At 56.1% G+C, this 56,102-nt stretch carries 54 protein-coding genes and 1 pseudogene (1 of these 55 only partly in view); 30 read left to right on the forward strand and 25 right to left on the reverse strand.

Annotated elements, in window-relative coordinates; all coding sequences use genetic code 11:
- Positions 1-722, forward strand: the 3' end of a protein-coding gene (gene groL / locus A7E78_RS12125) for a chaperonin GroEL (protein WP_072284524.1). 934 nt of this gene lie to the left of the window's left edge; the window shows 722 of its 1,656 coding nt (coding positions 935-1,656); its start codon lies off the left edge, out of view; it ends in the stop codon at positions 720-722.
- A 203-nt stretch (positions 723-925) separates the two neighbouring features.
- Positions 926-1,578 (forward strand): annotated as a pseudogene (locus tag A7E78_RS12130) (epoxyqueuosine reductase QueH).
- Between the two features lie 350 nt (positions 1,579-1,928).
- Here A7E78_RS12130 and A7E78_RS12135 read toward each other — a convergent pair.
- From A7E78_RS12135 to A7E78_RS15465, 3 genes are read right to left on the reverse strand one after another with little or no spacing between them, the layout of a single operon-like run.
- Complete coding sequence (locus A7E78_RS12135; protein WP_072284525.1) at positions 1,929-2,330, reverse strand: gamma-glutamylcyclotransferase family protein; 402 nt, start codon at positions 2,328-2,330, stop codon at positions 1,929-1,931.
- Entirely contained in the window at positions 2,327-3,232 is a 906-nt protein-coding gene (locus A7E78_RS12140; RefSeq protein ID WP_072284526.1) for a recombination-associated protein RdgC, read from the reverse strand. Before A7E78_RS12140 ends, A7E78_RS12135 begins: the two co-directional genes overlap by 4 nt.
- Positions 3,229-3,420, reverse strand: coding sequence for a hypothetical protein (locus A7E78_RS15465; RefSeq protein ID WP_072284527.1), 192 nt, complete (start codon positions 3,418-3,420; stop codon positions 3,229-3,231). The genes A7E78_RS12140 and A7E78_RS15465 overlap by 4 nt, the downstream gene beginning before the upstream one ends.
- A gap of 358 nt (positions 3,421-3,778) precedes the next feature.
- Between A7E78_RS15465 and A7E78_RS12150 the strand changes: the two genes are divergently transcribed.
- The 3 genes from A7E78_RS12150 (at position 3,779) to modF (ending at position 8,739) form a co-directional block, all read left to right on the forward strand.
- On the forward strand, positions 3,779-6,604 hold the full coding sequence (locus tag A7E78_RS12150; protein WP_072284528.1) for a GPMC system transcriptional regulator: 2,826 nt from the start codon (positions 3,779-3,781) through the stop codon (positions 6,602-6,604).
- A gap of 117 nt (positions 6,605-6,721) precedes the next feature.
- Positions 6,722-7,216, forward strand: a complete 495-nt coding sequence (locus A7E78_RS12155; protein ID WP_072284529.1) for a methylated-DNA--[protein]-cysteine S-methyltransferase — start codon at positions 6,722-6,724, stop codon at positions 7,214-7,216.
- 41 nt (positions 7,217-7,257) lie between these two features.
- On the forward strand, positions 7,258-8,739 hold the full coding sequence (gene modF / locus A7E78_RS12160) for a molybdate ABC transporter ATP-binding protein ModF (RefSeq protein ID WP_072284530.1): 1,482 nt from the start codon (positions 7,258-7,260) through the stop codon (positions 8,737-8,739).
- 23 nt (positions 8,740-8,762) lie between these two features.
- Here the strand turns inward: modF and A7E78_RS12165 are convergent, their stop codons facing one another.
- From A7E78_RS12165 to A7E78_RS12205, 9 genes are all read right to left on the reverse strand, one after another.
- A complete protein-coding gene (locus A7E78_RS12165; RefSeq protein WP_072284531.1) occupies positions 8,763-10,049 on the reverse strand; it encodes a M16 family metallopeptidase in 1,287 nt (428 codons plus the stop codon).
- Positions 10,050-10,081: 32 nt separating this feature from the next.
- Entirely contained in the window at positions 10,082-10,783 is a 702-nt protein-coding gene (locus A7E78_RS12170) for a DUF2270 domain-containing protein (protein ID WP_072284532.1), read from the reverse strand.
- 9 nt (positions 10,784-10,792) lie between these two features.
- Positions 10,793-11,761: a porphobilinogen synthase gene (hemB, locus tag A7E78_RS12175; protein ID WP_072284533.1), complete on the reverse strand. Its 969-nt coding sequence runs from the start codon at positions 11,759-11,761 to the stop codon at positions 10,793-10,795.
- A gap of 292 nt (positions 11,762-12,053) precedes the next feature.
- Positions 12,054-13,574 carry a uroporphyrinogen-III C-methyltransferase gene (cobA, locus tag A7E78_RS12180; protein WP_072284534.1) on the reverse strand — a complete coding sequence of 507 codons (1,521 nt, stop codon included), beginning with the start codon at positions 13,572-13,574 and terminating at the stop codon, positions 12,054-12,056.
- 141 nt (positions 13,575-13,715) lie between these two features.
- A complete protein-coding gene (hemC, locus tag A7E78_RS12185; RefSeq protein ID WP_072284535.1) occupies positions 13,716-14,657 on the reverse strand; it encodes a hydroxymethylbilane synthase in 942 nt (313 codons plus the stop codon).
- Between the two features lie 21 nt (positions 14,658-14,678).
- Entirely contained in the window at positions 14,679-15,968 is a 1,290-nt protein-coding gene (gene hemA / locus A7E78_RS12190; RefSeq protein WP_072284536.1) for a glutamyl-tRNA reductase, read from the reverse strand.
- 15 nt (positions 15,969-15,983) lie between these two features.
- A complete protein-coding gene (gene ccsB, locus A7E78_RS12195; RefSeq protein WP_072285155.1) occupies positions 15,984-16,814 on the reverse strand; it encodes a c-type cytochrome biogenesis protein CcsB in 831 nt (276 codons plus the stop codon).
- Between the two features lie 8 nt (positions 16,815-16,822).
- On the reverse strand, positions 16,823-17,485 hold the full coding sequence (locus tag A7E78_RS12200; RefSeq protein WP_072284537.1) for a precorrin-2 dehydrogenase/sirohydrochlorin ferrochelatase family protein: 663 nt from the start codon (positions 17,483-17,485) through the stop codon (positions 16,823-16,825).
- Positions 17,486-17,531: 46 nt separating this feature from the next.
- On the reverse strand, positions 17,532-18,104 hold the full coding sequence (locus A7E78_RS12205) for an SIS domain-containing protein (RefSeq protein WP_072284538.1): 573 nt from the start codon (positions 18,102-18,104) through the stop codon (positions 17,532-17,534).
- Positions 18,105-18,284: 180 nt separating this feature from the next.
- Between A7E78_RS12205 and trxA the strand changes: the two genes are divergently transcribed.
- Entirely contained in the window at positions 18,285-18,614 is a 330-nt protein-coding gene (gene trxA / locus A7E78_RS12210) for a thioredoxin (RefSeq protein WP_072284539.1), read from the forward strand.
- Between the two features lie 318 nt (positions 18,615-18,932).
- Complete coding sequence (locus A7E78_RS12215; RefSeq protein WP_072284540.1) at positions 18,933-19,889, forward strand: aldolase catalytic domain-containing protein; 957 nt, start codon at positions 18,933-18,935, stop codon at positions 19,887-19,889.
- 173 nt (positions 19,890-20,062) lie between these two features.
- Here A7E78_RS12215 and yjgA read toward each other — a convergent pair whose 3' ends face one another.
- The 6 genes from yjgA to dapF are packed head-to-tail and all read right to left on the reverse strand — an operon-like array spanning position 20,063 to position 23,774.
- Positions 20,063-20,569 (reverse strand): ribosome biogenesis factor YjgA, encoded by a 507-nt coding sequence (yjgA, locus tag A7E78_RS12220; protein ID WP_072284541.1) that lies wholly within the window; start codon positions 20,567-20,569, stop codon positions 20,063-20,065.
- Positions 20,569-21,018, reverse strand: coding sequence for a D-aminoacyl-tRNA deacylase (dtd, locus tag A7E78_RS12225; RefSeq protein ID WP_072284542.1), 450 nt, complete (start codon positions 21,016-21,018; stop codon positions 20,569-20,571). Before dtd ends, yjgA begins: the two co-directional genes overlap by 1 nt.
- Positions 21,015-21,866, reverse strand: coding sequence for a deoxyribonuclease IV (locus A7E78_RS12230; protein WP_072284543.1), 852 nt, complete (start codon positions 21,864-21,866; stop codon positions 21,015-21,017). Before A7E78_RS12230 ends, dtd begins: the two co-directional genes overlap by 4 nt.
- The gene (locus A7E78_RS12235) at positions 21,866-22,501 is read right to left on the reverse strand and encodes a pyrimidine 5'-nucleotidase (RefSeq protein ID WP_072284544.1); all 636 of its coding nucleotides are present in this window, start codon (positions 22,499-22,501) and stop codon (positions 21,866-21,868) included. Before A7E78_RS12235 ends, A7E78_RS12230 begins: the two co-directional genes overlap by 1 nt.
- Positions 22,498-22,938 carry an HIT family protein gene (locus A7E78_RS12240; protein WP_072284545.1) on the reverse strand — a complete coding sequence of 147 codons (441 nt, stop codon included), beginning with the start codon at positions 22,936-22,938 and terminating at the stop codon, positions 22,498-22,500. Before A7E78_RS12240 ends, A7E78_RS12235 begins: the two co-directional genes overlap by 4 nt.
- The gene (dapF, locus tag A7E78_RS12245; protein WP_072284546.1) at positions 22,935-23,774 is read right to left on the reverse strand and encodes a diaminopimelate epimerase; all 840 of its coding nucleotides are present in this window, start codon (positions 23,772-23,774) and stop codon (positions 22,935-22,937) included. The genes A7E78_RS12240 and dapF overlap by 4 nt, the downstream gene beginning before the upstream one ends.
- A gap of 281 nt (positions 23,775-24,055) precedes the next feature.
- Here dapF and A7E78_RS12250 point away from each other — a divergent pair, with 281 nt between their 5' ends.
- Genes A7E78_RS12250 through A7E78_RS12260 form a run of 3 tightly spaced genes read left to right on the forward strand, consistent with a single transcriptional unit; the run spans position 24,056 to position 26,070 of the window.
- Positions 24,056-24,355: a hypothetical protein gene (locus A7E78_RS12250; RefSeq protein ID WP_235606748.1), complete on the forward strand. Its 300-nt coding sequence runs from the start codon at positions 24,056-24,058 to the stop codon at positions 24,353-24,355.
- Positions 24,349-24,975 (forward strand): MBL fold metallo-hydrolase, encoded by a 627-nt coding sequence (locus A7E78_RS12255; protein WP_072284548.1) that lies wholly within the window; start codon positions 24,349-24,351, stop codon positions 24,973-24,975. Before A7E78_RS12250 ends, A7E78_RS12255 begins: the two co-directional genes overlap by 7 nt.
- A gap of 36 nt (positions 24,976-25,011) precedes the next feature.
- Complete coding sequence (locus A7E78_RS12260; protein WP_072284549.1) at positions 25,012-26,070, forward strand: GspE/PulE/PilB domain-containing protein; 1,059 nt, start codon at positions 25,012-25,014, stop codon at positions 26,068-26,070.
- Positions 26,071-26,190: 120 nt separating this feature from the next.
- On the opposite strand, the gene A7E78_RS12265 is transcribed toward A7E78_RS12260, so the two are convergent.
- The 3 genes from A7E78_RS12265 to prmA all read right to left on the reverse strand — a co-directional run bounded on the left by A7E78_RS12265 (position 26,191) and on the right by prmA (position 29,406).
- Positions 26,191-27,636: an RDD family protein gene (locus tag A7E78_RS12265; RefSeq protein ID WP_072284550.1), complete on the reverse strand. Its 1,446-nt coding sequence runs from the start codon at positions 27,634-27,636 to the stop codon at positions 26,191-26,193.
- Positions 27,637-27,744: 108 nt separating this feature from the next.
- Positions 27,745-28,485 carry a 16S rRNA (uracil(1498)-N(3))-methyltransferase gene (locus A7E78_RS12270; protein ID WP_072284551.1) on the reverse strand — a complete coding sequence of 247 codons (741 nt, stop codon included), beginning with the start codon at positions 28,483-28,485 and terminating at the stop codon, positions 27,745-27,747.
- Complete coding sequence (prmA, locus tag A7E78_RS12275; protein WP_072284552.1) at positions 28,486-29,406, reverse strand: 50S ribosomal protein L11 methyltransferase; 921 nt, start codon at positions 29,404-29,406, stop codon at positions 28,486-28,488.
- A gap of 282 nt (positions 29,407-29,688) precedes the next feature.
- Between prmA and A7E78_RS12280 the strand changes: the two genes are divergently transcribed.
- From A7E78_RS12280 to A7E78_RS12350, 15 genes are all read left to right on the forward strand, one after another.
- Entirely contained in the window at positions 29,689-30,495 is an 807-nt protein-coding gene (locus A7E78_RS12280) for a pyruvate, water dikinase regulatory protein (RefSeq protein ID WP_072284553.1), read from the forward strand.
- 64 nt (positions 30,496-30,559) lie between these two features.
- Positions 30,560-31,231, forward strand: coding sequence for a response regulator transcription factor (locus A7E78_RS12285; protein WP_072284554.1), 672 nt, complete (start codon positions 30,560-30,562; stop codon positions 31,229-31,231).
- Positions 31,232-32,674 (forward strand): sensor histidine kinase, encoded by a 1,443-nt coding sequence (locus tag A7E78_RS12290; RefSeq protein ID WP_072284555.1) that lies wholly within the window; start codon positions 31,232-31,234, stop codon positions 32,672-32,674. It abuts the gene before it with no gap.
- Between the two features lie 291 nt (positions 32,675-32,965).
- Positions 32,966-34,360, forward strand: coding sequence for a DegQ family serine endoprotease (locus A7E78_RS12295; RefSeq protein ID WP_072284556.1), 1,395 nt, complete (start codon positions 32,966-32,968; stop codon positions 34,358-34,360).
- 121 nt (positions 34,361-34,481) lie between these two features.
- Complete coding sequence (locus A7E78_RS12300; protein ID WP_072284557.1) at positions 34,482-35,492, forward strand: ribonuclease Z; 1,011 nt, start codon at positions 34,482-34,484, stop codon at positions 35,490-35,492.
- A gap of 98 nt (positions 35,493-35,590) precedes the next feature.
- Positions 35,591-36,994 (forward strand): sensor histidine kinase, encoded by a 1,404-nt coding sequence (locus tag A7E78_RS12305; protein WP_072284558.1) that lies wholly within the window; start codon positions 35,591-35,593, stop codon positions 36,992-36,994.
- Positions 36,991-37,743, forward strand: coding sequence for a response regulator transcription factor (locus A7E78_RS12310; protein WP_083553079.1), 753 nt, complete (start codon positions 36,991-36,993; stop codon positions 37,741-37,743). Before A7E78_RS12305 ends, A7E78_RS12310 begins: the two co-directional genes overlap by 4 nt.
- A gap of 94 nt (positions 37,744-37,837) precedes the next feature.
- Positions 37,838-38,392 carry a LutC/YkgG family protein gene (locus A7E78_RS12315; protein ID WP_072284559.1) on the forward strand — a complete coding sequence of 185 codons (555 nt, stop codon included), beginning with the start codon at positions 37,838-37,840 and terminating at the stop codon, positions 38,390-38,392.
- 13 nt (positions 38,393-38,405) lie between these two features.
- Positions 38,406-40,565 carry an L-lactate dehydrogenase (quinone) large subunit LdhH gene (ldhH, locus tag A7E78_RS12320; RefSeq protein ID WP_072284560.1) on the forward strand — a complete coding sequence of 720 codons (2,160 nt, stop codon included), beginning with the start codon at positions 38,406-38,408 and terminating at the stop codon, positions 40,563-40,565.
- 341 nt (positions 40,566-40,906) lie between these two features.
- Positions 40,907-41,236: a hypothetical protein gene (locus A7E78_RS12325; protein WP_072284561.1), complete on the forward strand. Its 330-nt coding sequence runs from the start codon at positions 40,907-40,909 to the stop codon at positions 41,234-41,236.
- A 343-nt stretch (positions 41,237-41,579) separates the two neighbouring features.
- Complete coding sequence (locus A7E78_RS12330; protein ID WP_072284562.1) at positions 41,580-41,804, forward strand: DUF2061 domain-containing protein; 225 nt, start codon at positions 41,580-41,582, stop codon at positions 41,802-41,804.
- A 16-nt stretch (positions 41,805-41,820) separates the two neighbouring features.
- On the forward strand, positions 41,821-42,531 hold the full coding sequence (locus A7E78_RS12335; protein ID WP_072284563.1) for a phosphoadenylyl-sulfate reductase: 711 nt from the start codon (positions 41,821-41,823) through the stop codon (positions 42,529-42,531).
- 167 nt (positions 42,532-42,698) lie between these two features.
- A complete protein-coding gene (gene cysD, locus A7E78_RS12340) occupies positions 42,699-43,604 on the forward strand; it encodes a sulfate adenylyltransferase subunit CysD (RefSeq protein ID WP_072284564.1) in 906 nt (301 codons plus the stop codon).
- A complete protein-coding gene (gene cysN, locus A7E78_RS12345) occupies positions 43,604-45,376 on the forward strand; it encodes a sulfate adenylyltransferase subunit CysN (protein ID WP_083553080.1) in 1,773 nt (590 codons plus the stop codon). Before cysD ends, cysN begins: the two co-directional genes overlap by 1 nt.
- A gap of 167 nt (positions 45,377-45,543) precedes the next feature.
- Positions 45,544-46,836 (forward strand): nitrite/sulfite reductase, encoded by a 1,293-nt coding sequence (locus tag A7E78_RS12350; RefSeq protein ID WP_072284565.1) that lies wholly within the window; start codon positions 45,544-45,546, stop codon positions 46,834-46,836.
- A 575-nt stretch (positions 46,837-47,411) separates the two neighbouring features.
- On the opposite strand, the gene A7E78_RS12355 is transcribed toward A7E78_RS12350, so the two are convergent.
- The 3 genes from A7E78_RS12355 to A7E78_RS12365 all read right to left on the reverse strand — a co-directional run bounded on the left by A7E78_RS12355 (position 47,412) and on the right by A7E78_RS12365 (position 50,073).
- A complete protein-coding gene (locus A7E78_RS12355; protein WP_072284566.1) occupies positions 47,412-48,254 on the reverse strand; it encodes a metal ABC transporter permease in 843 nt (280 codons plus the stop codon).
- A 152-nt stretch (positions 48,255-48,406) separates the two neighbouring features.
- Positions 48,407-49,153 (reverse strand): metal ABC transporter ATP-binding protein, encoded by a 747-nt coding sequence (locus tag A7E78_RS12360; RefSeq protein ID WP_072284567.1) that lies wholly within the window; start codon positions 49,151-49,153, stop codon positions 48,407-48,409.
- Positions 49,150-50,073, reverse strand: coding sequence for a metal ABC transporter solute-binding protein, Zn/Mn family (locus tag A7E78_RS12365; protein ID WP_083553084.1), 924 nt, complete (start codon positions 50,071-50,073; stop codon positions 49,150-49,152). Before A7E78_RS12365 ends, A7E78_RS12360 begins: the two co-directional genes overlap by 4 nt.
- Before the next feature lie 371 nt (positions 50,074-50,444).
- On the opposite strand from A7E78_RS12365, the gene A7E78_RS12370 reads away from it, so the two are divergent.
- The 5 genes from A7E78_RS12370 (at position 50,445) to A7E78_RS12390 (ending at position 54,547) form a co-directional block, all read left to right on the forward strand.
- Positions 50,445-50,882, forward strand: a complete 438-nt coding sequence (locus A7E78_RS12370; protein WP_072284569.1) for a YiiD C-terminal domain-containing protein — start codon at positions 50,445-50,447, stop codon at positions 50,880-50,882.
- Between the two features lie 83 nt (positions 50,883-50,965).
- Positions 50,966-51,628 (forward strand): L-fuculose-phosphate aldolase, encoded by a 663-nt coding sequence (locus tag A7E78_RS12375; RefSeq protein WP_072284570.1) that lies wholly within the window; start codon positions 50,966-50,968, stop codon positions 51,626-51,628.
- Complete coding sequence (locus A7E78_RS12380) at positions 51,621-52,784, forward strand: MalY/PatB family protein (protein ID WP_083553086.1); 1,164 nt, start codon at positions 51,621-51,623, stop codon at positions 52,782-52,784. Before A7E78_RS12375 ends, A7E78_RS12380 begins: the two co-directional genes overlap by 8 nt.
- A complete protein-coding gene (locus tag A7E78_RS12385) occupies positions 52,781-53,884 on the forward strand; it encodes a hypothetical protein (RefSeq protein ID WP_072284572.1) in 1,104 nt (367 codons plus the stop codon). Before A7E78_RS12380 ends, A7E78_RS12385 begins: the two co-directional genes overlap by 4 nt.
- A gap of 258 nt (positions 53,885-54,142) precedes the next feature.
- On the forward strand, positions 54,143-54,547 hold the full coding sequence (locus A7E78_RS12390) for an acyl-CoA thioesterase (protein ID WP_072284573.1): 405 nt from the start codon (positions 54,143-54,145) through the stop codon (positions 54,545-54,547).
- 234 nt (positions 54,548-54,781) lie between these two features.
- On the opposite strand, the gene A7E78_RS12395 is transcribed toward A7E78_RS12390, so the two are convergent.
- On the reverse strand, positions 54,782-56,095 hold the full coding sequence (locus A7E78_RS12395) for a M23 family metallopeptidase (protein ID WP_072284574.1): 1,314 nt from the start codon (positions 56,093-56,095) through the stop codon (positions 54,782-54,784).
- Between the last annotated feature and the right edge of the window lie 7 nt (positions 56,096-56,102).

Here is a 56,102-nt window from a genome sequence, read left to right on the forward strand (position 1 = left end):
CCACCATCGATCAGCTCGGCCACGCCAAGCGTATCGTCATCGACAAGGAAAACACCACCATCATCGACGGTGCCGGCGCCGAGTCCGATATCAACGCTCGCGTAGCTCAAATCCGTGCCCAGATCGAAGAGAGTACCAGCGACTACGACAAGGAAAAGCTCCAGGAGCGTCTTGCCAAGCTGGTCGGCGGTGTCGCCGTGGTCAAGGTCGGCGCTGCTACCGAAACCGAAATGAAAGAGAAGAAGGCCCGCGTCGAAGACGCCCTGCACGCTACCCGCGCTGCCGTTGAAGAAGGCATCGTCCCCGGTGGCGGCGTAGCTCTGATCCGCTGCATCGCCGCTCTGGAAGGTCTGGAGCTGGTGGGCGAGCAGAAGTTCGGCCTGAATATCGTACGCCGCGCTCTCGAAGAGCCCCTGCGTCAGATTTCCGCCAATGCTGGCATGGAAGGTTCCATCGTCGTCAACCAGGTGGCTGGCGAAAAGGGCTCCTACGGCTTCAACGCTGCCATCGACGAGTACTGCGACATGATCGAGGCCGGTATCATCGACCCGACCAAAGTGGTTCGCAGCGCCCTGCAAAATGCTTCTTCCGTGGCCGGCCTGATGCTGACCACCGAAGCTTGCGTTGCAGAACTGCCCAAGGCTGATGATGCCATGGGCGGCATGCCTGGCGGTATGCCCGGCGGCATGGGTGGCATGGGCGGCATGGGCGGCATGATGTAAGCGTCCCTGCTGGCTGAATAGATAGTAAGCAACACAAAAGCCCCCGGCTAGTCGCCGGGGGCTTTTTGCTTAGCCTTGTCTGAGGGGGCTTCGCTCATCCGGTTCGGTGAATGGGCAGAACTTGTTGGATTTTTTCAGAGGGCGTATACTGCTATGTGCCTGGTCTGAAGGCACCGGCTCGGGAAGCGAAGGAATCAGAGAATATGAGCAAAAAAAATAGGAAGAAAGACGATCGAAACCTTCTGGTGCCGCCGGATGGTGCCAGGTCAGTACTGCTCCATTCTTGTTGCGCGCCCTGTTCCGGGGGGATTATGGAGACCCTGCTGAAGGCGGGGCTGGAGGTGACGCTCTTTTTCTGCAATCCCAACATTCATCCCCATAGCGAATACCTCAAGCGCAAGGAAGAAAACCAGCTTTTCGCAGATAAACTCGGCATCCCTTTTGTCGATTCCGACTACCTGCTGGTGCCTTGGTTCAAGAGCGTTGAGGGGCTGGAGGGCGAGCCGGAGCGGGGACGTCGCTGTACCGCCTGTTTCACTTTTCGTCTGGATGCGACAGCCCGCTATGCCGCCGATCATGGTATTCCGGTTTTTGCTACCACCCTCGGCATTTCCCGCTGGAAGGATCTGATTCAGGTCAATGATTGTGGTCGTCAGGCCGCAGCCAAGTATCCTGGGGTCAGCTATTGGGATTGCAATTGGCGCAAGGGGGCGGTTCGCAGCGTATGATCGAGATCTCCCGGCGCGAGGGGTTTTACCATCAGGAATATTGCGGGTGCCGCTTTAGTTTGCAGGAGACTAATCGCTGGCGGCAGGAGCGGGGGAGGCCGCTTGTTGAGCGGGAGTTGGAGGAGTAAGTTGGTAGCGCAATTGCTTGGTTGAATTGTGAGGATCAAAACCGGCGGGTCGCGGCCCGCCAGCCGCCCTACTTTTTGTCCAAGCCAACAAAAAGTAGGCAAAAAATGGCTGCCACTGCGTGGGGCATGTTATTACGGATGTGCGGAGAAGGCTAAAATCCATTGAGCAGCTCACGGCTGCAGCAATTTCTTTGAGCGGCCCCTCTTTCGAAATTTGGTTGCTGAAACGATCGGTTCGTTTCGCTTGCCAGCAGTGATCGTAGTTGCTGTTGGGTTTTAGAACCAACAACGCATCTGCAAATCTCTGCCTTACCCTCTAAAAGTTTCAGGCGCAAGAACCTCCCATCAGTTCACTCGCACCAGTCGCCGCTAACGACCGACCGTAGCCCAGCGGTCGGTCGATTGTAGAGATAACACCAGGCGACCACCTTCGTTTTGTCTTCCCGTTCAACCGTAACCCGGCAGCGTTTGTATTCCCGCGGTTCCGGGTAATTCTCCCCCGCCTCTTCATAGTCATCCAGGGTTTCCAGTAGAGAATCCGCCTCCAGTAGTTGGTAGAGTTCGCCGACCACCTGATCGTTGCCGGCCTCTGACCACACCGCTCCGGGGTAGTCGTCAATCTCGTAGAGGCGCCCCCTCATGTACCCTCGGGCGATCAGCTTTGCCTCCCTTTTCAGCAGCTGATGGGCCGAATGGTCGGCACCCTGGCGCAGGGTGCCGTAGACAAACAAGAGCGTGGTTTCGCAAGTCATCCGTTCTTGGTCAGATGCTGTTGCAGAAAGGTGGCAAACAGGCTGTCGAAGAGCTGCAGGCCGGATTCAAGCAGGTACATGCGCTCGAGAAACAGGGCTTCCTTTTCCCGTTCTTCGTCGACCATGTCGTCTTTTTCCAGCTTGACTGACGGGCAGCGGAATGAGCCGAATTGAAAGAGTTCACCCTTGAGAGTCAGTTTCCAGAGCAGCTCTTCCTTCTCCAGGTACAGGGTTGCCTCGCAGATGCTTTTGCGATTTTCCAGGGCGGCCAGGACCTCGTCAAATTTGTTTTGCGGACCGGCCACGGTGACCTTCTGTTTGCCTTCCTCGTCTTCGCCTTCCAGCACCAGACGATCATTGATGTAAGCGACGAAGCCTTCACCAACTTGGGCGGGTCCGTCTACGTTGACCTTGTAGTTGGAGTCGGTGTTCATAGTCCGGTCAACCAGCCAGCAGAGGAATTCCCATCCGAGCCAGCGGTTGTCCTGGATCAGATCAAGCACCGTGTCGTTGGTCGCCTGGTTGGCTTTGGTTAGGGCCGGTTGCAGCGCTTCGTCGATGCTCTGTTGGGCACGGGCGTAGGGGTGCAGGGTCACCAGGCGCAAGCCGTCGAAAGTGGTTTTAAACAGGGCTTCGAACTCTTCGATGACCTGGCCGTTGAGCGTCGCTAGGGTCAGCAGGTTGCGGCGGGTGTCCCAGACAGCATCAAAGGTCGTCGGGGTCGGCAGGGTCTTGGCCAGCAGAGCGCCGCGTACCGCGTCACGTAGTTCTTCTCGCCTTGGTTTCGGTACCCGGTTTAAGCCGGGGTTGGCCGCCAGAAATTCAGCTTCGGCGCGTTCCAGATGAGCTTTGAGCAGCCCCGCCGGGACGCGGCGCCGGTCCCGGCGCAGGGTAAAGGTCAAATAAGAGCCCGGGCATAGCGGTTGGCGACGTCGAATTCGTTCGCTTCGAAGTCGTCGACTTCCACCCAGCCGACGGACAGTTCTTCGTTGGAATGTTCGATATCCTGAAAGGCGTTTTTTGCCAGCTGCTCTCCGACCCAGGTGGCGAGGTCCCCTCGGGGAAGGTGCCCGCTACCTGAAACTGGCAACAGCTTACGGTATTGGCGAGGATGCCCATGCTATGACTCCTGTTGTAAAAGTTTTTCGGCAGTGAATACGGCCGTTAAATATCTGTGACGCGTTAGGGTTTTTACCGTTCTTTGGCCTTAGGGGCAAGGACTTTTTGATGGCGTCGCAAAAAGTCCGTCTTACTGCGTTACGGCGTTTTTTCAGGATCTTGACATACTCGGTGTATGCCTTCACACCTGAAAAACCACCAAGCCTTGTAGGTCGAAATTTTTGCTTAGCCATTCTAGTTCATCAATTTTTACCTTCTCCAGATTTTGACAGAGTCGACCGGTTGGCCTTATACTCTGTGAGTAACTATTTTACTCATAGAGGAATCCCATGGACCCCTTTGTCTCTGCCCAGCTTGTCCTGCTCACCAATCGAATCAACGCGTACGGCAAGGAGAATCTCGATGATATCCTCCATGCTCTGGCCGAAGCGGTGCATCTTATTACCGGTCGAAGCAGTTGCCGACTCTACCTTGAAGATCTTACCAGCGGCAGTTTAATCTGTGCCCTGGCCACCGGTCGACAAGCCGAGGAGATACGTCAGCAGAGCTTCCCCATCAATACCGTCGACTGTGTGGTTTCACAGGTCTATCATAGCCACGAAGAACAGCAACTTGCGGATTTAAAGACGGCAGGCATTGAGTTGGAGCAGCAGTTAGCCGAGCGTTTTTCCATCCGCGCCAGCTACTATTTGCCCCTTCACCATCATGGTCGGGCGGTAGGAGTGCTGTGTATCGACAGCCGTCGAAAAAATCAGCTGCTCGAGCCTGAACAGTGCCGGCCCCTACGCAGTTTTATCGACGGCATCATGTCGGCTATCGATCAGGCGCGTCTTTATCATCAACAGATGGTCCTGGCCCGTTGGGTCGACGAGGCAAAGAAAAAGGAGGCCGCCTTCTGTATGGTGCAGTCAGCGGTGCGCCTCATCGACAAGCTGGCTTTGGCGGCGGTGTTGGTGCCCTGCCCGGCAGGAAGCGACAACGGTGAGGAGATGCTGCAGATTCTGGCCTCCTACGCTGAACAGCGCGAAGACAAGCAGGCCTATGAAACCCAAAGGCTCATCGACCTTGGCCCCGGTAAGTCGTTGCTTAGCCGCTATATAAACAGCAACGGGGTGATTGTCGATGAAACCTTGCTGGAGCCGCTGTATCTGCCGACTTTGTCCGAGGAGTTCTTGCAAAAACGTTACCTGACCGAGGAGCTTGGCCTGCGCTCCCTTTACGTGGTACCCCGCTACGATCCCCGCACCCGGCGGGTTATCTGCCTGGTCAACTACTACAGTCGAGGCAGTGATCATTTTACCGAATTTGAAAAGGGCCTTTTGGAAGCCCATGCGGAGATGGCTCAGCGGGTCATTCAAGAGATCGGGGACGAGCACATGGAGATTCAGGTGCTGGCCGAGATCAACGACCTGCTGCAGGAGAAGTTCGAAGGCGTATCGCCCTTCCTCAACAGTGTACTATCCAAAGCCACCGAGTTGATCGGGGCCGATGCGGGCAGTATCGCCCTGGTTCGTAAAACCGGAGGCGAAAGCTGGTTGGTAGTTGAGGAAGCGGACGGCAGTCTGGTCGGCGCCAAGAGCAAGCAACGGCTGAAAAAGCACATTCCCCTGCTGCGGATCGGCGGCAACGAACTGCCGCCTGATGTTCGCAGCATGACCGGTTTTGTAGCCGCCAGTGGTCGGCCCTATCTGGTGGTCGATAGTGTCGAAGAAAAGCGGTCCGGCGGCTACTATTACGAGATTACCGACATCATTCGCAGTGAGCTGGGTGTGCCGGTCATCTGTGAGGAAGAAGTCATCGCGGTGATCTGCCTCGACAGCTTGCGCCCTTATTACTTCACCGATGAGCACATACGTATTCTACAAATCATCGGTCGCATGATAGCCCGCCATCTGGCGGATATGCTGCATATCGAGCAGCTGACCAGCGAGGTTCATCGACTCGGTAGTGACGTCGACTACAAGGATCCCAAGGTCTCCTCCTACAAACTCGGCAACCTCATCGGTAACTCGGCCAAAGCCGACGAACTGGTTGAATTCATACAGAAAGTTACCCCGCCGCTGTTCAATCGCATCACCATGTGGTTCAACAGCGACGTACGCGAGGCGACCCTTGGGCTGCCGTCGCTGCTCATCACCGGGGCCACCGGCAGCGGCAAAGAGTTTTTGTTTAACAGCATCTACTCCCGACTCAACGATTTTTATCGTGAGAAGATCAGCGATAAAGGTGAGTTGCCGGTTAAAAAGACCAACATTGCCGCCTACAGCGGCGAGTTGACCTATTCGGAACTCTTCGGCCACAAGCGCGGCGCCTTTACCGGCGCCCACGCCGACCGCAAGGGTATTCTCGAAGAAGCTCACGGCGGCCTGGTGTTCCTTGACGAGATCGGCGATGCCGATCCCAAGACCCAGGTACAGCTGTTACGATTTCTTGACAACGGCGGCTTCGTGCGCCTCGGCGAGAACCTGACCCGATACGCCCGGGTGCTGCTGGTAGCGGCCACCAACAAAGACCTCGGCCAGCTGATTCGCGAAGGCCGCTTTCGCGAGGATCTCTACCATCGACTCTCCGAATTGAGTATCGAAGTGCCCTCCCTCAACGATCGGCGTGAGGATATTCCCGATCTGGCGACCCACTTTCTGGGCAAGTTGTATCAGGTTTATAAGCCGGCCGACGAGCAGGAGGAGGACGACACTCCGATTTTGTCCCGCGCCGCCCGTGATCTGCTGACCCGGCACAACTTTACCGGAAATATCCGCGAATTGCGCTCGATCCTGGTGCGGGCTCTGTTCTTTCGCAACGGCCCGGTGATCACCGAGCAGGACATCGAGCGAGTGCTGATCGCCCAGGCACCGCCGGGCAGCACCGCCACCGCTGAACAACTCACCGGCAAGGTGGCCCGGGAACTGTTGGAGGCCATTCTTCAGGGCGAGGGCGACTTCTGGCAGACGGTACACGAGCCTTTTTCTGAAAAACGCATCTCCCGCGACGTGGTGGCCAAGGTTGTGGACCTGGCCCGTACCCAGGGCGCAAACAGCATGCCCCAGGTGGCGACCCTGCTTAAGGCCTGCAGCGATCCGGCCGGTGATGACGAACAGCGACGGATTTTCTACAAGTTCAAGAACTTCCTGTATAAAACCATCAAGCTCGGCTGATTCATTGCTTGTTGTCAGCGTAATGAGAGAGAGACAAGTGACAATCGAAAGCTGCAGGAGAGGGGCAGGGGCCTTCACACATGATGTCAGGAATCTGACGGGCAGAGAGGTAAGGGCATGCAGATTGACTATATGGCAGTAGAGAACTCTCTCGGTTGGTTTATGGTTGCAGCTACCGAGCAGGGAACCTGCTCGGTGATGCTTGGCGATAGCGAGGCGGATTTGCTGAGCGAGTTAAAACAGAAATTCCCACGGGCACTGATTACACGGGACGAGCAGAAATTAAAGTCTCAGGTTGAAGCACTGTTAGAGTGTATGGCCGGCCGCCTGCCTTCTTTGGATTTTCCTCTTGATGAAAAGGGCACACCTTTTCAGTTGCGGGTCTGGCAGGAGTTACGACGTATTCCCCGCGGTGAAACAATATCCTACAGTGAGTTGGCCAAGCGTATCGGTCGCCCCAAAGCGGTCCGTGCGGTAGCGAGTGCCTGCGCCAATAACCCAGTGGCGATATATACCCCCTGCCATCGGGTGGTGCGGCTGAACGGCGAGTTGGGTGGCTATCGTTGGGGGATCGAACGGAAGCGCCTGCTGCTTGCGATTGAACAGAAATAGAAGCGGGCTGGCCTGCGGCGGTCCTGATGGGGATTAGCATAATGTCAGAAGTTGTGATTACCCGCGTAACAGCGCGGATCAGTGAACAGGTGCTGCTGGGTGAAATAGACTGGACCTTGGGGGCAACTGAGCATTGGGCCGTACTGGGAGCCAACGGTTCGGGCAAGTCGGCTCTGGGCCGATTGCTCTGCGGTGAACTGGAGATTCTGACCGGGACCATGAGTTCGGTCGGTCGGGCGGAGTTCGTATCTTTTGAAACGGTCGAGGAGATTCTGGAGTGGGAACGCTATCACGACGATTCGGATTTTCTCGATCGTATCGATCACGGCACGCCGGTCAGGGACTTTCTGCTGGCGGATCGGCCGCAAGACGCTATGCACCTGGCGGAGTTAGCACGGCAGTTGGATTTTGTCGACCTGCTCGAGCGGGGCATTCGCTTTTTGTCCACCGGCGAAATGCGCAAGGTGACCATCTGTCGCGCCCTGTTGCGCCAACCGCAGCTGCTGGTGCTGGATGAGCCCTTCGACGGCCTGGATCGGGTCTCGTGCGCCGCACTGCAACAGTTGATCGCCGATTGCGCCGGGCAGGGCATTCGCATCGTACTGCTGCTCAACCGTTTCAGCGAAATCCTGCCGCTGATCAGTCATGTCGCCTATGTAAAGGATTGCTCGCTGCTCGTTGCCGGACCGAAAGAGGAGCTGCTCAACTCAGAATCTCTGCGGCGTCTGCATGCTTTTCACTACACTTTGCCTGCTCAACTGCCGGAGAGGGATTCGGCCCACGCAGCTCCATTATTGCCGGCGGATGTACCGCTGATCGAGATGCACGATGTCGTGGTGAGCTACGGCGGCAAACCGGTTCTGAATCAAATCAGCTGGTCGGTTCTACCCGGTCAGCACTGGCAAATCTCCGGGCCCAACGGCGCCGGCAAGTCGACTCTTCTAAGTCTGGTGTCCGGTGATCATCCCCAGGCGTACGCCAACGATATTCGTCTATTCGGGCGGCAGCGGGGCACGGGGGAGAGCGTCTGGGAAATCAAACAGCAGTTGGGTCAGCTGTCGACGGCTTTTCAACAGAATTACCGGGTCGGGGTGACGGCTAAATTGGCGGTGATCTCAGGATTTTTCGATTCCATTGGAGTGTATGGCCAGTACAGCCCCCGGCAGCAGGAGATCGCCCTGCAGTGGCTGCAGACACTGCACCTGGAACAGTACCGGGATACGCCCCTGCGGAATCTTTCTTATGGCGAGCAGCGGATGATCCTGCTGGCCCGGGCCATGGTCAAACAGCCGAGGTTGTTGATCCTTGACGAGCCCTGCCAGGGGCTGGATGACATTAATCGGCAGATGGTGCTGAAGCTGATCGATTATCTGGCCGTTACTGGCGAGACCCAACTCTTGTATGTGACCCACCATGGGGAAGATCAACTGGACTGTATTACCCACCATCTGCAGTTGGTATCTGCTGAGTCGGGCGGCTATACCGGCCGCATCACTATCGGCGCTAACCTCGCCCGCCAATAATTCCATCGGCCGGTTTGCGAGCCTCAGCTGCAATAGGCTGTCAGTCGCTGCTCCACCTGTTTCCGATCCTCCTTATTGTAGGGACCGACCACCACCAGATGCAGGTTGGCTGCGGTAAAATGGGTCTTAGCGGCTCTTAGCAATTGTTCGGGGCGCAGGGAGCTGCTCTCTTGTCGCTCATCCTCCAGGCTGCGCAAAAAGCCGGTGGTTAAGCCCCAGCCGTAACGGGCCGATAGCAGATCGGCGTGGTCGCGGCTGAATTCAAGTTCGAAAAGATAGTTGGTCAGCACGCGAGCCAGTTCCCCATCCCCCACCTGTTCCTGGGTTAATTCTTCGAAAATCCGCAGCAGTTCCTCTATCGCCGGCAGCAGATTCTCCGGCGTGACGGACAGATCGACGGCAAAGGAGCCGCATTCGTCGAAGAGGGACAGGTGCGCCTCGGCGTTGTAGGTCAGTCCGAGACCTTCCCGCAGCCGCTGCATCAGCCGGGTGGTACCACCGCCGGAGAGGACCCGCCGCAGCATGCGCAGGGCCGGGGTGTCGCTGTGGTGGCGACCGGGTATACGAAAGGCCAACTGCAGGTTGAGTTGGGAGTCGGTGTCCGCCACCCAGATGCTGGCCGGACCCGCCGTGGGGCCGATATTCGGAGGGGAGGTGTGCTCTACCGCTGGGCCGGACCAGGCGCCGAAGGCCTCGGTCGCCGCGGCCAGAGCAGCATTCCGATCGATGCGCCCGGCCAGAGCGATGACCGTATTGGGTGGCGTATAGTAGCGCTGGTAATAAGTGCGCAGGGCGGTGGCGTCGATGACGTTGATGGACTCAAGGGTGCCGATGGTCGGCTGGCTTAGGGGAGATCCGGGCCACAGCAGGCTGTTCATCAGCAAATCGGGGCTAATGACCTGGCCCTCTTGATTAAGGTCTTCCTGAGCTTCTTCGAGGATGATCTTTCGCTCGGTGTCGATATCGCTTAGCAGGGGGCGTTGCAGCATGGAGGCCAAAAGTTGCAGGCCATCTCCGACATGGTCAGGATGCAGGCGGCTGTGGTAATAGGTCGTTTCGGCATCGGTCGCCGCGTTGATGTTGCCGCCGATGGCTTCGAAGCGGCTTTCCAAATCCTGGCTGGAGGGGTAATCCTGGCTGCCGCGAAACAGCATGTGTTCGAGAAAGTGAGAGATACCGGCCAGCTGCGGTTCTTCGTGGCGGCTACCGACCCCGAGGGAGCAGGACAGTTCAACGCTATGCAGGTGGGGCATTTCTACGGTGAGCAACCGCAAGCCGTTGGCCAGGGTATCGAGAGTAAATTCGGGCATGGATTAAATATCACTTTATAAAGGGTTGCCGGTCAGAGGTCGGTCAAGGGAGAGTTTTGGTCGTTGCTCTCGTGGGGATAGACCAGGTCTCGGCCACCCCGCTGCTTGCGGCCGAAATGACGCAGAAACAGCAGATGGACGAAAAAAATTGCCATTAGAGAAAGGGTCAGCCAACCGGGCCAGCCGCCGATGCCGGCTTGATCAAGATATTGCCGCCAGGAACGGGCCGGCAGGGGATGCAGCTTGATCTTCAGCAACCAACCGGCCAGCAGAATCGCAAACAGGTAGATGTAATTGGCATGGATTCGCTGTCCCAGAGCCTGAAAACGGCTGATTTTGTAACGGGGATGGAGCAGGTCCTGAGCCAGTTCTTTTCGCCAGGGAGCCTCGGGACCGTGGTCCATGCGTCCCTGTAAGATGGAGTGGACGAAATTCTGGTGAATCAGCCGCACCCGGTATTCGTAGGCGTCGTAAAAGCGGAAGCGGCGCGCTTCGACCACCAGCAGCACGTAGATCATGGCCAGACCGAACAGAAAAGAGCTGTGGGTGATCTCCGGGTGGCTGAAAGAGAACCCGAGAAAAGCCGCTGTGGTGCCGACCGCCCAGTTGGTGGTGCGATCGAGGCGTTCTCGCCAGGCCAGACTGCGGGTCGCTTCGGCCCGGTAGTAATGAGCCAGGGCGGTGATGGTTTCGGCGCGGGTCAGTTCCTGGCGATCGGGCGCGCTGTCGGGCATGGCGGTCTCCTAAAGCAGCCGGGCCGCTTCCTTGGCGTGGTAGGTGATGATCAGGTCGGCGCCGGCCCGTTTCATACCGGTGAGCAGTTCGAGCATTACTCGGTCATGGTCGATCCAGCCTTTTTCGGCGGCAGCCTTGAGCATGGCATATTCTCCGGAGACGTTATAGGCCGCCAGTGGCAAGTCGAAATGATCCCTCAGGTCGCGAATGATGTCAAGATAGGCCATGGCCGGCTTGACCATCAGGAAATCGGTGCATTCCTGCACGTCGAGAGCCGCTTCCCGCAGGGCTTCGCGGCGGTTGGCCGGATCCATCTGATAACTGTGCCGGTCGCCGAACTGGGGAGCTGAGTCAGCCGCATCGCGAAAGGGACCGTAGAAGGCGCTGGCGTATTTGACGGCATAACTCATGATCGGAATGTGACTGAATTCGTTGGCGTCGAGCATTTCGCGAATCGCCGCCACTCGTCCATCCATCATGTCGCTTGGCGCCACCATGTCGGCACCGGCCCGGGCATGGGACAGGGCTTCGGCCGCCAATAGTTGCAGGGTGCTGTCGTTGTCAACATCGCCTTCCTTGATCACCCCGCAATGGCCGTGGTCGGTATATTCGCACAGGCAGACGTCGGTAATCACCGTCAACTCGGGTACCTCGGCTTTAATGGCGGCGATGGTGCGTTGAATGATGCCGTCGTCGCTGTAGGCGTCGCTGCCCAAGGCATCTTTTTTCTCTGGCAGACCGAACAGCATGATAGCAGGAATTCCAAGGTCAAAGACCTCGCAGGCCTCCATCACCAGGTTTTCGATGGATTGCTGATAGATACCGGGCATGGACGGGATCTCCCGGCGGATATCCTCGCCGTGAATGCTGAACATGGGATAGATAAAGTCATCTACCGCCAGGGCCGTTTCGCGGACCATGCGCCGCAGGTTGGGGGTGCGGCGCAGGCGACGGGCTCGATATTCGGGAAAAAACATCCGTAGTCTCCTTCTGATGTCCGGTTATGCTGGGAAAATAAATCTAAAAATCTGTCTCATGCCCGCTCCTTGCAGTCGCTCAAGACGCAAAGTAAATCAAAGCACCCCAGAAAACAACAAAACAGAATCGAAATCCATTCTCACCACGAAGTACACGAAGGGAAAAACGAAGGCAAGAGAATCCATAAAGGATTGGTTTTATAAATATGTCTTCGTGCTCTTCGTGTGCTTCGTGGCCTTCGTGTTACGGCTTTTGGATTTTGCGGCTTTGCGTGAGAATCGACTTTAGATCTCAATTCTTTTGAAAGTAATTCCCCAAGGCTTCCACCAGCGCCTCGCAGGTAGCCTCGTTAGGCTCAATATCAACAGTCAGTCCATGTTTTCTGGCGGCGGCCGCAGTCAGCGGGCCGATGGCGGCGATTACAGCCTTATCCAGACAGTCTACCTCATGGGGGGCGAGCAGGGCCAGGCAGTGCTCGACGGTAGAGGCGGAGGTGAAGGTCACTGCGTCAAGCTTTTCGCCGCTTAGCAGTTCCTGTAGCCGGGCAGCACCATCAGCCGCCGGTTTGGTACGGTAAGCGACGGGCGCCCGAACTTCGGCCCCTGATTTACGCAGTTCAGTGCAGAGCAGGTCCCGTGCGCTGGCCGAGCGAGGGTAAAGGATGCGTTTTCCCTTCAGGCTCCGTTGCTGCAAGAGTTCGACGATGCCTTCGGCCTGATATCGCTGTGGGATCAGGTCGGCGCGCAGACCGTGCTCGGCGATAGCCGATGCGGTTTTGGGGCCGACGGCGACGATGGTTACGCCCTGCAGGGATCGGCCGTCGAGGCCCGCCGCGCTGAGGCGTTCAAAAAAGGCGGACACGCCGTTGGCCGAGGTGAGGACCAGATAGTCTGTTGCAGCCAATTCGGAAATGGCCGCATCGAGTTCTTTCCAGGAGGAAGGCGGCGCAATTTCCACCGTCGGCAGACAAATTGCCTCGGCCCCGGCGGTTTGCAACAGTCCGGCCAGGGAATAGGCCTGTTGGGGACTGCGGGTGACCAGTACCTTGCGACCGAAGAGGGGCCGCTGGTCGAACCAGCGCAGTTTGTCCCGCAGCCGTACCACCTCGCCGATCACGATCACCGCCGGCGGTTTGAGTCCAGCCGCGGCGACCTTTTCGACTACGTCGCCCAGGGTCGCCGTGACCGTCTGTTGTTGGGGGGTGGTACCCCAGCGTATGACCGCTACCGGCGTTTGCGGGTCGCGGCCGTTGGCCATAAGCTGCTCGGCAATGAGGGCCAGGTTGGTCATGCCCATGTAAAAGACCAGAGTGCCGACTCCGGTGGCCAGCTTTTGCCAGTCAAGATTGGAGACTTTTTTTTCCGGATTTTCGTGGCCGGTGACCAGCCCCAGGCTGGTGGTAAATTCCCGGTGGGTCAGGGGGATGCCGGCGTAGGCCGCCGCAGCAAAACCGGCGCTGATGCCCGGCACCACTTCGAAGGGCACCCCGGCAGCTACCAGCTCTTCGGCCTCTTCACCGCCCCGTCCGAAGACGTAAGGATCGCCGCCTTTGAGCCGAGCCACGACCTGGCCCCGCTGCGCTCGTTCCACCAGTAATGCGTTGATCTGCGGTTGGGGCGTGTGATGCTGGCCGCGGGTCTTGCCGACGAAGATCCGCTCGGCTTCCGGCGGCGCTTCGGCCAACAGGGCCGGGTTGGCCAAATAGTCGTAGACCACTACCTCGGCCCGGCGTAGACAGTCGCGTCCTTTAACGGTAATCAGGCCCGGGTCGCCGGGACCGGCGCCGATGAGATAGACGATACCTTGTTTCAATGGTGTTTCCTTATTGGTTCGGGCTTCCGTATGGAATGGAGCCTATGAGAAAATAGCGTGTTTGAGCAGCTTGCGGTCATTCTCTCCAAGGTCAGGACCTCTAGTTTGGACCTGCTTAAGAACGGTCTTTCAACAGTGTTTTCAGCTTTCAGCCTGTCCGTAAAGCTCTCCCAGAATTTGATCTGCACCGCAGCGCAGCAGGATGTCGGCCAGTGCTCTGCCGACCTCTGCTGCTTCATCCGCGGGGCAAGTCAGGCTGTCCTTGAGGACTTCGCTGCCGTCGATACGGGCCACCAGACCGGTCAGCTCGAGACGGTCATCCAGTAGCTGGGCGTAGCCCGCCACAGGCACCTGGCAGCCCCCCTCCAGACGTGCTAAAAAAGCTCGTTCGGCAGTTACCTCCATGGCTGTGGCCGGGTGGTGCAAGGGGGCGAGCAGGGCATGGGTCGCCTTGTCGTCGATGCGGCATTCGAGACCCAGGGCACCCTGGGCGATAGCCGGCAGGCAATCCTTCGGCTCCAGATAGAGGCCGATGTGCTCCTCGTAGCCAAGCCGTTTAAGGCCGGCGGCGGCGAGTACGATGCCGTCCAAGCCCTCTTCCCGCATTTTGCGCAGTCGGGTATCGACATTGCCGCGCATGTCGCTGATGCGCAGATCGGGCCGCTTGTGCAGCAGTTGGGCCCGGCGCCGCAGAGAGGAGGTGCCGATACGGGCCCCCTGGGGCAGGTCGGCTAAATTCTTTTGGGGGGCAGCCAGCACCAGGCAATCTCGGGGGTCGGCTCGTTCGGTGATGCAGCGCAGTTCCAACCCCGGTGGCAGAAGGGTCGGCACATCCTTCATGGAATGGACAGCAAGATCAATGCGGCCGTCGAGCAGCGCCTCTTCGATCTCCTTGACGAACAGTCCCTTGCCGCCGATCTTGGCCAGGGGAACATCAAGGATCCGGTCGCCCTCGGTCTGGATCTTTACCAGTTCCACCTGCAGTGTCGGATGGAGTTGTTGCAGGCTGCTCTTTACCCATTCAGCCTGCCACAGAGCCAGGCGGCTGGCGCGGGTGCCGATGCGAAATCGTTGCTGACTCATATTTCAAGGTCCTTTGAGAATCTAATCTTGCTCTTTATCTACTGTTTCACCATCCAGGCCGAACAACATGCGGACGGCATCGAGATATTGTTCGCCGGACATATCGTGGCGGCGCTCTTTGAGGATGGTAATCGGCCGGTGCAGAATTTTTTTGATAATGGCGCCGGTGCAGGCATCGATGGCCTGCCGTTCCTCGGGGCCGAGTGTTTGTAATTGGGAAAAAGTTTTATCCAGTTCCCGTTGGCGGACGCCTTCGAGTTGCTGCTGCAAATCGCGAATGGTCGGCGCCAGTTCCAGATCCCTCAACCAGCGCTGAAAACGGTCGATTTCCTGGTCGATAATCGTTTCGGCTTTGTCGGCAGCTTTGCGGCGCTCCTTGACGTTGGCGTCAATGACATTCTGCAGGTCGTCGATATCGTACAGGTAGGCATTGTCGACCTGATTCACTGCCGGTTCTATGTTGCGGGGTACGGCGATGTCGATAAAGAACATGGGCCGGTTTTTGCGCTGTTTAATGACTTTTTCCACCTGGCTGCGGGTCAGCAGGTAGCCGGTGGCGGCGGTGGAGGCCAGCACGATGTCGACCTGAGGCAGATAGTCGGAAAAGTCATTGAAAGGGACCGCCCGACCATCGAATTGTTTGGCCAGTTCCAAGGCCCTCTCAAAAGTGCGGTTGGCGACCAGCAGGCCGGCTGTCTGGTGGTTGACCAGGTGGCGGGCCGCCAGTTCGCACATCTCTCCGGCGCCTATGATCATCACCGAGCGGTCCTGCAGGGAGCCGAAGATCTTTCGCGCCAACTCTACCGCCGAGTAGCTGATGGATACGGCCTGACAGGCGATAGCCGTCTCGCTGCGTACCCGCTTGGCCACGGAAAAGGTTTTGTGCAGCAAGCGGGTGAGAATCAAGCCGACGCTGCGACAGTCTTCGGCGACAGCGAAGGCATTCTTTAGCTGGCCGAGAATCTGCGGTTCGCCGATAATCATTGAGTCGAGGCTGGCGGCCACCCGAAACAGATGACGAATTGCCTGCTCGGCGTGAAACTCGTAGAGATGGGTGGTTAGACTGGCTTCGGCAACACCGTGAAATTCGGCAAGGAAGGTTTTTAGACGGTTGGCGGCAGCCGCGCCGTCGTGGCTGCAGGCGTAGAGCTCCACCCGGTTGCAGGTCGATAATAGCAGCCCTTCGAGAATTTCCGGAGTGGCGACCAATTGACTCAGAGCTTCTTCCTGGCGTTCCGGGGCAAAGGCGATCTGCTCGCGAATGGACACGGGAGCTGATTTGTGATTTAAGCCGACGGCGACGATTTGCATAGGGACAGGACCGCCTTAACGGCCGCTCAGGGCTTCAAAACTGTGCGGACCAGGCAGCAACAGATTGACCCCGAGAAAGGTAAAAAGCAGACAGAGGAAACCGATGATGGCCAACAGAGCCGCGCGTCGACCGCGCCATCCGATGGCCAGGCGACCGTGCAGCAGGGCGGCATAGATGAACCAGCTGGTCAGCGCCCAGGTCTCTTTAGGGGCCCAGCGCCAGTAGCTGCCCCAGGTTGAGTTGGCCCAGGCAGCACCGCTGATGATACCCATGGTCATGAGGGGAAATCCCCAGGTCAGGCAGCGGTAGTTGAGGGTGTCGAGGGTGTCGAGGGACGGCATTCGAAAGAAGAAGGCCGACAGTCGTTTGCTCTTCAGCATCCGTTCCTGCAGCAGATACATCACTCCGGCGATGAAGGCCAAGGCAAAGATCGCGTTACCGAGAAAAGCCAGGCTGACATGAACCGGAAACCACCAGCTGTCGAGCATAGGACTGGGTTGGGCCAGCTGCCGGGGAACGGCGTTGCCGATGACCATCAATAGTAGAGCCAGTGGAGAAAGGAATCCACCCAGCACCGTCAGGCCGTAGCGGAGATCAAAGAGCAGAAAGATGCCGGTAATGCACCAGGCAAAAAATGACAATGATTCGTGCAGGTTAGCAACCGGGGTGTAGCCCGCTTCGATAAAGCGCAGTACCAGAGTAGAGCAGTGCAGGGCAAAGGTGCCACGAATCAGCCAACGGCCGACTTTTTCAGCTAAGCAGCGGCCGCTGGCAATGTGTACCAGGTAACCGCAGGAGGCGGCCAGATAGCCCAGCAGGGTGATTTTGAACAGCAGGTGGCTCATGATATTCACTAAGGTATGGACGCCAGTTCGATAGACAACTCTTTAAGGGTATAGCCGTCGCCCAGGGTTTTTATCAGCAGGCGATCGATGGCGGCAGCTTGGCCGGTTGCGACCAGCTCGACCAGTTCGGTTTTTAGCAGCGTGTCGATTGTCTGCCTATTATAGTGACTTTGGCTCGGTTCTGCCAGGTGTTTGTCTCGAACCGCAGCAAGGATCTCCAATACCGTTGCCCAGTGGCTTGGTAGCCATTGGCTTATTTGTTCCTTCAACAGGGACGCAAGAGCCGGACTGCGGCCTGCTGTGGAGACGCTGACGGTCAAATCTCCCCGTCGCAGGACGGCCGGCAGGCTAAAATCCCCGGCAGCGGGTTCGCCGGGAAGATTGACCAAGGCCCCCTGACGACGCGCCTCGGTGGCGATTGCCCGGTCGAGTACACCATTGCCGGTGGCGGCAAAGACCAGAAAGGCATTGCTTAGATCATCGGCTCGGTAGGGCCGGGCTACGATCTCAATGCGATCCGCTTGATCAAAAGCGGGAGGTTTCGGATCGATGAGTTTTACCCGGGCTCCGGCGGCCAGTAGTCCCGTTATCTTGCGTCGGCCGACGGTGCCGCCGCCGACCACCACACAAAGTCGACCGGCCAGTTCTATGTGCAGCGGATAATCTGCCATGGTCAGCGCTTCCGGACTGAAGGGATGAGAGAAGTTTTGTGGCTGTTCATATGCCGAACAGGGATTTTTCCACCAGTTCGCCGAGAAGATGAGCGAAAAAGACCGTAGCTTCCACCGTACGCGGCGGCGAATCGCTGGTGATGCGAAACAGAAAGTCAGGTTGTTCCCCGGGAAATTCTTCTTTGCCGTGGGTAGCCGCGGTGATGCTGCCGAGTTGAGCAGCCTCCGCCAAGCCTTCAAGGAGAGTTTCGTTGCGGCTCTGGTCGCATAGGGCGAGGACAATATCCTGTTCCCCTGCCATGACTCGCAGTTGGCGGGAAAAAAACTGGATATCCTGATTGTCTCGGGCCAGAGATGAAGCGAAGGTGGCATTCTGACTCAGGGACAGGGCTGGCAGGGGCGGACGCTCCAGGGAAAGCCGATGCAGAAAAAGGTTAGCCATCAGGTCGGCTACAGGGCCTAGTGGGCCGCTGCCAATGATTAGCAGGCGCCCCCCCTGATTGAAAGTGGCCACCACTCTTTCGGCGAAGCTGGCCAAGTGACCGGCCTGCATCAGAAAGGTTTCTTCAAAAATACGGGTATGTTCCCTCAGGGATAGTGCGACGCGTTCCTGCAGCATATTCGGCAACCTCTTGGAAAAATTTGTGAAAATGATAGGGGCCGACGAGCCCCCTGTCAAGCTCTGGTTGCTTTGCGAGGACGAATAAAATCTTGCATTTTGCTCATGGTATTCTATGATAACGTTCAAACAGTATTGAGTGTATAAATTTAAGTCGTATATATGAAAAGGAGAAAAGTCATGGCCGGTGATAAAGTAGTCCAGCTTTCCGATGCTGATTTTGAAAACGAAGTGATTAAGGCCGACATGCCCGTTCTTGTGGATTTCTGGGCTTCCTGGTGTGCGCCCTGCAAAGCTATTGCTCCCCTTATCGACGAATTGGCCGAGACTTTCGATGGAAAGGTAAAGGTTTGCAAAGTTAACGTCGATGAGAATCCCGGTGTTCCCGGTCAATACGGTGTGCGTGGTATCCCGACTCTGATCCTGTTTAAAAATGGTGAAGTGGTTGATCAGGTGGTTGGAGCGGTACCCAAGAGCCAGCTTGAAAGTCTGTTGCAAGGCGCTCTGTAAAAGGCAAACCTATAAGTGATATAAAAAGGCGGACTCGTAATTATAGCGGGTCCGCCTTTTTTTCGTCGGAGGGCACAATTCTCCTTGTTTTTCAGGGCGGCCGGCAAAAGGATTTTTCGTTGACCGCCTAATTACAGGGGTGGTAAATTTCCATGCGCGGAAGTTGGCGAAGCAGGAGTCCGAAGTCGACAGGAATGAGGCGTCAGTTCCGAAAATTAAAAAAATATCTTTAGCTCCTAGCTATCTTTTCTTTAACGCCTACAGCTTAGCTGCATCTGTTTTCTGATGGCCTTTACGCCAAAACTTAAGGGGTTGTAAATGTTCCGTGAAAAATTAAAAGTATTGGATTGCACCATTAGAGACGGCGGGCTGATCAATAATTACAAGTTTTCAGATGGGCTGGTGAAGGCTGTATATCGCGCTGCATGCGACTCTGGGGTGGATATCATAGAGCTTGGCAAGAAGCTGGCTGTCAGCGATGAATACACCAGGGAAAAGTACGGCAAATGGAATTTCTGCGATGATGACGATCTCAAGATGGTTATTGATTCTTACGAGAGCGATTACCGGCCGCTAATTGCCGTGATGTTTGATGTTGGACGTGTGGACATCAGTGCGCTGAGAGCTGCGGATCAAAGCCCTATCGATATGGTTCGCACCGCCTGCTATGTTGCAGATACCGACAAGGCCATAGATATGGCTAGGCGCAGCAAGGATCTCGGTTACCAGACAACCATCAACATCATGGCGCCATCCGCTGCTATTCGTACCGATCTTATGGAAGCTCTGGATGAAGTCGGCAAGGCTGATGAGGTGGATTACCTCTATCTGGTGGACAGTTACGGAGCTTACTACTCAGAGCAGGTGACCGATTATCTGAACCTGTACAAAGAGCACTGCCCCAACAAGGAACTGGGATTTCACGCCCATAACAACCAGCAGCTGGCCTTTGCCAATACTCAGCAGGCCATCATCGACGGAGTAAACCTGCTGGATGCCACCATCAATGGAATGGGCCGCGGGGCCGGTAACTGCAACCTGGAATTGCTACTCAATTTTCTGAAGAATCCCAAATTCGATGTCGCCCCTGTCTACAAAGTCATCCAAGAATACTTCGTGCCTCTGCGCGAGGAGATCGAGTGGGGATTCAATGACATCTACGGAATCAGTGGTCATCTGAATCAGCATCCAAGGGCTGCAATGAAATGCCGCGCCGATAAAGAGATCATGGATAATTGCTATGACTTTCTGGCCGAATGCACCGCTGAGGTATAGCTGGCTTTAATAATCTTCTCTCTTTTTCCCTTGCCCGTATTGGTTGACTTCCGGGCTTTCAGGTGCGCCTCTGTGGAACGCCCGGAAAAATTTTCCCAAAGATACCGATTAATATCCAGCGGGCCTGCTTGAAACAGCAGGCCCGCTTTTGTTATGGATGGGGGCGGCAAGTTTTATTTCTGGCCAGATTCCGCATCCCGCAGCAGGCGAAAGATTTCCCGAAAGGCTCGTTTGTCGGCCGAATTTTGAACCGACTTGGCCAACCTGTGGATTTTAGCCGTATCGACGCTCTGCAGAGTTCTCTCTATTTCTTCCAAGGTCTCGGCGCAGCGGCCCGGGTCGCAAAGTCCTTCGCGCAATTCTTCCAGACGATGAAATCCGGCCGTGTTTTGTCGGTGGCCCCGTTCAAGGTCGGCAATGAAGGTTTCAATCTGCTCGCGGCTTTCATCATCTTCGCGAAGTAGGCCCGCCAGGTGCTTAAGCTGCCGTTTACGGGCACCGTGGGATTTAATGTCGCGAGCCTGTTGCAGTTCCTCGGCGATCAGTCCGTTCAGAGGCAGGCGGCGGTAATCGGCCTCGGCCATGGTAGCCAGGGTGGCGGCCAGTTCTTCTATGGCCTTGGCCGCGCGTTTTTTGGCACTTCGGCTGAGTGGCGGTTGGTCGGAAAAGTCATCGTTCATCAGAATACCTTGTTGCTATCGAGTAAAAAAGTGACCGGCCCGTCGTTCGTCAGGCTGACCTGCATCATGGCCTGAAATTGTCCGGTAGCGACACTCAGCCCATGCTGGCGCAGCAGGGTTACATAATGTTGGTAAAGGCGGTTGGCCTCCCCGGGCGGCGCTGCTTGGGAAAAGCCCGGCCGTCGACCTTTTCGGCAGTCGGCGGCCAGGGTGAACTGGGATACGACCAGTACTTCGCCGCCGATGTCCTTGACAGAGAGGTTCATCTTGCCCCCGTCGTCTTCGAACATGCGCAGTTCGGCGGTCTTTTTGGCCAGTAAACCGGCGTCCTTCTCAGTATCTTCCTGTTCGACACCGAGCAGTACCAGCAAGCCTTGTGAAATGGCTCCTACCGTTTCCTTTGCTACCTCCACCCGGGCCTGTGAAACCCGCTGCAATACCGCTCTCATGATTTCTCCTCGGCCATTTGGCGCAACAGAGCCAGGCTGGCCCGGTGAAAACAATTGTCATCGCCGGGGGCGGTTTCAAGTAATTTGGGTACCTCAGCGAAGCGCTCATCGGTCATCAGGGCGGCAAAGGTCTCCAGGGCTACAGCCCCCTGGCCGATCTGGGCATGACGGTCAACCCGGGAGCCCCGCTCCTTCATGGAATCGTTCAGATGAAAGGCAGCGATATATTTAGTGCCGATCAGGCGCTCGAATTCGTCCATGGTGTTCTGATAACCCTCAGCCGAAGTCAGGTCGTAATCCGCTGCCAGAGCGTGGCAGGTGTCGAAACAGACGCCGAAGCGCCCTTCGGGAACCCTTTCCATGATCTCGGCCAGATGTTCAAAGCGGTGTCCCAGGTAACTGCCTTGGCCGGCGGTATTTTCCAGCAACACACGGACCTGGACGGGCGCAGCGGCGAAAATGCTGCGCAGGGCTTCGGCTATGCGTTGCAAACCCGTGTCTTCGCCGGCCCCCAGGTGAGCGCCGGGGTGCATGACCAGGCCGGGAATACCGAGAGCCGCGCATCGCTCCATTTCGTCGATGAAGGCGGCCAGGGAGCGGCTCCTTTTGTCGCCTTCAGCCGCGGCCAGGTTGATCAGATAGCTGTCATGGGCGGTGACTGATAGGACCTGACTGTTTTTCCAGGCGGCGGCAAAGGCCTCGATTTCCGTTGCCGGCAGTGGTTTAGACCGCCATTGACTGGCATTTTTGGTGAAGATCTGCATCGCCGTACAGCCAAGTTCTTCGGCTCGTGCAAAGGCTTGACTGACGCCTCCGGCGATAGACAAGTGGGCTCCAAGCAACAGCATCAGGCGGCGCTCCAGAAATTCATAGCCTCGGGCATTTGGGCGGCGTGGTCGATTTGAACATCGACATAGTCTCCTCTGTCTCGCTGGCCGACCAGTACGGTGCCCATGCCGAGCTGCTTGGCGGTCAGCAGGTTCTCCGGGGTGTCTTCGACCATAATGCAATCACTTGCCACTGCACCCAATTTTTCAAGGACGGCCCGGTATGGATCCGGGTAGGGTTTCGGCAGATAGTCGGCGATACGAATATCGTAGATCTCTTCGAACAGATCCCTCAGGCCCAGAGCCTGCAACACCCGCTCGCTGTGGCAAATGGAGCTGTTGGTAAATACCACTCGCCGCTGAGGCAGAGACAGCAAGGCCTGGCGTAGTAACGGATCGGGTTCCAGCCGGCTGGGTACATCAATGTCGTGAACGTAACGGAGGTAGTCTTCCGGGTCGACCTGATGGTGGCGCATCAGCCCTTGCATTGTAACGCCGTAGCGCTGCCAGTAACTGCGCCGCAACTCGTCGACCTGATGCAGAGGGATGCCCACTATTTCATGCATATAGCTGTTAATGCGCTTGTCCATAAGGGCGAAGAGTTGCCGGTCCGGGGAGTAGAGGGTGTTGTCGAGATCGAACAAAATGCAGTTCATATCGCCTTCTCCCCGCCTGTTTCAGGCAATCCTATAGTTCTACGAATCGCCGCTGCGGCATGGCGATACTCTTGTTCCGTCAGGGATGCTTCCTGATGAGGTTCGCTCCAGATCGGTCGTGGCCAAAGAGGATCGTCACTGTGGCGGGGGACCAGGTGCCAATGCATGTGCGGCACCATGTTGCCCAGCAGTTCGTAGTTGATCTTGGTCGGTTGATAGAGCTCGAACAGAGCCGCAGCTACCCGGTTGACCTCCTCCATCACTCCCTGACGCACCTGTGATGACAGATGAAACAGCTCGGTCACATGATGCTTGGTGAAGAGCAGGCAATACCCGGGGAAAAACTGGTCGCGGTTAAGGGTCAGATAGCAGTGCTCCAGTTCGGCAATGCGCAGATCCGGTTGCTCAGCCCAGCGGTGGCACATGGGACAATTCATTGAGGATCAAAGGTCCCTTCGAAAACCTGTACCGCCGGTCCGGTCATGAAGACGCTGCCTTCCTCGGTCCATTCAAGTTCCAGGTCGCCGCCGAGCAGGTGGTTGAGAATGGTCCGCTCGGTGCGCCCGTTGAGGATCCCGGCTACGGCTACGGCCGAAGCGCCGGTGCCGCAGGCCAGAGTCTCGCCGGCGCCCCGTTCCCAGGTGCGCTGCTTGACTTCGCCCGGTGAGATAATCTCGACAAATTCAACATTGGTGCGGTTGGGGAACAGTTCATGGTTCTCGATGACTGGCCCGTATTTCTCCAGAGGGAATTCATCGACATTGTCAACGAAGATGACACAGTGGGGATTGCCCATGGAGACGCAGGTAATATGGAAGGTGCGATCCAGGACCTTGAGCTCCTGATTGACAACCCGCTGGTCGGCGTTGCCGGTCATGGGAATTTGACCGCGGGTCAGCCGGGGCTGGCCCATGTTGACCCGCACCCGGTCAACCTTGCCGGCATCGTTGGTAAAGAGTTGCAAGGTTAAGATTCCGGCACCGGTTTCGGCGGTGATCTCATGTTTGGTTACCAGGCCGTGATCGTAGGCATATTTGGCGACGCAACGAATGCCGTTGCCGCACATTTCCGATTCGCTTCCGTCGGAATTGAACATGCGCATGCACACATCGGCTACCTCGGAAGGCATGATCAGAATCAGCCCGTCGGAACCGATACCGAAGTTTCGGTTGCTGACCTGACGGGCCAGGGAGGCGGGATCATTGATGGTTTCTTCGAAACAATTGACATAGACATAATCATTGCCGGCACCGTGCATCTTGGCAAAATTCATAACAGGAGCTATCCTTTCATTATGGCGGATGGTTATTTCAATCGAAGGATTATATCGGATGTGCCCCGTCTGCGACAAGGGGCAATGCCCGGCAATTGACCCTTTGCTCGCTCTGGCGTATCATGCAGCTCTTAAATTGATGGCGTCGCAAAAAGTCAGCCCTACGGTGTTACGGCGTTTTTTCGGGACCTCGACATACTCGATGTGTCCCTTCTCCCCTGAAAAACACCAGGCCTTGTAGAGCGAGATTTTTGCTTAGCCATCCTGTAAGTTTTTTGCCAATGCATCATAAGTTGGCCGCTAGTCGATGGGGATTCCATTGGCTGGTGGTGACATTGGACATGCGAAAGGGGTTGATGGCTTTGGCTTTTCATCTGAAGACTAAAATCTGGCAGACCGGAGCCCTGGAGTGGTGGGGGTTTATCGATAACGAAGATGTCTATTTGGGACGGCGGGAGTTTCCCTTGCCGCCTGAGGAAGGCGACGAATGGCAGGTGCGGGAAACGGGAGAAGTCTTTCGCATCGTAGACGGAGAGATCCACCGTCTGGGCCAGCGTCCCGTTGAGGAGTCTTTATGGTGACAAAAACGGGCCTGGAAGTCGTGCAGATTCCGGCAGGAAAGATGAAGAATTTTTCTTACCTGATCTACTGTCCGAATAGCGGTGAGGCGCTGGCCGTCGATCCTTCTTTTGGTGCCAAGGCTTTGCTGGCCGAAGTGGAAGAACGAAAAGTTAATCTTCAGCTGGTACTCAATACCCACGGGCATAATGATCATCTGGCGGGCAACGAAGAGGTGTTGGCCGCCACCGGCGCGCGCTTGGCCGCTCATCCGCTGGCCGTGGCCGAAGCGGATCTGTTGCTAGACGAGGGCATGACCGTGACCCTTGGCGATACGGCTATCGAAATACTCTTTACCCCCGGACATCATCCCGGTCATGTCTGCCTGCATCTGCCCGGCGCCCTGATCACCGGCGATGTCCTGTTCGTCACCCGGGTCGGACGGGCTGACCTGGCGGGCAGCGATCCCGCCGCTCTTTACCACAGCCTGAGACGGCTGGCGGGTTTTCCTGGTGAAACCCTGGTCTACCCCGGCCATGATTACGGTCCGAAGCCGGTATCGACCATCGCTTATGAACGGCAGCACAATCCGTTTATGCGCTGCGAGGATCTCGAATCGTTTCTGCGTTTGCGCATGGGCTGATGCGTCAACACTTACTGATAAAAAGAGGAGAAGAGAATGGGCACTGCCCTGTTGGATCTGCTGGTCGAATCCGGCCTGATCAACTCAGAGCACTTTGAAGAAGCGTTGCGCAACTGCATGTTGTCCGGAGGTCAGGTCAGCACCAGTCTCCTGGAAATTGGCCTGGTCAAAGAAGACCAGCTGGCCCGCTTTCTCAGCCGTCGTTTGAGTGTCCCCTTCTTCGACCCGCTGCCGTTAACCTCTATCCCCGAAGAGGTCCTGGCGCTGGTCCCTTCCGAGATGGCCATCAAGCATCGTGTTTTACCTTTGAGTGGCGATCGCCAGGGGCTGTCTCTGGCTATGGCCGATCCCTCCGATACCGAGGCCGTAGAGGAATTATCCAACCTGACCGGCTGTGTCATTCAGCCGTTGGTCGCTCCTGAGGTGCATTTGCTTAAAGCGGTGCAAGAGTATTACCGGGTCGCTCTGAATTCCCGCGATCAACGGCTTCTGGAACTATGCGAGGTCACGGAGGTTTTCTCGCCGTCACTGTCCTTTGAGGTGGAAGAAGAGGGCGATCTGGAAGAAGCCGAAATCATCGAAGAAGACGATCTTGACGGTGGCTTGGATCTGGGGGTGAACGAACTGTCCAAGGCGTTAAGCGAAGTTCGTGATCGGCAGGAAGTAGCGCAGATTCTCATGCGCCGCATGGGGACGGAGTTTGAACGGGCCGCGGTTTTTCTGGTGCGCGAGAACGAAATTACTGGTTGGAAAGCTGTTCGCGGACAACAGGAAATCGCCGCTTTCGAGCAGCTAAGTATCCCTCTTGGATTTCCCTCGGTGTTGAAGACGGTGGTGGAAGGTAAAAGCTTTTATCTCGGCCCCATCGACCGTGAGGGGCTCAACGAACAATTGTTGCAGGGGCTGGGCGGCGAAAAGCCGGAGGCTGTTTTGCTGGTGCCGCTGATTCTTGATGGTCGGGTGGTCAATCTCCTTTACGGGGATGGTCGCCCGGAGCAACTGGTTTCCCAGGTTGGGGCTTTACAGCAGCTGCAGGAAATGGCCGGTCTGGCCTTTCGAATCCTGATTCTAAAAAATAGATTGCTGCAATTCTGATAGCTAAGCAAAAAGTCCGCCCTGCTGGGTTGCAGCCCCTTTTTCAGGACCTTGATATATCCTCTGCCTGCCTTATCCCCTGAAAATCACTAAGCAGCCGTGGTGGTCGAAAGTTATGGTTTAGTCTTCTCTCGACTCGTCCAGCATGACCACTTGGCAATTCGATAGCTGGTCGTTCCATCCTCTCTGCTCCTCATTGAGTACGATCGATAAAAAACCGAGCCCCGCCGGCAGCAGTGAGATCAAACCTCCAACGCAGCGCAAAAAGGCCTGGGCCAAAGTGATGCTGTCATGATCGTCGCCCTCGACCCTCACATCGAAGAACATTTTTCCAGGGGTCTGACCGCTAAGGTAGTGAAAGAGGGTAAAGTAACCGAAACAGAGGGCAAAAAAGACCAGGAAATAGGGAGTGGCCAGATCCAGCAGTACATCGCTGGTGAACTGGAACCGATCCCCGGTCCCTGGCGAGCGGGCGAACTCACCGGCACAGATGAAAAGGGCAAAGATGACCGTCAGCAGGCCGAGGTCCGTCAGGTAAGCTTTGGCGCGTCGGGTCAACAGTTGGGCCCCGCTGGCGATGGGGTCCCGTTCTGCATCGGGCAGAAAAATCGCGGCGATATTGGGCTGTTTAGCAGGCGCCTCGATTTCTCTGGCAGCCAGGGGCAGTTCCTCCTGCACCTCAGCGGGCTGCGGCAAGGAGGCCTCGGCTTCCTCTAGGACTTCTTCGACGGGCGGTAGAGGTTCGCTGGACTCCTCCAGGGTAAAGCTTTTCTCGGACTGATGGTCCTTTGGAAGTTCGGGGAGTGGCCATTCCTTATCTTTGTCCCGCTGTTCGGTAGTTGAAGGGGAGGGGGGAACTTCCGCCTTTATTGATTCCAATTCGACGAAATTTTCAATAGAAACGGTTTTAGATTGTTCCGTGATCGGTTCTTCTATTGTAGGAACCTCTTCACGGTTTTCTTCTTTTTTGAGAGGTTGCGGTTCATTGGCTGATTCTTTCACGATTGCCGGTTCCGCTTTGGCGACGGCCTCCACATCCAGGGGCGACTGCCAGTCGATTTCAAAGTCATCGACATCGTCAAAGGGCGAAGCGTCATCGGATTCCGGTTCTGCTGATGGAGTTAACCGCAGAGCGTCGAGGTCGGAATCAAGCTCCTCAAAAGGGAAGTCTCCTTGGGGAGATTCCTGGATCCATTGAGGAACGTCTGTCGCAGCTTTCCTTTTGACTTTTGAATCCTTGCCGGTGTTGGTCGGCCGAGGTATATCCATGGGGAGAGCTGCTGGAATCTGGTCATGATCCAGGCTGTCAATGGACTGGAAAAAGTCTTCCAATACATGTTCATCTTCCGGAATCTCCTGTTCCTTAACGGCAACCGGTTCAGGAACGGGGGTGGCAGGAACTTCTTCGGCGGCAGGAGGTGGCTCTTCTGCTGGTTGAACCGGCAGGGGAGGAACAACCGGATTGCCAAGGTTGAGCTTCAGCTGCTCTTGGGTCAGGTCTCGGCCGCACTTTTTACAGGCAGCCAGATTGTTGAAGCTTTGGTAACCACATTTGGGGCACTTCATCCCTGTCCTCCCGGCGCGGTCTTTGACGGCAGATTGTTGAAGAAATTTAGCAGCAAGTCTGTTTTAATCATGAGGCCGAAAATCTCTGTTTGGTCTTGGCGGTTTTCGTCAGATTGTGTCGGAACCCAGGTCACCATAGCGGTATTGTAGAACTGCCGTCACCGCAAAGCCAGCTGTTTCGCTGCGCATAATACGGGGTCCAAGGTGTACCGGTTGAAAACCGGCCAGGGTTGCCAGTCGGGCCTCTTCGGCAGTAAATCCGCCCTCCGGGCCGACCAGAAGTGCCAGTGAATCGGGAGCTTTGTTCGGCAGGGCCTCAGCAAGAGGCTGGCTGCCTTCTTCCCAGAGCATCAGCTTCAGGCCCTCGTCACATTTGGCTAAAGCGTCGCTTAGTTGACATGGTTCCATCACCGATGGCAACAGCGGTCTGCGGCTTTGTCGTGCGGCCTCGCAGACGATACGTTGCCACCGTTGACAGCGTTTTTCTGCTCTGTCCGGGGCGAGTTTGGCAACACTGCGGCAGCTGAACAGAGGTGAAAAGCGGCCGATGCCCAGCTCCGTGCCTTTTTGCAGAATCAAATCCATTTTGTCACCCTTTGGCAGGGCCTGCAACAAATGGATAGGGAATGCAGTGTCCGTTTCCTGCCAGCGTTCCAAAACGGTCGCCCGTCCAACTTTTTTCTTTAATTCCCTGATACGACACCGGCAAAGATTGCCGAGCCCATCTAATAACAGGATTTCTTCGCCAGGGGCTAACCTCAGCACGACTGCCAAGTGGTGCAGCACTTCTCCGGACAAGGAGACCTCGACATCAGTCAAGACCTCCGGCGGCACAAAAAAACGATGCATTCAGGCTTCTTTCCGATAGATCAGGCAGGACCACTCCGCCGTTCGGTAAATGTTCGGTCCGCTCAGGGAAAAGGCTCGCAGGGCGTCGACCACCAGTTGTTCCTTTTCTACCAGAATGCCGGATAATACCAGGCTGCCCCCGGGAGCCAGTCGGCTGACCAGTTCCGGCGCCAGGCGGATATTTTCTTCGGCCAGAATGTTGGCCAGCACCAGCTCAAAGCCATCTTCCAATTCATTCAGAGCTCGGTCGGTAATCTGTATCCTGTTGTCGACACCGTTCAGGCGAGCATTTTCGGCAGCCACCAGGCAGGACTGGGGTTCAATATCGCAAGCCACTACCTGTTGGGCGCCAAGGGCGGCAGCTGCGATGGCTAGAATGCCAGAGCCCGTGCCGACGTCAAGGACCCGTTGCAGCGGTTGTTGATCAAAAAGCTGGGCCAGTGCTTCGAGACAAAGCCGGGTAGTATCATGGGTGCCTGTACCGAAGGCCATGCCGGGATCAAGAGTGATCACCGCATCCGAAGGGGCGGCGGAAAAGTCCTCCCAGGTCGGTTTGATGACCAGTCGGCGCCCGATGCGGGTTGTTGTGAAGTGCTGCTTCCAGTCTTCGGCCCAGTCCTGCTGACAGATGGGGTGCAGCTCGATATCGATATCAGGCAGGTTCGGCATTAATGTTTTTAAGGCTTGTAGCCGCTCAGCAATTTGCTCTTTAAGCTGTTCCGCTCTGTCTGCATTGGGGAAATAAGTTTTCAGATGGAAGTGTTCAGGGGAGTGTTCGTCAGGATCCGGCATAACGAAGGTATCGAGCTGCCGTTCCTCTACGGTGACTCCTTGTGAACCGAGTTCGATCATTTCGTGACAAATCAGATCCACCGCGAAAGCGGGGGCCGGAATAATTATTTCAAGCCAAGTACTATTCATTCCCCCTGTTTAGCAGAGGTGGTCTGTCAAAAGCAATAATAAATGACGCAGAAAGTTCTTGACAAAGATAGTAGGAGTTTAGTGTAATCCCCTGCAATATTTTTAATGAGAACCGCTATTTTCTTTGGGGGATAACGATTCCCCGGAGCGAGAACCTGGTTTTGATGATGCTAATCGTTGCTCCCTCTCTGGTTCGGATTCGACAGGATTAATTATCGCTCGCAGCTTGCTTCTTAATCAAGGTCTGTTAGTATTTGATCATCATTTTCATGAGGAGAAGGTATGGAGGAACCGCAACTGATTTACCTCCTATCCGATGCGACCGGAGAGACGGCGGAAAAGATTGTTAATGCCGCTCTTATTCAGTTTCGTGACAAGGCTGTCCGGGTCAAGCGCCTTAGCCATGTGCGGGATAAAAACAGTATTTTCAAGCATTTGGATGAGGCTCTCAAGAGCCGTGCTCTGGTGGTTTATACCATGGTCAATCGGGAATTGGCGCAACTGGTACACGACGAGTGCGAAGCACTGGGGTTGCCACATCTTGATTTGATTACACCATTGTTAATGAAGGTTTCCGAGTTTTTTGGTCGATCTCCCAAGCAAACCCCCGGTTTGCTGCACGACATGGATGAAGATTATTTCCGCCGTATTGAGGCGGTTGAATTTACCGTTAAGCACGACGATGGGCAGGAGCTGCGTCATTTGCCCCATGCCGATATCGTGCTGGCGGGGGTGTCACGAACCAGCAAGACTCCGCTCTCGACCTACTTGGCTCATCGCGGCTGGAAGGTGGCCAATGTGCCGCTGGTCAAGGGGATTGAACCACCGGTGGAATTGATGCAGGTCGACCCAAAGCGGGTGGCCGGACTCTATATTGATCCCCAGCGGTTAGCTGAATTGCGTGCTGCCAGGCTGCGACATCTCGGTCAGGATGCCCGGGCCGCGTATTCAGATTTGGAAGAAATTGAAGAAGAACTTCGGTTTGCTAAAGCGTTTTTCCGTCGTAACGGTTGGATTATGGTCGATGTGTCGGGGAAGGCTGTTGAGGAAACCGCTAATGAGGTATTGGTCAAACTAAAATTAAAATAGCCGTTATGTGGGCCGCGATTCTGCATAACAGAGCAAGCGTATCACGAAACAAAGGAGAATAATTATGCGTGTATTAGTTGTCGAAGACGAAAAAAAAGTTGCCAGCTTCATCAAGCGCGGTCTGGAGGAAGAAAGCTTCTCCGTTGATGTGGCTTATGACGGCGAAGAGGGCCTCGATATGGCCGCCAACAATCCTTACGATGTGATCCTGATGGATCTCATGCTGCCGAAAAAAGACGGCCTGTCGGTGATCCGTGAACTGCGCGAGCAGGATATCGCCACTCCGGTCCTCTGTTTGACCGCCAAGGACGCGGTGGAAGATATCGTCGAAGGTCTCGAAACGGGCAGCGACGATTACCTGACCAAGCCCTTTGCCTTTGGTGAGCTGTTGGCCCGGGTCAAGGCCCTGCTGCGGCGCACCAGCAAAGACCGCGGTGCTGAAATTTTCTTTGCCGACCTGCGCCTCGATCCGGTTTCCCACAAGGTTTGGCGCTCTGACAAGGAGATTGATCTTACGGCCAAAGAATACGGTTTGCTCGAATATTTCATGCGAAATCCCAACGAAGTTTTGACCCGGGCCATGATTGCCGAACATGTCTGGGATTACACTTTTGACTCCTTTACCAATATTATCGACGTGTACGTGAACTATTTGCGTAAAAAGGTCGACCGCGATTACGACACCAAGTTGATTCATACGGTGCGCGGAGTCGGTTACGTGCTTAAGGAGGGCTGATTGTTCTCGGCTTCCCTCCGAGCAAAGCTGAGTATCTGGAATGCTCTGATTCTGCTGCTGGTCCTTGGGGTCAGTAGCGGCATCTGGTATGCCTATCTGTCTCACAGTCTGCTTAAACAGCTGGATCAGCGGCTTTTAAGTATGGTTGGGGAGCAGAGCCTTTTGCGCGAGCAGTTGGGGGGCGGCGAGTCGATCGATTGCGCAGCTGTTGATGAGTTCGCTCGCCGTTTTCGGCTGGGCGAGTTGTATCGCGTGGTAGATGAAGACGGCCGTCGGGTCTGCGAGGCAAAAGGTGCGAAAAAACTGATGCCGCCTCTGCAGGACTGGATGTTGGAGGCGGTGCGCAGTGAAGGTCCACTGCTGACTACGGTACCCTTTCCCGGGCGCCATTCTCAACGGCAGTTGATTTTGCCGCTGGAACAGCGAGAGGGACAGCGCTTTTTCTTTCAAGCCGCCATCGGTCTGGGGCGGGTTGAGCAGCCCTTGCGGGATTTGCGTTCGTTGCTGCTCCTGTATAGTCCCCTGGCTTTGATTGTCGTGGCGGTTTGTGGCTGGTTTCTGGCTGGCCGAGCGTTGGCGCCGGTGAATAACATCACCCGTGCCATGCGCAAGGTAAATGCTGACAATCTCAATCGAAGACTACCTGTCGGCAAGGCGCGGGATGAAATATCGCGCCTTGCCGAAACGTTTAATGCCATGTTGGCTAATCTGGAAGAGTCCTTCCGCAAGATTCGCCAGTTCTCTGGCGACGCTTCTCATGAGTTGCGCACTCCCTTAACCATTCTCAAAGGGGAGACAGAGGTAGCTTTACGCTGGGCCAAACACCCCGACGAATTCCGCAAAATGCTTGAGTCAAGCATGGAAGAAATTGATCGCATGGGGCGTATTATCGAAGATCTATTGACCCTTGCCAAAAGCGAAGCGGGAACCAGATCTCTGGTAATCAAACCCTTCAGCCTTAGCGATCTGCTGCAGGGAGTTTATCTCCAGGCCAACACGTTGGGCGAAGCAAAGAAGATCAAGACCTATCTCAATCTCGAAGTTACCGAAGAGATTCGCCTGATGGGGGATGAGCTTCGCCTGCGGCAGGTTTTTCTCAACCTGATTGCCAATGCGGTCAACTATACTCCTGAAGGGGGACAGGTTGAAATAACTCTGGCTGTGGTTGATGGTGAGGCCAAGGTGACAGTCAGCGATAGCGGTATCGGTATTCCTGCGGAACATCTACCTCATATCTTCGATCGTTTCTACCGGGTCGACAAGGCGCGTAATCGTGAAGATGGCGGTACCGGCCTTGGTCTGGCCATCGTCAAATCTTTGGCCGAGGCTCACGGCGGACGAGTCGAGGTTGCTTCAACCCCCGGTGAAGGAACCTCCTTTACTGTTTTTCTGCCGGCTCAAGGTCCCGAGGAATGGCTCGCTAATAACAACTCTCTTGCTTGACCCCTCGGGTAATTGCCTGGACTTTCGGGAATTCTCTGCCGCTCTGCCTGCCTCAAAATAGACAACCTTTAGTCTTTGACTCCTTTCCTTTGTTCTTTTCGCTCTAAATTCTGTAAGAGCAGTGATGGACTTCCTGCGGGATCTGTCCCTATTGACATCTTGTCTGCGAGTGATTAAATAGGTCGAATCTACAGGTGCGTTAAGCAGCCAGGGTTCCTTGAATGAACGATGCTTGAACTGATAGGTACCGTTGCTGCAAGGCTGTTTCCGTGGTCGTTCAGAGGAGGTCGTATGAGAATATACAGATATGCTTTACTGGTGTTGTTGTCACTGGTCTGGGTGGGTGTCGATCCGGGTTTTCTGGGGGCGGCCACTACGCCTGACTTTGTGACTCTGTCCGAACAACTCAAACCGGCGGTGGTTAACATCAACACCTCCAAAACCGTACAATCCCGGAGACCGGCCCTGCCGGGGCTGCGGGGACCGCAGAGCGACCTTTTTGAAGACTTTTTCGAGCATTTTTTTCAGGGGCAGCCAAACCGCTCCCGCCAGCAGCGTTCTCTCGGTTCCGGCTTTATCATCTCTGCCGACGGCTATATTCTGACGAACCACCATGTGGTTAACGACGCTGATGAAATCAAGGTCAAGCTGGCTGACGGGCGGAGTTTTACTGCTGAGCTTCAGGGCGGGGACAGCAAGCTCGACCTGGCTTTACTGAAGATCGATACCGGTTCTGAAAAGCTGCCGGTAGCGAGTCTCGGTAACAGTGAGTCTCTCAAGGTTGGCGAATGGGTGATGGCCATCGGCAATCCCTTTGGCCTGGCTCAGACAGTGACGGTCGGAATTGTATCGGCCAAGGGGCGGGTAATCGGCGCCGGTCCTTACGACGACTTTATTCAGACCGATGCCTCTATCAATCCCGGCAATTCCGGTGGACCTCTTTTCAATGTTAGGGGTGAGGTGGTCGGCATTAATACAGCCATAGTGGCCGGCGGTCAGGGAATTGGTTTTGCCATTCCCGTTGATATTGCTAAAGATGTCATTGCCCAGTTGCGTGAAACCGGTCAGGTAGTGCGCGGTTGGCTGGGGGTCATGGTACAGGCTATGACCGAAGAGTTGGCGGCTTCTTTCGGCCTGAAGCAAGCCAAAGGGGCGCTGGTGACCGAAGTGGTCAGCGGTTCACCGGCTGAGAAGGCGGGTGTTTTACGGGGAGACGTGATTTTGTCTGTAAACGGCCGGGTAGTAGATGAACTGAACGATTTACCCAAGCAGGTAGCTGCGTTGCCGGTGGGCGAGTCGGCCCAGATTACCGTTTTCCGGGATGGCAAAAAACGCCGGCTTGAAGTCATGATTGCCCGTTTGAGCGATGAAACAGAAATTGCTGAAGGGGGTAGTGCCATAGACGACAAGCTGGGTCTGGGCTTGGTCGACCTGTCTCCGGAGTTGCAGCGTCGCTACCGCCTGGAAGATAGCCGTGGTGCCTTGGTGGCGGCTATCACCCCGGGCGGCCCTGGCGCCACGGCAGGACTGCAGGTTGGAGACCTGATCATCGAGGCTGATGGCCGGGTTGTCGTAGATGTAGCCAGTCTGCGCCGGATGGCCGCTAAGGTCCCTGCCGGGAAGGTGCTACGGTTGTTGCTGCAGCGGCGCAATCAATTACTATACACGGTCATAAAGGTTCCCTAGGAGGCTGGTGGGCTTAACGAGCCGAAACGCAAAATGGGCTGGGCGGTCCATGGAATGTCCAACCGTCTCCGAACTGACATAACCCTGTTCGCGGCAGTGTGCTGGCCGCTTGGCGGTATTTATGAGGTCGGTATTCTATCCGCGCCTGGTCAACGGACCTTTCGGTGACCCTGCGTTGTATATCCATCTGGCCCATCGTGGGCAGGCTCTGCTCTTTGATTGCGGCGAGTTGCACACGCTGACTGTTCGGGAGTTGCTTAAAGTCCGGGCGGTGTTCATATCCCATTGCCATATCGACCATCTGGTTGGTTTTGATTCATTGCTGCGGGCTTTTCTTTATCACGACCGGAATCTGCAACTGTTCGGGCCAGCCGGAATCACCGACCAACTGGCCGGACGTCTGGCCAGCTATACCTGGAACCTTACCGCTGGCTTCTCCTTTGTGCTCACAATACGGGAATGGCGGGGGGGCCGGCTGGAGGAAACGGTTTTCCGCGCTCAAAACGGTTTTACTGCAGAGCCACAACCGGGTCGGGATTGTGCCGACGGGCTGCTTTATGAGACCCCCTTCTGCCATGTGCGGGCGGATCGGCTTGAGCATGGCGACATCAGTTCTCTGGCTTTTTGCTTAGAGGAACCACTGCATATCGCCATTCATCGCGATGTCCTGGAACGTCGCGGTTTTCTGCCCGGGCCCTGGCTGGCCCGGTTTAAGGATTTGGTTCTGCAACAGGCATCCGGTACGACCCTGGTGACTGTGCCTCTGGTCGGTGCTGGCACCGAGGAGGTTTTTCTAGCTGAACTGGCCGAGGAAGTTGCCAGCACGGAGCGGGGCATGAAAGTCTGTTACGTCACCGACGCTTCGCCGACAGGGCCCAATTTGCGTAAGATTGTCGCTTTAGCGACGGATGCTCACCTGTTGGTCATCGAGGCGGTATTTGCCCACCAAGATCTCCCACGAGCCCGCTTGCGCAACCATTTGACGGCGCGCATCGCCGGTTGTCTCGGGCGCCTGGCCGGTGCAATGCGGTTACGGGTCTTTCATCATTCGCCCCGTTATCTTGACCGGCCCGAGTTGTTGGCTGCGGAGGCGCACGATGCTTTTACCCGCGAAACGAAAAAGAGCTCTTGAACGCAGGCAAGGATGTTACCAAATTTGTTTCCGGCTAAAGGGTTGTACTGTGCGAATGCACAGTGCAACCCTTTAGCTTCTGTGATACTTTCCGGCTTATGCGCATTGCTCTCAAACACCAGATTCTGATGGCCCCGGCAGCGGTTCTGCTGCTGATGACCCTGTTGCTATGTTTTCTGCAATATACCTATTGGGAACTTTCTCAAAAAAGGGAACAGCTGCAGAAAACGGGCACCATCATTCTTTCTCTGACCCAGGCCAACATGGCAGCACAACGCATGTTCGACCTGGCTCGGCAGCATGAACTGCGAGTAAGAGAATTTCTGATAGACGATCAACAGATTCAGGAACTGCTCGATCGACTGGAGGAGATGCATGCCCATCTTACTCTGGCAGTGCAGCGCATCATACCGCTGATGGACCTTGAACAGGCCAAGGTCGATGAATTATTGAAAACGGTAGATCAGCTGAATCCCCGCCTTGGCCTCGATCTTACCCAGTTCCTGTCGGGTATGGCTCAACTGCAGCCACAATTGGCCGCTCTGTCGAGTGTAACCCAGCAGATGAAAGAAGCTTCACAGCCCATTACGAGCAAGGATATCGACAAGCTTGTGGATCGGGCGGCGCTGGTTTCAGTTATTGCCCTTGGTGCAGCTATTCCCATCGGTATTCTGCTGTCTCTCTACTTTTCCCGCCATATCCTACGGCGGGTGCAGCGGCTGTCCGATACCGCCGGCAGTATCGTGCGTGGCGACTTGACCCCGCCGGCAGCTCCTGAGGTGGTGCGCGATGAATTGGACGATTTGGCCCTGTCCATCAACCGCATGACCGAGCAGTTAATTCGCGTGGTCGGTACCGAGAAGCTTCTGGAAGGCGCCGAGGAAGAGCGGCGGCGTATCGCCATGGATATTCACGATCAGACCCTTTCCGACCTGTCCTCTATTTTGAGGGGTATGCAGGTACTGCAAAAACAAGAGACTTGTCGTGACCAGGCTGAAGTATTGGAAGTCGAGCTTAAGGGAACCATCGCCGATCTGCGTCATTTGATGGATAACCTGCATCCCCAGACCCTCGACATTCTTGGGCTCGGTGCGGCTCTGCAGTCCCACCTGGAACGCTATATCGGCAAGGGGGATGTGCCCGAATATCACCTGTATATCTCCCCCGAAGTCGATACTGCCGGGCTGCCGAGGTTGACCAAGCTGACCCTCTACCGCATCGCCGTTGAGGCGATTCACAACGTTATCAAGCATGCACGAGCCAGCCGCTACGAGGTAAACCTCGATCTTCGGGGCGATCAGGTAGTGCTGTCGGTGGAAGACAACGGTGTCGGTTTCGATACCCAACAGGTCACTCTGGGGGGAGGACGGGGACTCAATAACATTCGCGAGCGGTCCCGTGCTATCGGCGGTCAGGTCGCCTGGAGTCCGTCGCGTTTTTCTACAGGCACTCGCTTTGAGCTGACCTTGGCCGTGCCGGCCGCAGGAGGAGAGAGAGCATGACCGAACCGGTGCAAATCCTGATTGTGGAAGATAATCCGCGGGATGCGGAATTTTTGGAACAGCTGGTTAAGTCTTGGGATACCCCCTGCCAGATTAACCGGGCCCATAACGGTCTGGTCGCTCTGAAGATGGCTTTGGAGAGCGAACAGCCGCTGGTTATCAGCGATATTCAGATGCCGGAGATGAATGGCATTGAGTTTGCCCGCAATCTGTGGCAACACAAACCCGAAGCGCGCATCGTTTTCTGGAGTCAGTTTAAAGACGAGATGTATGTGCGTACCCTGTCCCGTATCGTGCCCCCCGAGACGGTCTACGGCTATATCCTCAAGTCCAACACCCATGAACGCATCGGCTCGGCGGTTCGTACAGTCCTTCTTGAAGAGCAGTGCTGGATCGACCCCGAGGTGCGCAAAGTACAGGGGCGGGCCGGTCATAGTCAGACAGCTCTGTCCGATATCGAATTCGAGGCGCTGCTTGATATTTCTCTTGGCTTGACCGACAACCTTATCGCCCAGCGTCGTTACTTGTCCCGTCGGGGAGTGCAGAGTCGCCTCAATTCTCTGTACAGCAAGCTTGGCATCGATCAGGAACAGTTCCATAGCGACAAGTTCGGCGATGCCTTCAACTTGCGTAACCGGGCGGTGGCCCTGGCCCTGCGCCGCGGGCTGATTAATGCCTTTGAGCTGGAAAATGAAGAGGGCGAGTTTCAAGCCTGGCTGAAGCGTTACAAGTCCGGCCAGGGGTTGTAATCGGCAGCCTGGGAAATTTTTGACAAGAGACCGTTTTCGGGCGCTACTGTCGTGCCGAGGCGGTCTTTTCTGTTGGTGTTTTGCAGGGAGCGAAATGGAAACTCTCGAACGTTTTATCACTGCTGCTGACCGGGTCGGAGCCCGGGTGGTGCGCTGCCTTGACCGGACTGCTTTGGTCGATTATATCGCTCGCCATGCCGAAGGTCCGGTTCTGCTGCCGGACTTTGCTTCTGGCCGGCGCTTAGGGTTGGCCGAAGCACTCCGCCAATCTGGTTGCGAGGTGTTGACGGAGCATTTTCGCGCCGGTGCGGCCCGGGCCAGTGCCGGAGTAACCGGGGCCAATTTTGCCCTGGCCGATACCGGCACGGTGGTCCTCGACAGCACTGACGAAGCGCTGCGTCTTGCCAGTACCCTGCCTCAACGCCATTTCGTGATTCTCGACCCCCGCAAAATTCTGCCTGACGGCCTGGCTGCAGTGGGGCCATTGCGGGCACTGCAGAGACGCCGGAGCCCAGATTTCATCGCCTTTATTACCGGTCCGAGCCGCACCGCCGATATCGAGCGGGTGTTGACCATCGGTGTGCATGGCCCTGCAGAATTACACATTCTGCTGTTGGAAGGGGTCTCCGAAGATCCCCTGGAAAGCTGATGAGGTCTTTTCTATGAGCCGTCAACGCAGTCGTGATTATCGAGCTCGCATCGATGTCGCCCTGGGTGCCACCCGCCAGCAGGACGCTCTGCACCGTTTTGGCGACGCCTATCTGGAAGCTCGCGAGCAGGCCATGGCCGACCTTGATTTTGAGGCTCAGCGTGAGGCGATTGCCAAACTCAAGGATGAAGTGGGTCTTCATCGCCGGCAGTATCTCGATCAGTTCATTGAGCTAGCCGAAAAGGCCGGCGCTCACGTGTTCCAAGCCGCCGATGCGTCGGTCGCCAACGACTATATCGTTGAGTTGGCCCGCCGTCGTGGCGCCAAGCTGGCAGTGAAGAGTAAGAGCATGGCCAGTGAAGAAGTCGGACTCAATCAGGCCCTGCGCGAAGCAGGCGTCGAAGCCCTGGAGACCGATCTTGGCGAGTGGATTGTACAGCTCGCCGGTCAGCGGCCGAGCCATATGGTGATGCCGGCTATTCATATGTTCCGCGATGAGGTAGCGGCCCTGTTCGGCCAGGTAACTGGTCAGGCGGAGCCTGCTGATATCGAACACCTGGTGGCTGTGGCTCGGCAGCAATTGCGGGATAAATTTTTGCAAGCCGATATGGGCATCAGTGGTGCCAATCTGGCGGTTGCTGAAACTGGGTCTCTGGCGTTGGTGACCAACGAGGGCAATGCCCGGTTGGTCGCGACTTTGCCGCCAGTGCATGTGGTGCTGGTCGGCATCGACAAGTTGGTGCCCACCCTTGAGGATGCCATGCGTGTTTTGCAGGTTCTGCCCCGCAGTGCTACAGCTCAAGCTCTGACCTCCTACGTCAGTTGGATTCGTGGCCCGGTGCCTCAGGAAGGGGCAGCCAAGGAGCTGCACATCGTGTTGCTCGATAATGGACGCAGCGCCTTGGGCGAGGCTGCCGATTGCAAGGATGCTTTGCGTTGTCTCCGCTGCGGTGCCTGTGCCAACGTGTGTCCCGTGTACCAGACCATCGGCGGTCATGTCTTTGGTCGCACCTATGTCGGCGCTATCGGAGTTGTGTTAACGGCCTTTTTCGAGGGTTTGGAGCCGGCTGCTGAACTGGTGAAGGCTTGTATCGGATGCCGAGCTTGTGCCGCAATCTGTCCCGCCAAAATTGACCTGGAAGAAATCATTCTAAAGCTGCGCCGCCGCATCGGTGATCAGGAAGGCCTCGGCCTCGGCAAGTCTCTGCTCTTTCGCAAGGTGTTGCGCAACCGGCGGTTGTTTCATACGCTCTTGCGCAGCGCGGCTCGTTTGCAAAAGCCGCTCACGGGAAACCGGGGCAGTATTCGTCATCTGCCTTTGCACTTCTCTTCCCTCACCGAGTGGAGAACCCTGCCGGCCATTGCCGACAAGCCCTTGCGTGATCTTATGCCTGCGGTAGACGAGCAGCTTCAAGCCCCCCGCCTGCGGGTTGCTCTCTTCGCCGGCTGTGCCACCGACTTTGTGCATCCGCAAATCGGCCTCTCCCTTGTCGCTGTTCTTAACCGCTGCAATATTGCCGTGACACTGCCTCAAGGCCAATCTTGCTGTGGAATCCCAGCGCTCTACAGCGGCGACAGGCAGACGGCCATGGAGTTGGCTCGGCAGAATGTTCGGGAGTTGCTGGCCGATGATCCCGATGCGGTAATTACTACCTGCCCGACCTGTACCGCGGCCCTTAAACAGCATTTTGTCGAATTGTTGCAAGACGATGGGGATTATGCCGAGGCGGCCCGGCGACTGGCGGCCATCACTTTCGATGCGGCGGCCTTTGTTGCAGAGCAACAGTCGGATTTGTCAGCGGCGGACAATCGAGGTGTCGTGACCTATCACGATTCTTGTCACCTCAAGCGCGGGTGCGGCGTCTGGCAGGAGCCGCGGCAGTTGTTGGCCAGGGCTGGCTGGCAGTTGGTGGAGATGGAGCGGGCCGATCGTTGTTGTGGTTTTGGCGGCAGCTATTCCTTTGCCAGTCATCCGGAAATTAGTCGTGAAATTACCAAGGACAAGATCAATTCCATTTTACGCAGCGGCGCCGATGTGGTGGCTGTTGACTGCCCCGGTTGCCTGATTATGCTACGGGGGGCCCTGGAAAAACGCGGTTTGCCGCAACGGGTAGCTCATACTATGGAGTTGCTCAGCGAGGCTTCGGACACAGGGAGTGATGGGGACGAGTGACGGGATGAGTTGTCCACTGCTTTCGCTTGTGAACCTGCGGAGCTTGTCGAGAGTTTTGGGTGTTTGATTGCAGTTATTCCGGGTGTTTACAGGGATTGCTTGTGGCTTGGAAGGGGAGAACTCTGGGTTATCAAGGTTTTCCACAGGTCTATCCACAGGGCACGGGGCAATCCGTAACGGCTTATCGGGTCTTTTGATTAGGAGACAATGTGGGCATAATTAGTGGGTTGGGGGTGTTGGCAGCCGGTTTAGCTTGGATACGATGTCGCCGTAAGCCTAATGCAGCACCTGGCGTTACCTTTGATGATAAAACAGATCACTTACAGATAGAGGAGGAGGTCATGGCTGAACGGCCCTATTGCGGTCCTGACGGTAGCCAGATTGTCGACCAGATTGCAGAAGAGTTAATAGAGGATCCGCAACTTCGCCAGCGCTGGATCGAATTTGACCAGCAGTTTCTTGAGCAGTGTGTCATGGGGGGGGGACAGGGTCTGGTCTTTAATCGTGAAGGCGTTATCGCTCTTGGTACAGTCGATGAGGACCTGCTGCGTTTGGGTATAAAAATTTATAATGCGGCGAGCCGAGAGGCGGTGCGCCAGCGTTCGACCCGCTATCGAGTTCTTAACCTGCTGGCCATGATCCATCATATGGCATTGCGAGCCTGTCAGTAATTACAGGCTTCCGATCTTTCCCGTTTAGTCCTTCTTGCACCTGCTCACTCAGTAAATCCCCAGCGATCACACTGTGAAAACAAACAGAGTCCGGAAGTAACACACCAGTTTAGTGTGTTACTTCCGGACTTTTTTTGTGTCTATACTTTCTGCGGTTCAAATAAAGGCAAGCATAGTAAAGCTAAAAATATTAGCTAGTTGCGTTACTTTCTTTTAAAAGCACGGTTATCTGCCGTGGAAACGCAGGGGCTTTTCTGTGATTTTATTCTTGACAGAATCCGTGTGTATAAAATAGGATCCTTTGGAAATAAACAAGTAAAACGATGTGGTTTAGGAGTGAGCGATGGAGTCGACACGGCGCAGTATTGTTAAAGCACTTTCCTGGAGGGTGCTGGCTACGGCCATTACCACGGGCCTTATTTATGTCGTTACCGGCGAGGGCGAGTTTGCCGCCAGTATCGGTTTGGCGGATACCCTGTGCAAGTTGTTCATCTACTTTGGCCACGAGCGGATATGGAACCGCATCCCCTTCGGCCGACCGGAGCGGGAACCGGAATATTTCATCTGACCTGACGGAGGAAAAAATGTCTCAACCCTCGCAACAAACAGCAAGCTTGCCGCAATTGGCGGCTGATGCCCAAGCGGAGCAGATCCTCGCTGCGGGTATCGCTGCCGCCACCGGTCCCGTGACCCTGGCCTGTTCCTTCAGTGTCGAGGACGTAGTGCTTATCGATATCCTGCATAAAGTGGCTCGGGAAGTGAGGGTGTTTGCCCTCGATACCGGTCGTCTTAACGAAGAAACCTACGAGGTGGCCGAGGCACTGCTTGAACGCTATGCATTGAGCATCGACTGGTATTTTCCAGAGCGCCAGGCGGTGGAACAGCTGGAACGGGAGAAGGGACTTTTTTCCTTCCGTGCCAGTCTCGACAATCGTCACGAGTGCTGCCGTATTCGCAAGGTCGAGCCCTTGCGTCGCGCCTTGAGCGGCAAAGGAGGGTGGATCACAGGCCTGCGCCGAGCGCAGAGCGTAACCCGCACCGAGCTTGCGTCCATCGAGGTCGACCAGGCAAACGGTGGCCTGCTGAAGATCAACCCGTTGCTCAACTGGAGTGACGAGCAGGTCTGGGACTATGCCAAAGAGCACCGCCTGCCGGTCAATCGCCTGCATCGTCAGGGCTATCCTTCCATCGGCTGCGCTCCCTGTACCCGGCCAGTTCGGGAAGGGGAGCATCCCCGCGCGGGACGCTGGTGGTGGGAGAATCCGGAACATAAAGAGTGCGGCCTCCACCGATAGGGGTTGGCGCTTCGCCTTTTGCCCGATGCCGGCGTTGGCTGCGTCGCTCGCATCCTCGACGTAGCTTTCGCTACGCCTGCGGTGCTTGCTTCTTGCCGCCTTGGCCTCGAGCAAAAATCGAAGCGCTGGTAGTGGGTTGCTAAATAAGGACCAAGAACAATTACTAGATGGAGAAGATCATGACTCACCTGGAACAGTTGGAAGCGGAAAGTATCCACATCATTCGCGAAGTCGCAGCCGAATTCGAGAATCCGGTAATGCTCTATTCGGTGGGCAAGGATTCGGCGGTCATGCTGCACCTGGCACGCAAGGCCTTCTACCCGGCCCGGCCGCCTTTTCCGCTGATGCATGTGGATACCACCTGGAAGTTCCGGGAGATGATCGAATTTCGCGACCGCATCGCGGCCGAATATGGTTTTGATCTTCTGGTTCACGTCAACCAGGAAGGGGTGGATCAGGGAATCGATCCCTTTGTTCACGGCTCGGCGGTGCATACTGACGTGATGAAAACCGAGGGTCTCAAACAGGCTCTCGATAAGTACAAATTCGATGCGGCATTCGGCGGCGCCCGGCGGGACGAAGAGAAGTCCAGGGCCAAGGAGCGGATTTTTTCCTTTCGCACCGCCAGCCACCGCTGGGATCCGAAGAACCAACGCCCCGAGTTGTGGAATGTTTACAACGCCCGGGTTCAGCCCGGCGAGAGCATTCGGGCCTTTCCGCTCTCCAATTGGACCGAGCTCGACGTGTGGCAGTATATCCACCTGGAAAATATTCCGATCGTGCCCCTCTATCTGGCCAAAGAGCGGCCGGTCGTGGAGCGAGATGGAATGCTGATATTGGTAGACGATGATCGCCTCAAGTTGCACCCCGGCGAGCAGGTACAGACAAAGTCGGTTCGCTTTCGCACTCTCGGCTGTTACCCCTTGACCGGGGCGGTGGAATCGACGGCTGCCACCCTGCCGGAAGTCATTCAGGAGATGCTTCTGACCCGCACTTCGGAGCGGCAGGGCCGAGTCATCGATCATGATCAGAGTGGATCCATGGAGAAAAAGAAGCAGGAGGGATATTTCTAATGGCACATCAATCGGAACTTATAGCTGAAGATATTCATGCCTACCTGAAAAGTCAGGAAGAGAAGGGGTTGCTGCGTTTCATCACCTGCGGCAGTGTTGACGACGGCAAGAGTACCCTTATTGGTCGCTTGCTTTGGGATTCAAAGATGGTTTTCGAGGATCAGTTGGCTGCTTTGAGCGCCGACAGTAAGCGGGTCGGCACCCAGGGAGAGAATATCGATTATGCCCTGTTGCTCGACGGGCTTCAGGCCGAGCGGGAGCAGGGTATCACCATCGATGTGGCTTACCGCTACTTTTCCACCGACAAGCGTAAATTTATCGTTGCCGATACTCCCGGTCATGAACAATACACCCGCAATATGGTCACCGGTGCCTCGACGGCTCAGGTCGCGGTGATCCTGATCGATGCCCGCAAGGGCATTTTGACCCAGACCCGGCGCCACAGTTACCTGGTTTCTCTGGTCGGCATCCGTAGGGTGGTGCTGGCGGTCAATAAAATGGATCTGGTCGATTACAGCGCGGAACGTTTCGAGGCCATCCGCGAGGAATACCAGCGTTTCGCCTCCGGGCTGGGTTTCGAAGATATTACCGCAATCCCGATTTCGGCTCTGGAGGGGGATAATGTGCTGCACGTTAGTGAGCGGACCCCTTGGTACGAAGGGCCGGGTTTGCTGGAGCATTTGGAGTCGGTACAAATCGAAGATTGCGCAGTCAATCGACCCTTTCGCCTGCCGGTACAGTGGGTCAATCGACCTGATCTGGATTTTCGCGGGTTTTGCGGAACCATCGTCTCCGGTACGATTCGTCCGGGCGATCCGGTGGTGGTGAGCAGTTCCGGTCAGACCAGCCGCGTGGCGCGCATTGTCACGCTGGGTGGGGACTTGCCGCAGGCCGTCGCAGGCCAGGCAGTGACCCTGACCTTAACTGATGAGATAGATATCAGTCGCGGCGATTTACTGGCTGCTCCCGGGCAGCGACCGGCTCAAAGCGATCAACTCGAAGCCCATCTGGCCTGGCTGCACGAACAGCCTCTGGCTCCCGGTCGTAGCTATTTGCTCAAAACCGCAGCGGGCACCGCTCCCGCCCAGGTGCGGCAGATCAAGCACAAGATCGATGTCAATACGCTGCAGCAACTCTCTGCCGATGCTTTGGAACTCAACGAAGTGGGTTTGTGTCAGATCACGGTGAGCAAAGACATCGCCTTTGATCCTTATCGCGACAACGACGGCACGGGCAGTTTTATCCTCATCGATCGTCTGAGTAACGCAACGGTGGCCGCCGGAATGATTCACCGGGCTTTGTCGAAATCCACTACTGAGAACGGAAGGTTTCAGCCGTTGGGTAAGGAAGCTCGAGCGGCTCTTAAAGGCCAGCAACCCAAGGTGGTATGGTTTAGCGGTCCCCTTGATGAGTCCGTCTCCGAGTTGCCGCAACAGCTGGAGAGCAGACTGCATAGCCTGGGACGTCATACCTGCCTTCTCGATGGAGAAAAACTGAGGGACACTCTTGGTTGTGATCTGGACGACCAGGCCCATCTGCAACGGGTTGCGGAGGTTGCCCGGTTGATGACTGAGGCAGGCCTGATTGTTCTGGTGGTTGCCGCTGCACCACCAAGTCTGGTTGAAGGTTTAAACGGTGATCAGTTTGCTGGCGGAGAGTTGTTGCATATCTACCCCTGTGCCAGGGAACAGGACGATGATGCGGTTATTAAGGACCATGTTTTCCCTCTGGGAGAACAAGTGGAGAGACTGCTGGAAAGGATAGCTGCCTAAGGAAGCCGATTGATTGACATTGCAGTCTTTAACGGTTAACAGGTGTGCGAAGGGGCCGATATGTTGACCTTTGCTGATCCAAAGAGCATAGTGGTGGTTGCTGGTCAGGTGAAAACTCTCGCGCCAGCTGCTTTTTGGCTATGTATACTTATGCAAGGATTTGTTTTATGAATCACTCCATCGATTATCGAACTCTCAAGATAAATGGTATTTATCAGTCAAACGCCGCCGGCGATCTGATGTTGAGGATCAAGCTGCCGGCCGGTTTACTCTCGGCTGTGCAGGCTACGGTTGTGGCCGATCTTGCTGAAGAATTCAGTGGCGAAACGTTGCATCTGACCTGTCGTGGCAATATAGAACTGCACGGCTTGCGTGGCGAAAATATTGCGCAGGTATTCCGACGCCTGCAGGCCGTCGGCCTGACCAGCCGGGGCGCCTGTGGTGGTGCAGTGCGGGCGGTAGCCTGCAGTACAGATGGCGGCAATTTCGACCGTATTCAAATGCTGGTGGAGCGCTTGCATCGGTATTTTACCGGCAATCCCCATTTTGAAGGCCTGCCGAAAAAATTCAAGATGGCGGTAGAAAACGGATACCAGGGGGCTCGCCATCTCTGTCAGGATTTGGCGCTCGTTTATCTCGGCCGGGAAGGAGATCGGGAATTATGTGATCTGTGGGTGGCCGGCGGCCTCGGTCGTCAGCCGCAGGAGGCCTTCCTGTTGGCGAATCGAGTGCCGATAGAGCGATTGCTGCCCATGGTTGAAGGGGTAATCCGCGTCTATCAGCAGCATGCATCGGCCGGCAAGCGCCTCAAGCATTTGTTGGCAGAGATCGGCGAACAGGAGTTTCGTTCTCTGTTGTCCAAAGAAACCACCGGCACGGCGCCTCTGCCGCTGGCCACTCCCCTCGACGATCAGTTCGGAGTATCTATCGCGCCGGGCACCAATGGTTGGGTTGAGCTGCCGGCCCCGGGGGCACAGTTGGCGAGTGGCGATTTACGCAAGGTCGCGGCCATCGCTGATGCGTCAGGCGACGGTTTTCTGGCAATCAGCCGCGAACAAAACCTGCTGGTTTCCCTCGGCGCTGGTGTCGATGAACCGAGGTTGCGCACCGCTCTGCAACAGCTCGGGCTGCCCTCAGACGAAGCGTTTCTGCGGTGCCGGGTCTGTCCCGGTAGCCACGACTGTCCCAAGGGGTTGGTGGCGACCCGTGATCTGCTCGGCCAAATTGAAAAAGTTTTGGGAACGCAAAGTCGGGCGCAAAGCTGGGCCATCTCCGGTTGCCCCAACGGCTGCTCACAGCCGCAACTGGCCGACTATGGGATTGTTGGCACTAAAAAGGCGACGGAGAAGCAGGAAGCCCGTTATGATCTGCTGCGCCGGGATGGCGAGGGGTTTGGTCAACCGCTGCACATCGGGCTGAGCGAAGCTGAGTTGCTGGTGCGGCTTGCCGAGCTGGGCTGAGAGGAAATCTGAATGCGGTTGCTTGGGCGATGGTTTGTAATCAGCTTGTTGCTGTTGTTTGTCCTGAGTGGCTGTGCAAAGAGGCTTTCAGGGCTTGAGTTGGTTGTTCCGTCGCGGTGAATTTTGTCGCAGTAGGGGGCGGCGCTGTTGCAGTCAGAGAGACAATAGTCAGAAAAATCGCCAATCGATGCACCACGAAGTACAAGAAGACCACGAAGTAAACCCAAGCCTCGGGTTGCAGGTTTGACTCTCTTCGCGGCTTCGCGTGAAACGTGACTTGACCTGTCTTTTGCACATCCGAAGGCGCAAGGAAAACCCTTAGATACATAGCCTCACACAACGTCGCGACCACGCCACGAAATCAAAATCGAAATTACCTAATGTATGCATGTCCTATTGTGTTTTCACGTCACGTTTTTTGCGTTGTGGTGTGAGACCGCCTTCAGCCGTCTTCGTGTCTTTCGCGGTTAATATCTGCCTTTGATCAGTTTTTAGCAGATCAAGACTCTACCTGACGTAAAAAGCCCTGCCAGAAGCGGGGCTTTTTCATATCCAGAAACTATTGGGGGATCGACTCAGGCCGCCCTGCGCCGCAACTGCCATTGGTGCCATGCGGCCTTACCGACGGTGGCCAGCAGGTAAGCAAGCCCGGTGAGCAGCACCGTTACGGCCCCTGACGGCAGATCGTACTGGTAGGAGACGGCCAGGCCGCCGCTGGTGAAGAGGAGTCCGAGAATCATGGCCACGATCATCATTTTCCCCAAGGCTTTGACAAACTGACCTGCGATGGCCGCCGGCAGGGCAAGCAGGGCGATGACCATGATCAGGCCGACCACCTGAATCAGGATGACTACCGTCAGGGCCACCAGGCAGAGCAGCAACAGGGAAAAGAGCTTGACCGGAACCTGGCGCAGTTCAGCGAACTCTTCATCGAAGGAGACCGCCAGCAACTGTTTGTAGAAGAGAAGCACAAACAGTACGATGCCGAGGTCGAGCCAGAAGATCAGGTAGAGGTTGTGCCGGGGAATCATCAGGATGTTGCCGAACAGATAACTCATCAAGTCGACGTTGTAACCGGGGGTAGCCGAGATGAACAATACCCCGGCGGCCATGCCTACTGCCCACAGGGCACTGATAGCCGTGTCTTCCTGTTTTTGCCAGTAGATACCGACGATACCGATAACCAGGGCTGCCAAGAGGGCCGTGATGATGGCACCGGCCACCGGGTTGCGCCCAAGGAAATAGGCCAGGCCCATGCCGCCGAGTACTGCATGGGCGATGCCGCCGGCCATGTAGCCGATGCGCTTGACCACCACGTAGGAGCCGGCGATGCCGCATGCGACACTGGCCAGCAGGCCACCGATCAGTGCGTTTTGCATGAAGGTCTGGGAAACCAGGGCGTGTAGGAGGTCTTCCATGGTCGTTATCCTGTGGGAGAAAAAGACTTTATTTTGAAAAGCCGTAACATGTGATGCGTGAGGAGTAATGGGTTAAACCTTTTATGCCTTACGCCTTACGGCTTTTGACTAGTCAATTTTAAGCCAAGTGCATCACCTGGCTTACCAAGATCTTAATCGTGGCCGTGAATCAGGGTGTCGTGTTGTACCACCTTGAGAGGGCCACCGTACAATTCTTCGATCATTTTGCCGGTTAGCTCCGCTGCGGGGTGACAGACCAACCGGCGGTTGAGGCAGGCGACCCGGGTGATGTAGCGGGTGATGAATCCGACGTCGTGGGAAACGACGATGACGGTCAATCGCTCGTTGAGGCGTTTGAGCAGTTCGAAAACCCCCTCTTCGACCTTCGGGTCGATATGGGCTGTCGGTTCATCGAGGATCAGCACCTCTGGATTGCACGCCAAAGCGCGGGCGATGAGCACCCGCTGCAATTGACCGCCGGACAGGGCCGTCAGAGGCCGTTGTTCCAGGTCGAGGATTTCCACCTCGGCCAGAGCCTGCCGGGCGGCTTCCCGGTCCTGGCGAGTGTAGCCGAACAATGTCCGGGTCTTGCCGAGTCGACCCTGCAATACCGTATTCAATACGCTGATCGGAAAGTTACGGTCAAAAGTGGCAAACTGGGGTACATAGCCGATCTTCAGCCGTGCCTCTGCAGGGCTGCTGCCGAAAATCTCGATGGTTCCCTTCTGCGGGGCCAAGAGGCCGAGAATCAACTTCAGCAGGGTGCTCTTACCGCTGCCGTTGGGACCGACTATGCCGAGAAAGTCTTTATCCCGGATGGTCAGACAGATGTCTTCCAATACCGACAATTCGTTATAGCGAAAATAAACGCCGTCGAGGATGATGATCGGTTCGCTCATAGAGAAATTTCCAGAGAGCGGGCGAAGGCTTCGGCCGTTCGCCGCATGTTGGCAAGGTAATCCTCGGCCAGGGGATCGATAGCCACGACGCGGCCGTCGATAGCCCGGGCGATGGTCGCGGCAGTAGTGCGGCTGAACTGCTGTTGCACGAATATTACGGAAATATGGTTGTCTTTAGCCTGCTGGATGATGTCGGCCAAGGCGCGGGGGCCGGGTTCCTTGCCCGAGGCTTCGACGGCGACCTGCTGCAGATCATAGGCTGCGGCGAAATAACCCCAGGATGGATGAAAAACCAAAAAGCTTCGTTTCTTCAGATTCATCAGTTGCCGGCGAATGGTACGGTCGAGATTGTCAAGATCGCGGGTAAAAGAATCGGCACCGGCCTGGTAATCTTCAGCGCCGGCCGGATCGACGGCGGTCAGGGTCACCCGAATGCGCTCGGCCATTTGTTTGACCAGGTTCGGATCGGTCCAGAGGTGAGGATCCTTCTCCTCCTCTTTCGCCGGGGCTTTTCGCTCTATTTCGTGTTGATCTTCTTCGGTGTGGTGATGATGGTGGTGTTCTAGCGACCGCAGCTCCAGTCCCTGGCGCAGATCGATAATTTCCATGGCCGGATTGAGGGTGGCCACCCGTTTCATCCAAACCTTCTCAAAGGGTACACCGATGCGATAGTAGAGCTGAGCTTGGGAAAGGGCCGTCATCTGTTTCGGCTTCGGTTCGTAAGTGGCCGGGCTGCGGCCGGGGCCGACCATGACCTGCACGGCAACTCGCTGGCCGCCGACCCTCTCGACAAAGTATTTCAAGGGTAGGACACTGGTGAAAACCTGCATGGGAGTGCCCGTTTGAGCATTGGCTGCGCCAGCCAATGAGCAGAGCAGAGTTATACTCAACAGGAGTGTTTTAGCGGTTAAAAACTTCATTATGGACATCTCCGGGGAGCGTCTTGACGAAAGGTTGAGCCCTCTATGACGATCACTGAACGATGAAGCTCAGTATAGCACAAGGTGTTTGAATGAGAATCATAAAAGCTAAAGCCTGTGCCGGTAACCCACTGAAAAGACAAAGTGCTTTCGCTGCTGCGGAGCAGGCGGGTTTTTTGAGAGATGGAGATAGCTCTTGACAGGTTCGGGGCAAAAAAAGGACAATCGGATCCATGCAAAAAACCGCATAAAGGTGTTTTTGTGACTCAGTGTTGCCGTCAGGTCAGTTTCCTGGCCACCTGGCATTAGGGTTGATCGAAACGGATCAATCCTTTTTTTTCCCTAAAGGGCCCTTACCCGCAGGAGCCGTCATGTACCAACAAGCGCTCAGGGAACTCAACGAGCGATTTATCCGGCAGATTCCCTTGACCGATCATATGGGGCTGGAGATCAGTTCTTGGGACGGTTCTGCCCTTCGGATGGACGCGCCGCTGAAGCCCAACCGCAACGATAAAGGTACTGGTTTCGCCGGCAGCATCGCAAGTCTGGCGACTTTTGCCGGTTGGGCGCTTATTACTCTGGCGGTAGAGGAGCGCTGCGGAGCGGCGGAAGTGGCGGTCTATCGCAGCGAGATCAGTTACCGGCGGCCAATCGATGGCGATTTTTACGCCTTATGTCAGTTGCCCAAAGAGGTTGAACTGACAGGTTTTTGGCAAACGCTGAAGCAAACCGGCAAGAGCCGGCTGGAACTGGCGGTGACTGTATTTCAAGACGGCGAAGAGCGAGTGCGGTTTCAGGGGCCTACGTAGTACGACTGCGCTAGCTTTGGCCGGAAGCGGGAATAGATTGATTCATGATTTTCGATAAGCATTAAGTTCAGGGGAAATACACCATGCTACTGCAGGAACAACGGGAAGCCATCGTCAAGTTCGGTCAGAAAATGATCACCTCGCAGCTGACCACCGGGGCGGGCGGTAATTTGAGTATTTTCGATCGTGCCAGCGGTAGAGTCGCCATCAGCCCTAGCGGCATCGAGTATTTCGACCTGCAGCCGGAGGACGTGGTTATCACCGATCTCGACGGGCAGGTCATCGAGGGCCAATATACCCCCTCCAGCGAGCTCGGTTTTCACCTCGCCCTTTATCGTCAGCGCCCCGATGTGAACGCCGTTCTTCATACCCATTCGGTGTATGCCACTACCATCGCTTGTCTGGGCTGGGAAATTCCAGCGGTGCACTATCTGGTGGGTTTTTCCGGTCACAAGGTGCCCCTGGCTCCTTACGCCACCTTCGGCACCCCGGAGCTGGCTCACAATGTGGCGACCGCTATCGGCGATTACAATGCCGTGTTGCTGGCGAACCATGGGCTGGTGGCTGTCGGCGCCGATCTCAGCCGCGCTTTTAATACGGCCGAGGAGATCGAATTGGTGGCGCGGATTTACTATCAGACCAAGTCGGTGGGCAACCCGGTAATCTTGCCCGGGGAGGAAATGGATCGGGTGTTGGACAAGTTCGCTACCTACGGTCAGTCCCCCAAGGATGAGAGTAATGTTTGATTTCGACCGAATCGTTGATCGCAGCGGTAGCGGTTCCCTCAAGTGGGATCGCTATGCCGGGCGCGACGTGCTGCCCCTATGGGTGGCGGATATGGATTTTGCCGCTCCTCCGGCGGTTCTCGCCGCCTTGCAGCAGCGGGTCGAGCATGGCGTGTTCGGCTATACCCATGCCCCCGAAGAGCTGGTCGAGGTGATTCTCGAGCGGCTTTGGCAGCGCCATCGCTGGAGGGTACAAGCCGAGTCGCTGGTCTGGTTGCCGGGTCTGGTGGTGGGGTTGAACGTTGCCTGCCGGGCGGTGGGAGAAGAGGGTAGTGAAGTACTGTCCATGACGCCTATTTATCCACCCTTTCTGTCCGCACCGAAATTGTCGGGTCGCAAACTGGTAACGGTGCCGATGATGCAGGAAGGAACCCGGTGGCTGATCGATTTCGAAGCGATGGAGGCCGCCATTACTCCGGCAAGTCGCCTGTTGTTGCTCTGTAGCCCTCAAAATCCAACCGGACGGGTCTTTAACAAGCAGGAACTCGGACAACTGGCCGAGTTCTGCCAGCGCCACGATCTGATTCTCTGCTCCGACGAAATCCACGGCGACCTGGTGCTTGAACCGGACTGTGAACATTTGCCCACGGCCTCCCTCGACGCCGGGATAGCCGCTCGCACCATCACCCTCATGGCTCCGAGCAAAACCTTCAATCTGCCCGGTCTCAACTGTGCCTTTGCCATCATCACCGACGCAAGCCTGCGCCGCCGTTTTCAGCGGGCCATGGCCGGCATCGTGCCTTACGTTAATCTGTTCGGCTATGTCGGTGCCCTTGCCGCCTACCGTGACAGCGGTGATTGGCGCGCGGCATTGCTCGATTACCTACGTGACAACCGGGCGCTGGTGATGGACGCCCTGGGGACCATGTCCGGCTTGCAGGCCACCTGCGGTGAAGCGACCTATCTGACCTGGGTCGACGCTCGTAACACCGGTCTCTCAGAACCGGCAAAATTCTTCGAGGAGGCCGGCGTCGGCCTCTCCGATGGCGCTGAATTTGGTGCGCCCGGTTTTCTACGTCTAAATTTCGGCTGCCCGCGCTCTGTGCTCGAACAAGGTCTGGAACGTATGGCACGTGCGACGAACGGTCTGGCCTGCAGTATTAAGGAGCGTCGATGACTCCATATCAACAGGTCATCAGTTCGACCACCGTTGAACTGCCGCGCCCGGCCCTTAGGGAAATGGTGCGCCTGATGCGCGCCCTCTACGCCCTCGGCCATCTACCCGCCTATCGAGAACGGGTCCTGCCCCAGCTGCCGTCGGTGGCGCGCTTCGATCCCGGGCACGATGCGGTGATGATGGGTTACGATTTTCATCTCACCGAGGAGGGTCCGCGTCTCATCGAAGTCAACACTAATGCCGGGGGCGGATTGCTGGCCTATCAGGCCCAATACGGCTTTAAGGGTGAGGGCTCTACCGACCTGGACCGCCTGCAACGAGGATTTCTTGTCTCCTTCGGCGAAGAATTGGCCCGCCATGGCCGCTCTGGCTTAAAGCGGGTAGCCATTATCGACGAGACGCCATCGGAACAGTTTCTCTATCACGAGATGCTGACCTACGCCGACTTGCTGCAACAGCAGGGCATCGACGCCCAGGTGGTCGATCCCTCTGCGTTGCAGGCCGATGAAAACGGCGTGCTGCTTCAGGGCCAGACCGTCGATCTGGTCTACAATCGCCACTGCGATTTCTATCTCGATAGCGAGGCTATGTCCGGTTTGCGCGCTGCCTACCTGGCCCAAAAGGTCTGCCTCACCCCCAACCCCTTCGTCTACGGTCTGCTGGCCGACAAGCGGCGCATGATCCTTTGGTCCGATCCGGCCTTTCTGGCTGAACTTGGATTGAGTGATCGGGGCGTCGATCTGTTGTTGCGAACTGTGCCGCAAAGCCGCCTGCTGGCTGACGTGGATGTGGAGCAGGCCTGGCAGCAGCGTAAGCAGTTGGCCTTCAAGCCGGTGACTCGCTTCGGCAGTCGCGGTGTGCTGTTGGGCCGTAAGATCTCCCGCAAGCGTTTCGACGAGCTGACGCCGGACGAGACATTGGTCCAGCAGTTGGTGCCTCCCTCCGAAGTAACCGCCGAGAACGGCGAAGTTATGAAAGCCGACTTTCGCCTGTTCGCCTATCGCAACCGCCTGCTTGGCGTCGCGGCCCGTCTCTACCAGGGCCAGGTCACCAATATGCGCACCCCCGGTGGAGGCTATGCGCCGGTACGGATTGTTTAGTTCCCGAGCTGCAACTCCTGAAAATCTAATCCTTGACCCGCTGTACACTCTGGGCTAGATTGGCAATTTCTTATTGTTGGTTTCTTCCAGGGAGGAAAGCAGGGGCAGGTAAAGATGACCCCAGCTTGAAATGCTGTCCGAACAGTGCCTGGCCCCATTGGGCGGTTCTTGTCTGAGTGTCTCTGCCTTCCTCGCTTTCAATATTGGGCAGTCTCTTCAGCTGAATTTGCAGGCCGTTGAAGAAGAGTTGAGCGGGATATGGAACCCTTCGTCCACAACAGGATCGTCACCATCAACGATACGGACATGTTCGGGGTCGTTTACTACCTGAATTATCTGCAATGGTGCGCCGAGGCCAGAGAGTTGTTTGCCTTCAGGTATGTCGAAGGGTTTCCGGAAAAGCACCTTATTTCCGTAGTCGATATGGACACGAAGTATTTCGCCCCGGCCAGGCTGAAGGAAGAGATAGCCATCCAGGTCCATCTCGATTTTACGGACCGGAAAACCACCCACCACATGTACTTCGATCTGCGCCGGAACTCGGACGGCAAGCAGATCGCCACCCACTGGCAGACCCTGCTGTTTACCTCCCTGAACGGTAAAATCCTGAAACTGCCTGAACAGGCCGTAGAACTTATCGAGCGTTGCCGTCCGAAAAGTTGATGAAGCGTCAGTGTTTTCTAAGCTTTTCCCTTGCCGGGGCATCGTGACTCAACATGAACTTTTGCTACACTGTTAGCAGTTCTCTGTCTCGCGGATAGATTCATGAAAGAACAGGCTCTGCGTAAGTTGCACTCACGAATTGAATCCAGGAAATAAAAAGCTGCTGGCCCGATCGGGCCAGCAGCTTTTGTTTTAAGTATGATGTGCCGGTAAAGCATACCGGATGGCGGATGATCAATAAGCTGCCGGTGGCGGAGCCAGGGCGGCTTGCCATTTATCGGTGAAGTTGTGCTTGATCCAGTTGGGGTCCCACCATTCCAGGGGATTGACCGGGATGCCGCCGATGGTCACAGCGTAATGCAGGTGGTCGCCGCCGGCCATGCCGGTTGCACCGGTGCGGCCGAGGATGGTGCCTTTATCAACCTGGTCGCCGGTACTCACACTGATGGTACTGAGGTGAGAATAGAGGGTCTGCAGGCCAATTCCGTGGTCGATAATGACGCAATTACCGTAGATGCCGAGGTAATCGGCGAAGACCACTTTGCCGCTGTTGGCTGCCGGGACCGGCGAATTGGCCAGGGAAGCGAGGTCGTGACCGAGGTGAGTCTGCTGATCGACCTTGTTTCCGCCGTACATATAGGAGCGCACCTCATTGAACCCGGCTCGGTTGGCGGCGTTAGGCAGACGCAGGAAGGCTCCTTGCCAGGTGGGGCTGGTGACGGTCAAACTGCCCAGCTCTTTTAGCTTGGCTCGGTTCTGTACCCGCAACTCGCGATTGACGCGCAAAAAGATGTCGAGCATGTTGTCGGCATCGGGGTAGAGGTCCTGGAACTCGGGCATCTTGCTGTCGAGAAAACCTTGACTCAGGTTGATTTGATCCCGCTTGGGCGGCCGGGGGTTGGTGTGATAGTAAAACCCAGCTTTACGTTCGTTGCCGGCTGCGTCGACGGCGATCACCCGTGGCAGAAAATCGGCCTGGGCCATGTTGAAAGGGAAGGCGAACAGGCAAGCGTAAAAACCTTCATCCTGCAGGTAGCCTGGGAAAAAGTGCTCGCCGACCTGCACACCGCTACGTTCCACATTTTCGGAGACTTTGTACAGCACCAGGCCGGCTCCGCTCTGGTTGATATTGTGAGCACGGCTCAATACCGATACGATCGGCGGTCGGGAATCGAAATCGAAGCTAAAGCTTTGGCTGACGCTGTTGGCAAGAAGAGCCTGATCGGTAGCGGTCACCTGGATAGATAGCGGGCTGTTGTTGAGCTTGATGTCTTTCAGGCTCAGGTCAAGAAGTTGGCTGGCGGTGCCCCGGGGAAAGTCGGAACGCAGGATCTCAACGGTCTTTTCACCCTGAGTGATGGTAACCAAAACGTTTTTCAGGCCTGCCCCGTCATCCTCCAGGGTCAAGATCGGCGGGCGCTTAGCCGATATGGGGCCGCTGTCGGGAGTCAGAATCAGGCTGGGTGCCTGACTGTCCCGAAGCAGAAAATAGCCGCCGGCGGCAACGACGATGAGAAGCAGTAAAATAGTAAGCGCATAATGTTTCAAGGGTGGT

This window comes from Syntrophotalea acetylenivorans (assembly GCF_001887775.1).
Lineage (GTDB): Bacteria > Desulfobacterota > Desulfuromonadia > Desulfuromonadales > Syntrophotaleaceae > Syntrophotalea_A > Syntrophotalea_A acetylenivorans.

What these genes read in the sequence shown, in the direction of transcription:
- A7E78_RS12135 (WP_072284525.1), bottom strand. Translation starts at nt 2,330, where the DNA reads ATGACTTGCGAAACCACGCTCTTGTTTGTCTACGGCACCCTGCGCCAG.
- A7E78_RS12150 (WP_072284528.1), top strand. Translation starts at nt 3,779, where the DNA reads ATGGACCCCTTTGTCTCTGCCCAGCTTGTCCTGCTCACCAATCGAATC.
- A7E78_RS12155 (WP_072284529.1), top strand. Translation starts at nt 6,722, where the DNA reads ATGCAGATTGACTATATGGCAGTAGAGAACTCTCTCGGTTGGTTTATG.
- modF (WP_072284530.1), top strand. Translation starts at nt 7,258, where the DNA reads ATGTCAGAAGTTGTGATTACCCGCGTAACAGCGCGGATCAGTGAACAG.
- A7E78_RS12165 (WP_072284531.1), bottom strand. Translation starts at nt 10,049, where the DNA reads ATGCCCGAATTTACTCTCGATACCCTGGCCAACGGCTTGCGGTTGCTC.
- A7E78_RS12170 (WP_072284532.1), bottom strand. Translation starts at nt 10,783, where the DNA reads ATGCCCGACAGCGCGCCCGATCGCCAGGAACTGACCCGCGCCGAAACC.
- hemB (WP_072284533.1), bottom strand. Translation starts at nt 11,761, where the DNA reads ATGTTTTTTCCCGAATATCGAGCCCGTCGCCTGCGCCGCACCCCCAAC.
- hemC (WP_072284535.1), bottom strand. Translation starts at nt 14,657, where the DNA reads ATGAGTCAGCAACGATTTCGCATCGGCACCCGCGCCAGCCGCCTGGCT.
- hemA (WP_072284536.1), bottom strand. Translation starts at nt 15,968, where the DNA reads ATGCAAATCGTCGCCGTCGGCTTAAATCACAAATCAGCTCCCGTGTCC.
- ccsB (WP_072285155.1), bottom strand. Translation starts at nt 16,814, where the DNA reads ATGAGCCACCTGCTGTTCAAAATCACCCTGCTGGGCTATCTGGCCGCC.
- A7E78_RS12200 (WP_072284537.1), bottom strand. Translation starts at nt 17,485, where the DNA reads ATGGCAGATTATCCGCTGCACATAGAACTGGCCGGTCGACTTTGTGTG.
- A7E78_RS12205 (WP_072284538.1), bottom strand. Translation starts at nt 18,104, where the DNA reads ATGCTGCAGGAACGCGTCGCACTATCCCTGAGGGAACATACCCGTATT.
- trxA (WP_072284539.1), top strand. Translation starts at nt 18,285, where the DNA reads ATGGCCGGTGATAAAGTAGTCCAGCTTTCCGATGCTGATTTTGAAAAC.
- A7E78_RS12215 (WP_072284540.1), top strand. Translation starts at nt 18,933, where the DNA reads ATGTTCCGTGAAAAATTAAAAGTATTGGATTGCACCATTAGAGACGGC.
- yjgA (WP_072284541.1), bottom strand. Translation starts at nt 20,569, where the DNA reads ATGAACGATGACTTTTCCGACCAACCGCCACTCAGCCGAAGTGCCAAA.
- dtd (WP_072284542.1), bottom strand. Translation starts at nt 21,018, where the DNA reads ATGAGAGCGGTATTGCAGCGGGTTTCACAGGCCCGGGTGGAGGTAGCA.
- A7E78_RS12230 (WP_072284543.1), bottom strand. Translation starts at nt 21,866, where the DNA reads ATGCTGTTGCTTGGAGCCCACTTGTCTATCGCCGGAGGCGTCAGTCAA.
- A7E78_RS12235 (WP_072284544.1), bottom strand. Translation starts at nt 22,501, where the DNA reads ATGAACTGCATTTTGTTCGATCTCGACAACACCCTCTACTCCCCGGAC.
- A7E78_RS12240 (WP_072284545.1), bottom strand. Translation starts at nt 22,938, where the DNA reads ATGAATTGTCCCATGTGCCACCGCTGGGCTGAGCAACCGGATCTGCGC.
- dapF (WP_072284546.1), bottom strand. Translation starts at nt 23,774, where the DNA reads ATGAATTTTGCCAAGATGCACGGTGCCGGCAATGATTATGTCTATGTC.
- A7E78_RS12250 (WP_235606748.1), top strand. Translation starts at nt 24,056, where the DNA reads ATGCATCATAAGTTGGCCGCTAGTCGATGGGGATTCCATTGGCTGGTG.
- A7E78_RS12255 (WP_072284548.1), top strand. Translation starts at nt 24,349, where the DNA reads ATGGTGACAAAAACGGGCCTGGAAGTCGTGCAGATTCCGGCAGGAAAG.
- A7E78_RS12260 (WP_072284549.1), top strand. Translation starts at nt 25,012, where the DNA reads ATGGGCACTGCCCTGTTGGATCTGCTGGTCGAATCCGGCCTGATCAAC.
- A7E78_RS12265 (WP_072284550.1), bottom strand. Translation starts at nt 27,636, where the DNA reads ATGAAGTGCCCCAAATGTGGTTACCAAAGCTTCAACAATCTGGCTGCC.
- A7E78_RS12270 (WP_072284551.1), bottom strand. Translation starts at nt 28,485, where the DNA reads ATGCATCGTTTTTTTGTGCCGCCGGAGGTCTTGACTGATGTCGAGGTC.
- prmA (WP_072284552.1), bottom strand. Translation starts at nt 29,406, where the DNA reads ATGAATAGTACTTGGCTTGAAATAATTATTCCGGCCCCCGCTTTCGCG.
- A7E78_RS12280 (WP_072284553.1), top strand. Translation starts at nt 29,689, where the DNA reads ATGGAGGAACCGCAACTGATTTACCTCCTATCCGATGCGACCGGAGAG.
- A7E78_RS12285 (WP_072284554.1), top strand. Translation starts at nt 30,560, where the DNA reads ATGCGTGTATTAGTTGTCGAAGACGAAAAAAAAGTTGCCAGCTTCATC.
- A7E78_RS12295 (WP_072284556.1), top strand. Translation starts at nt 32,966, where the DNA reads ATGAGAATATACAGATATGCTTTACTGGTGTTGTTGTCACTGGTCTGG.
- A7E78_RS12300 (WP_072284557.1), top strand. Translation starts at nt 34,482, where the DNA reads ATGAGGTCGGTATTCTATCCGCGCCTGGTCAACGGACCTTTCGGTGAC.
- A7E78_RS12305 (WP_072284558.1), top strand. Translation starts at nt 35,591, where the DNA reads ATGCGCATTGCTCTCAAACACCAGATTCTGATGGCCCCGGCAGCGGTT.
- A7E78_RS12310 (WP_083553079.1), top strand. Translation starts at nt 36,991, where the DNA reads ATGACCGAACCGGTGCAAATCCTGATTGTGGAAGATAATCCGCGGGAT.
- A7E78_RS12315 (WP_072284559.1), top strand. Translation starts at nt 37,838, where the DNA reads ATGGAAACTCTCGAACGTTTTATCACTGCTGCTGACCGGGTCGGAGCC.
- ldhH (WP_072284560.1), top strand. Translation starts at nt 38,406, where the DNA reads ATGAGCCGTCAACGCAGTCGTGATTATCGAGCTCGCATCGATGTCGCC.
- A7E78_RS12325 (WP_072284561.1), top strand. Translation starts at nt 40,907, where the DNA reads ATGGCTGAACGGCCCTATTGCGGTCCTGACGGTAGCCAGATTGTCGAC.
- A7E78_RS12330 (WP_072284562.1), top strand. Translation starts at nt 41,580, where the DNA reads ATGGAGTCGACACGGCGCAGTATTGTTAAAGCACTTTCCTGGAGGGTG.
- A7E78_RS12335 (WP_072284563.1), top strand. Translation starts at nt 41,821, where the DNA reads ATGTCTCAACCCTCGCAACAAACAGCAAGCTTGCCGCAATTGGCGGCT.
- cysD (WP_072284564.1), top strand. Translation starts at nt 42,699, where the DNA reads ATGGAGAAGATCATGACTCACCTGGAACAGTTGGAAGCGGAAAGTATC.
- cysN (WP_083553080.1), top strand. Translation starts at nt 43,604, where the DNA reads ATGGCACATCAATCGGAACTTATAGCTGAAGATATTCATGCCTACCTG.
- A7E78_RS12350 (WP_072284565.1), top strand. Translation starts at nt 45,544, where the DNA reads ATGAATCACTCCATCGATTATCGAACTCTCAAGATAAATGGTATTTAT.
- A7E78_RS12355 (WP_072284566.1), bottom strand. Translation starts at nt 48,254, where the DNA reads ATGGAAGACCTCCTACACGCCCTGGTTTCCCAGACCTTCATGCAAAAC.
- A7E78_RS12360 (WP_072284567.1), bottom strand. Translation starts at nt 49,153, where the DNA reads ATGAGCGAACCGATCATCATCCTCGACGGCGTTTATTTTCGCTATAAC.
- A7E78_RS12365 (WP_083553084.1), bottom strand. Translation starts at nt 50,073, where the DNA reads ATGAAGTTTTTAACCGCTAAAACACTCCTGTTGAGTATAACTCTGCTC.
- A7E78_RS12370 (WP_072284569.1), top strand. Translation starts at nt 50,445, where the DNA reads ATGTACCAACAAGCGCTCAGGGAACTCAACGAGCGATTTATCCGGCAG.
- A7E78_RS12375 (WP_072284570.1), top strand. Translation starts at nt 50,966, where the DNA reads ATGCTACTGCAGGAACAACGGGAAGCCATCGTCAAGTTCGGTCAGAAA.
- A7E78_RS12380 (WP_083553086.1), top strand. Translation starts at nt 51,621, where the DNA reads ATGTTTGATTTCGACCGAATCGTTGATCGCAGCGGTAGCGGTTCCCTC.
- A7E78_RS12385 (WP_072284572.1), top strand. Translation starts at nt 52,781, where the DNA reads ATGACTCCATATCAACAGGTCATCAGTTCGACCACCGTTGAACTGCCG.
- A7E78_RS12390 (WP_072284573.1), top strand. Translation starts at nt 54,143, where the DNA reads ATGGAACCCTTCGTCCACAACAGGATCGTCACCATCAACGATACGGAC.